This is a genomic window from Streptomyces sp. NPDC037126, from assembly GCF_055605965.1.
This window is the reverse complement of record NZ_JBVJTD010000019.1, coordinates 112252-167464: the sequence shown is the minus strand read 5'-3', so window position 1 is coordinate 167464 and position 55213 is coordinate 112252. Positions and strand designations below refer to the sequence as shown.

At 69.8% G+C, this 55213-nt stretch carries 60 protein-coding genes and 3 tRNA genes (1 of these 63 cut by a window edge); 16 read left to right on the top strand and 47 right to left on the bottom strand.

Translation table 11 applies throughout. The annotated features are described in order from the left end of the window. The 19 genes from rpsE to rpsJ all read right to left on the bottom strand — a co-directional run. Positions 1-159, bottom strand: partial view of a 30S ribosomal protein S5 gene (gene rpsE / locus ACZ7FF_RS33690; RefSeq protein WP_009190144.1) — the 5' end (the start) only. 447 nt of this gene lie to the left of the window's left edge; 159 of the gene's 606 nt are visible here — the first part of the coding sequence; its start codon is at positions 157-159; its stop codon lies beyond the left edge, outside the window. Positions 160-198: 39 nt separating this feature from the next. Then, positions 199-582 (bottom strand): 50S ribosomal protein L18, encoded by a 384-nt coding sequence (gene rplR / locus ACZ7FF_RS33685; protein WP_030860987.1) that lies wholly within the window; start codon positions 580-582, stop codon positions 199-201. Between the two features lie 3 nt (positions 583-585). After that, complete coding sequence (rplF, locus tag ACZ7FF_RS33680) at positions 586-1125, bottom strand: 50S ribosomal protein L6 (protein ID WP_470817104.1); 540 nt, start codon at positions 1123-1125, stop codon at positions 586-588. A gap of 24 nt (positions 1126-1149) precedes the next feature. Further along, positions 1150-1548, bottom strand: coding sequence for a 30S ribosomal protein S8 (rpsH, locus tag ACZ7FF_RS33675; RefSeq protein ID WP_007384075.1), 399 nt, complete (start codon positions 1546-1548; stop codon positions 1150-1152). Between the two features lie 212 nt (positions 1549-1760). Further along, the gene (locus tag ACZ7FF_RS33670; RefSeq protein ID WP_003948630.1) at positions 1761-1946 is read right to left on the bottom strand and encodes a type Z 30S ribosomal protein S14; all 186 of its coding nucleotides are present in this window, start codon (positions 1944-1946) and stop codon (positions 1761-1763) included. 5 nt (positions 1947-1951) lie between these two features. Continuing rightward, the gene (gene rplE / locus ACZ7FF_RS33665) at positions 1952-2509 is read right to left on the bottom strand and encodes a 50S ribosomal protein L5 (protein WP_225825004.1); all 558 of its coding nucleotides are present in this window, start codon (positions 2507-2509) and stop codon (positions 1952-1954) included. Next, a complete protein-coding gene (rplX, locus tag ACZ7FF_RS33660; RefSeq protein WP_076097138.1) occupies positions 2509-2832 on the bottom strand; it encodes a 50S ribosomal protein L24 in 324 nt (107 codons plus the stop codon). The genes rplE and rplX overlap by 1 nt, the downstream gene beginning before the upstream one ends. A 2-nt stretch (positions 2833-2834) precedes the next feature. After that, a complete protein-coding gene (gene rplN, locus ACZ7FF_RS33655) occupies positions 2835-3203 on the bottom strand; it encodes a 50S ribosomal protein L14 (protein ID WP_003998823.1) in 369 nt (122 codons plus the stop codon). A gap of 100 nt (positions 3204-3303) precedes the next feature. After that, positions 3304-3588: a 30S ribosomal protein S17 gene (gene rpsQ, locus ACZ7FF_RS33650; protein ID WP_153539280.1), complete on the bottom strand. Its 285-nt coding sequence runs from the start codon at positions 3586-3588 to the stop codon at positions 3304-3306. Beyond that, complete coding sequence (gene rpmC, locus ACZ7FF_RS33645; protein ID WP_161226990.1) at positions 3588-3812, bottom strand: 50S ribosomal protein L29; 225 nt, start codon at positions 3810-3812, stop codon at positions 3588-3590. Before rpmC ends, rpsQ begins: the two co-directional genes overlap by 1 nt. After that, positions 3812-4231 (bottom strand): 50S ribosomal protein L16, encoded by a 420-nt coding sequence (rplP, locus tag ACZ7FF_RS33640; RefSeq protein WP_143627890.1) that lies wholly within the window; start codon positions 4229-4231, stop codon positions 3812-3814. The genes rpmC and rplP overlap by 1 nt, the downstream gene beginning before the upstream one ends. Before the next feature lie 5 nt (positions 4232-4236). Continuing rightward, positions 4237-5058 (bottom strand): 30S ribosomal protein S3, encoded by an 822-nt coding sequence (rpsC, locus tag ACZ7FF_RS33635; RefSeq protein WP_003998826.1) that lies wholly within the window; start codon positions 5056-5058, stop codon positions 4237-4239. Next, positions 5058-5405 carry a 50S ribosomal protein L22 gene (gene rplV, locus ACZ7FF_RS33630; protein ID WP_003974262.1) on the bottom strand — a complete coding sequence of 116 codons (348 nt, stop codon included), beginning with the start codon at positions 5403-5405 and terminating at the stop codon, positions 5058-5060. Before rplV ends, rpsC begins: the two co-directional genes overlap by 1 nt. Positions 5406-5449: 44 nt before the next feature. Then, positions 5450-5731, bottom strand: coding sequence for a 30S ribosomal protein S19 (gene rpsS, locus ACZ7FF_RS33625; protein ID WP_023547380.1), 282 nt, complete (start codon positions 5729-5731; stop codon positions 5450-5452). Positions 5732-5743: 12 nt separating this feature from the next. Continuing rightward, positions 5744-6580, bottom strand: a complete 837-nt coding sequence (gene rplB / locus ACZ7FF_RS33620) for a 50S ribosomal protein L2 (RefSeq protein WP_018543909.1) — start codon at positions 6578-6580, stop codon at positions 5744-5746. A gap of 38 nt (positions 6581-6618) precedes the next feature. Further along, positions 6619-7038 (bottom strand): 50S ribosomal protein L23, encoded by a 420-nt coding sequence (gene rplW / locus ACZ7FF_RS33615; protein WP_145886671.1) that lies wholly within the window; start codon positions 7036-7038, stop codon positions 6619-6621. Then, positions 7038-7694, bottom strand: a complete 657-nt coding sequence (gene rplD, locus ACZ7FF_RS33610) for a 50S ribosomal protein L4 (RefSeq protein ID WP_470817099.1) — start codon at positions 7692-7694, stop codon at positions 7038-7040. Before rplD ends, rplW begins: the two co-directional genes overlap by 1 nt. Positions 7695-7702: 8 nt before the next feature. Further along, the gene (gene rplC, locus ACZ7FF_RS33605) at positions 7703-8347 is read right to left on the bottom strand and encodes a 50S ribosomal protein L3 (RefSeq protein ID WP_266560738.1); all 645 of its coding nucleotides are present in this window, start codon (positions 8345-8347) and stop codon (positions 7703-7705) included. Positions 8348-8363: 16 nt separating this feature from the next. Further along, entirely contained in the window at positions 8364-8672 is a 309-nt protein-coding gene (gene rpsJ, locus ACZ7FF_RS33600; RefSeq protein WP_003948644.1) for a 30S ribosomal protein S10, read from the bottom strand. A gap of 522 nt (positions 8673-9194) precedes the next feature. Between rpsJ and ACZ7FF_RS33595 the strand changes: the two genes are divergently transcribed. Genes ACZ7FF_RS33595 through ACZ7FF_RS33575 form a run of 5 tightly spaced genes read left to right on the top strand, consistent with a single transcriptional unit; the run spans position 9195 to position 13850 of the window. Next, positions 9195-9866 (top strand): hypothetical protein, encoded by a 672-nt coding sequence (locus ACZ7FF_RS33595; protein WP_470817098.1) that lies wholly within the window; start codon positions 9195-9197, stop codon positions 9864-9866. Next, positions 9863-10525: a hypothetical protein gene (locus tag ACZ7FF_RS33590; protein WP_470817097.1), complete on the top strand. Its 663-nt coding sequence runs from the start codon at positions 9863-9865 to the stop codon at positions 10523-10525. Before ACZ7FF_RS33595 ends, ACZ7FF_RS33590 begins: the two co-directional genes overlap by 4 nt. Continuing rightward, positions 10525-12249 carry a putative T7SS-secreted protein gene (locus tag ACZ7FF_RS33585; protein ID WP_470817095.1) on the top strand — a complete coding sequence of 575 codons (1725 nt, stop codon included), beginning with the start codon at positions 10525-10527 and terminating at the stop codon, positions 12247-12249. Before ACZ7FF_RS33590 ends, ACZ7FF_RS33585 begins: the two co-directional genes overlap by 1 nt. Next, on the top strand, positions 12250-12555 hold the full coding sequence (locus ACZ7FF_RS33580; RefSeq protein ID WP_470817093.1) for a YrhB domain-containing protein: 306 nt from the start codon (positions 12250-12252) through the stop codon (positions 12553-12555). Then, entirely contained in the window at positions 12552-13850 is a 1299-nt protein-coding gene (locus ACZ7FF_RS33575; protein ID WP_470817091.1) for a YrhB domain-containing protein, read from the top strand. The genes ACZ7FF_RS33580 and ACZ7FF_RS33575 overlap by 4 nt, the downstream gene beginning before the upstream one ends. A 37-nt stretch (positions 13851-13887) precedes the next feature. On the opposite strand, the gene ACZ7FF_RS33570 is transcribed toward ACZ7FF_RS33575, so the two are convergent. The 5 genes from ACZ7FF_RS33570 to rpsL form a co-directional block, all read right to left on the bottom strand. Next, complete coding sequence (locus tag ACZ7FF_RS33570) at positions 13888-14838, bottom strand: hypothetical protein (RefSeq protein WP_470817089.1); 951 nt, start codon at positions 14836-14838, stop codon at positions 13888-13890. 153 nt (positions 14839-14991) lie between these two features. Then, complete coding sequence (tuf, locus tag ACZ7FF_RS33565; RefSeq protein WP_470817087.1) at positions 14992-16185, bottom strand: elongation factor Tu; 1194 nt, start codon at positions 16183-16185, stop codon at positions 14992-14994. 155 nt (positions 16186-16340) lie between these two features. Next, on the bottom strand, positions 16341-18467 hold the full coding sequence (gene fusA, locus ACZ7FF_RS33560) for an elongation factor G (RefSeq protein WP_470817085.1): 2127 nt from the start codon (positions 18465-18467) through the stop codon (positions 16341-16343). Positions 18468-18506: 39 nt separating this feature from the next. Next, the gene (rpsG, locus tag ACZ7FF_RS33555) at positions 18507-18977 is read right to left on the bottom strand and encodes a 30S ribosomal protein S7 (protein ID WP_003992340.1); all 471 of its coding nucleotides are present in this window, start codon (positions 18975-18977) and stop codon (positions 18507-18509) included. 2 nt (positions 18978-18979) lie between these two features. Further along, positions 18980-19351, bottom strand: a complete 372-nt coding sequence (gene rpsL, locus ACZ7FF_RS33550) for a 30S ribosomal protein S12 (RefSeq protein WP_003948652.1) — start codon at positions 19349-19351, stop codon at positions 18980-18982. Between the two features lie 378 nt (positions 19352-19729). Between rpsL and ACZ7FF_RS33545 the strand changes: the two genes are divergently transcribed. From ACZ7FF_RS33545 to ACZ7FF_RS33520, 6 genes are all read left to right on the top strand, one after another. Further along, the gene (locus ACZ7FF_RS33545; RefSeq protein ID WP_470817083.1) at positions 19730-20500 is read left to right on the top strand and encodes a Crp/Fnr family transcriptional regulator; all 771 of its coding nucleotides are present in this window, start codon (positions 19730-19732) and stop codon (positions 20498-20500) included. A gap of 130 nt (positions 20501-20630) precedes the next feature. Continuing rightward, a complete protein-coding gene (locus tag ACZ7FF_RS33540) occupies positions 20631-21464 on the top strand; it encodes a hypothetical protein (protein WP_470817081.1) in 834 nt (277 codons plus the stop codon). Beyond that, positions 21461-23635: a hypothetical protein gene (locus tag ACZ7FF_RS33535; RefSeq protein WP_470817080.1), complete on the top strand. Its 2175-nt coding sequence runs from the start codon at positions 21461-21463 to the stop codon at positions 23633-23635. Before ACZ7FF_RS33540 ends, ACZ7FF_RS33535 begins: the two co-directional genes overlap by 4 nt. A gap of 30 nt (positions 23636-23665) precedes the next feature. Next, positions 23666-25054 carry a PE-PGRS family protein gene (locus tag ACZ7FF_RS33530; protein WP_470817078.1) on the top strand — a complete coding sequence of 463 codons (1389 nt, stop codon included), beginning with the start codon at positions 23666-23668 and terminating at the stop codon, positions 25052-25054. Then, positions 25051-25584, top strand: coding sequence for a Pycsar system effector family protein (locus ACZ7FF_RS33525; protein ID WP_470817076.1), 534 nt, complete (start codon positions 25051-25053; stop codon positions 25582-25584). Before ACZ7FF_RS33530 ends, ACZ7FF_RS33525 begins: the two co-directional genes overlap by 4 nt. A 28-nt stretch (positions 25585-25612) precedes the next feature. Further along, positions 25613-27358 carry a M48 family metalloprotease gene (locus tag ACZ7FF_RS33520; protein WP_470817075.1) on the top strand — a complete coding sequence of 582 codons (1746 nt, stop codon included), beginning with the start codon at positions 25613-25615 and terminating at the stop codon, positions 27356-27358. A gap of 64 nt (positions 27359-27422) precedes the next feature. On the opposite strand, the gene ACZ7FF_RS33515 is transcribed toward ACZ7FF_RS33520, so the two are convergent. From ACZ7FF_RS33515 to ACZ7FF_RS33470, 10 genes are all read right to left on the bottom strand, one after another. Continuing rightward, positions 27423-31322: a DNA-directed RNA polymerase subunit beta' gene (locus tag ACZ7FF_RS33515; RefSeq protein WP_470817073.1), complete on the bottom strand. Its 3900-nt coding sequence runs from the start codon at positions 31320-31322 to the stop codon at positions 27423-27425. A 97-nt stretch (positions 31323-31419) separates the two neighbouring features. Continuing rightward, positions 31420-34905, bottom strand: a complete 3486-nt coding sequence (rpoB, locus tag ACZ7FF_RS33510) for a DNA-directed RNA polymerase subunit beta (RefSeq protein WP_470817071.1) — start codon at positions 34903-34905, stop codon at positions 31420-31422. A 570-nt stretch (positions 34906-35475) separates the two neighbouring features. Continuing rightward, the gene (rplL, locus tag ACZ7FF_RS33505; protein WP_470817069.1) at positions 35476-35859 is read right to left on the bottom strand and encodes a 50S ribosomal protein L7/L12; all 384 of its coding nucleotides are present in this window, start codon (positions 35857-35859) and stop codon (positions 35476-35478) included. Positions 35860-35975: 116 nt separating this feature from the next. Continuing rightward, positions 35976-36506, bottom strand: a complete 531-nt coding sequence (rplJ, locus tag ACZ7FF_RS33500; protein WP_470817068.1) for a 50S ribosomal protein L10 — start codon at positions 36504-36506, stop codon at positions 35976-35978. A gap of 810 nt (positions 36507-37316) precedes the next feature. After that, positions 37317-38240: an SCO4651 family lipoprotein gene (locus ACZ7FF_RS33495; RefSeq protein WP_470817066.1), complete on the bottom strand. Its 924-nt coding sequence runs from the start codon at positions 38238-38240 to the stop codon at positions 37317-37319. A gap of 164 nt (positions 38241-38404) precedes the next feature. Then, the gene (gene rplA / locus ACZ7FF_RS33490; RefSeq protein WP_470817064.1) at positions 38405-39130 is read right to left on the bottom strand and encodes a 50S ribosomal protein L1; all 726 of its coding nucleotides are present in this window, start codon (positions 39128-39130) and stop codon (positions 38405-38407) included. 100 nt (positions 39131-39230) lie between these two features. Further along, positions 39231-39665: a 50S ribosomal protein L11 gene (gene rplK / locus ACZ7FF_RS33485; RefSeq protein ID WP_031167035.1), complete on the bottom strand. Its 435-nt coding sequence runs from the start codon at positions 39663-39665 to the stop codon at positions 39231-39233. Positions 39666-39864: 199 nt separating this feature from the next. Then, the gene (gene nusG / locus ACZ7FF_RS33480; RefSeq protein WP_470817062.1) at positions 39865-40731 is read right to left on the bottom strand and encodes a transcription termination/antitermination protein NusG; all 867 of its coding nucleotides are present in this window, start codon (positions 40729-40731) and stop codon (positions 39865-39867) included. Between the two features lie 80 nt (positions 40732-40811). After that, a complete protein-coding gene (gene secE, locus ACZ7FF_RS33475) occupies positions 40812-41099 on the bottom strand; it encodes a preprotein translocase subunit SecE (RefSeq protein WP_470817061.1) in 288 nt (95 codons plus the stop codon). Between the two features lie 106 nt (positions 41100-41205). Further along, positions 41206-41278 (bottom strand) — tRNA-Trp (locus ACZ7FF_RS33470). A 261-nt stretch (positions 41279-41539) separates the two neighbouring features. Here ACZ7FF_RS33470 and ACZ7FF_RS33465 point away from each other — a divergent pair. Then, the gene (locus ACZ7FF_RS33465) at positions 41540-42766 is read left to right on the top strand and encodes a pyridoxal phosphate-dependent aminotransferase (RefSeq protein WP_470817059.1); all 1227 of its coding nucleotides are present in this window, start codon (positions 41540-41542) and stop codon (positions 42764-42766) included. A gap of 143 nt (positions 42767-42909) precedes the next feature. Next, on the top strand, positions 42910-43950 hold the full coding sequence (locus ACZ7FF_RS33460) for an adenosine deaminase (protein ID WP_470817057.1): 1041 nt from the start codon (positions 42910-42912) through the stop codon (positions 43948-43950). Here the strand turns inward: ACZ7FF_RS33460 and ACZ7FF_RS33455 are convergent. Then, entirely contained in the window at positions 43895-44602 is a 708-nt protein-coding gene (locus ACZ7FF_RS33455; protein ID WP_470817055.1) for a hypothetical protein, read from the bottom strand. The two genes, ACZ7FF_RS33460 and ACZ7FF_RS33455, sit on opposite strands and share 56 nt — an antisense overlap. 18 nt (positions 44603-44620) lie before the next feature. After that, positions 44621-45244, bottom strand: a complete 624-nt coding sequence (locus tag ACZ7FF_RS33450; protein ID WP_470817052.1) for a TetR/AcrR family transcriptional regulator — start codon at positions 45242-45244, stop codon at positions 44621-44623. Positions 45245-45348: 104 nt separating this feature from the next. Here ACZ7FF_RS33450 and ACZ7FF_RS33445 point away from each other — a divergent pair, with 104 nt between their 5' ends. Further along, positions 45349-45981 carry an NAD(P)-dependent oxidoreductase gene (locus ACZ7FF_RS33445; RefSeq protein ID WP_470817051.1) on the top strand — a complete coding sequence of 211 codons (633 nt, stop codon included), beginning with the start codon at positions 45349-45351 and terminating at the stop codon, positions 45979-45981. Between the two features lie 17 nt (positions 45982-45998). Here ACZ7FF_RS33445 and ACZ7FF_RS33440 read toward each other — a convergent pair whose 3' ends face one another. The 9 genes from ACZ7FF_RS33440 to ACZ7FF_RS33400 form a co-directional block, all read right to left on the bottom strand. Next, complete coding sequence (locus ACZ7FF_RS33440; protein ID WP_470817049.1) at positions 45999-47051, bottom strand: UDP-N-acetylmuramate dehydrogenase; 1053 nt, start codon at positions 47049-47051, stop codon at positions 45999-46001. Between the two features lie 332 nt (positions 47052-47383). Further along, positions 47384-47764 (bottom strand): DUF3291 domain-containing protein, encoded by a 381-nt coding sequence (locus ACZ7FF_RS33435; RefSeq protein WP_470817047.1) that lies wholly within the window; start codon positions 47762-47764, stop codon positions 47384-47386. A gap of 38 nt (positions 47765-47802) precedes the next feature. Then, positions 47803-49260, bottom strand: a complete 1458-nt coding sequence (locus tag ACZ7FF_RS33430; protein ID WP_470817045.1) for an MFS transporter — start codon at positions 49258-49260, stop codon at positions 47803-47805. A gap of 86 nt (positions 49261-49346) precedes the next feature. Next, positions 49347-49916 (bottom strand): TetR/AcrR family transcriptional regulator, encoded by a 570-nt coding sequence (locus tag ACZ7FF_RS33425; protein WP_470817044.1) that lies wholly within the window; start codon positions 49914-49916, stop codon positions 49347-49349. Positions 49917-50067: 151 nt separating this feature from the next. Then, positions 50068-50496, bottom strand: a complete 429-nt coding sequence (locus tag ACZ7FF_RS33420; protein ID WP_470817042.1) for a MaoC family dehydratase — start codon at positions 50494-50496, stop codon at positions 50068-50070. 7 nt (positions 50497-50503) lie between these two features. Beyond that, on the bottom strand, positions 50504-50956 hold the full coding sequence (locus tag ACZ7FF_RS33415) for an FAS1-like dehydratase domain-containing protein (protein ID WP_470817040.1): 453 nt from the start codon (positions 50954-50956) through the stop codon (positions 50504-50506). Between the two features lie 113 nt (positions 50957-51069). Next, the gene (gene rpmG, locus ACZ7FF_RS33410; RefSeq protein ID WP_003948671.1) at positions 51070-51234 is read right to left on the bottom strand and encodes a 50S ribosomal protein L33; all 165 of its coding nucleotides are present in this window, start codon (positions 51232-51234) and stop codon (positions 51070-51072) included. Positions 51235-51324: 90 nt separating this feature from the next. Then, positions 51325-51397: transfer RNA gene (locus ACZ7FF_RS33405), tRNA-Met, on the bottom strand. Between the two features lie 46 nt (positions 51398-51443). Further along, positions 51444-51516 (bottom strand) — tRNA-Thr (locus ACZ7FF_RS33400). A gap of 646 nt (positions 51517-52162) precedes the next feature. Here ACZ7FF_RS33400 and ACZ7FF_RS33395 point away from each other — a divergent pair. Both ACZ7FF_RS33395 and ACZ7FF_RS33390 read left to right on the top strand, forming a co-directional pair. Continuing rightward, on the top strand, positions 52163-53428 hold the full coding sequence (locus ACZ7FF_RS33395) for an amidohydrolase family protein (protein WP_470817038.1): 1266 nt from the start codon (positions 52163-52165) through the stop codon (positions 53426-53428). A gap of 437 nt (positions 53429-53865) precedes the next feature. Further along, positions 53866-54522: an SDR family oxidoreductase gene (locus ACZ7FF_RS33390; protein ID WP_470817036.1), complete on the top strand. Its 657-nt coding sequence runs from the start codon at positions 53866-53868 to the stop codon at positions 54520-54522. A 69-nt stretch (positions 54523-54591) separates the two neighbouring features. Here ACZ7FF_RS33390 and ACZ7FF_RS33385 read toward each other — a convergent pair whose 3' ends face one another. Continuing rightward, positions 54592-54804, bottom strand: coding sequence for a hypothetical protein (locus tag ACZ7FF_RS33385; RefSeq protein ID WP_470817034.1), 213 nt, complete (start codon positions 54802-54804; stop codon positions 54592-54594). Between the two features lie 42 nt (positions 54805-54846). Next, positions 54847-55071: a hypothetical protein gene (locus ACZ7FF_RS33380; RefSeq protein WP_470817032.1), complete on the bottom strand. Its 225-nt coding sequence runs from the start codon at positions 55069-55071 to the stop codon at positions 54847-54849. Positions 55072-55213: the final 142 nt, after the last annotated feature.

Below are 55213 nucleotides of genomic sequence, written 5' to 3'. Positions count from 1 at the left end.
GCGACGACCACCCTTCACAACCTTGGCGACGCGGTTGATCGCGACAACGCGCTCAACGTACGCGGTCTTCTCGGCGGCAGCAGCGCCGCCGTCACGGCCCTTCCGGTCCCGCCGCTCGCCGCCACCGGCACCGCCACCGCGGCGCTGGGGTCCAGCCATTGGAATTACCTCTCTCTTTTTCCGCTAGCTACGGCAGGCTCAGAACTTGAGCCCGGCTTCGCGGGCGGCGTCCGCCAGGGCGGCGATGCGCCCGGCGTACTGGTTGCCACCACGGTCGAACACGACAGCCTCGACACCGGCGGCCTTGGCACGCTCGGCGACCAGGGCGCCGACCTGCTTGGCCTGCGCGGACTTGTCGCCCTCGCCACCACGGACCGACGCGTCCAGCGTGGACGCGGAAGCCAGGGTGTGGCCCTTGAGGTCGTCGATCACCTGCGCCACGATGTGGCGGTTGGAGCGGGTCACGACCAGACGGGGACGCTCCGCCGTACCGGCGATCCGCTTGCGGATCCGGATGTGACGGCGCTTGATCGCGGCGCGCTTGTAGGCGTCGCCCTTGAGGATCTTCTGCCCGTATGCCATGGCTTACTTACCCGCCTTTCCGACCTTGCGGCGGATGACTTCGCCCTCGTACTTGACACCCTTGGCCTTGTACGGGTCGGGCTTGCGCAGCTTGCGGATGTTGGCCGCAACCTCGCCGACCTTCTGCTTGTCGATGCCCTCGACCTGGAAGCGGGTCGGGGTCTCCACCTTGAAGGTGATTCCCTCGGGCGCCTCGACGGTGATCGGGTGGCTGTAGCCGAGCGCGAACTCGAGGTTCGAGCCCTTGGCCGTCACGCGGTAACCGACACCGCTGATCTCGAGCTTCTTCACGTAACCCTGGGTCACGCCGGTGATCATGTTCGCCACCAGCGTGCGGGACAGGCCGTGCAGGGCCTTGCTCTGACGCTCGTCGTTGGGGCGGGTCACCTGCAGGGTGCCGTCCTCGCCCTTGGCGATGTCGATCGGCGCAACGACGGTGTGGGTCAGTTCGCCCTTGGGGCCCTTGACCTTGACCGTACGGCCGTCGATGGTGACGTCCACGCCGGCGGGAACCGTGATGGGGAGCTTGCCAATACGCGACATAGCTGTTTCCTCCGTTCCCTTCCGTTACCAGACGTAGGCGAGGACTTCCCCACCCACGCCCTTCTTGCCGGCCTGCTTGTCGGTGAGGAGCCCGTGCGACGTGGAGATGATCGCCACGCCGAGGCCGCCCAGCACCTTCGGCAGGTTGGTGGACTTCGCGTACACCCGGAGACCGGGCTTGGAGATCCGCTTGATGCCCGCGATGGAGCGCTCACGGTTCGGGCCGAACTTCAGCTCGAGAACGAGGTTCTTACCGACCTCGGCGTCCTCGACCTTCCAGCCCGTGATGAAGCCCTCCTGCTGGAGGATCTCCGCGATGTGCGACTTGATCTTCGATGCCGGCATCGTCACGGAGTCGTGGTATGCCGAGTTCGCGTTCCGCAGACGCGTAAGCATGTCTGCGATCGGATCAGTCATGGTCATGAATTGGCCTTCGGCCTCTCTCGCCGGGGTTTCCTGGTGCGCCATCCCTCTCCCCGATCCGAGACGGGACGGGTGCGGCGCGGTGGACCTACGGCGTAGTAAGTCGTACGGGCGCGGCAGACGCCCAACCCCACAAGCCTACGGCATGCGGAGAAGGGCCCCTGCCGACCCAGATGCTTACCGAGAGCCCTGAGAATCCCTGAAAGTGGGGATTACCAGGAGCTCTTGGTCACGCCCGGCAGCTCGCCACGGTGAGCCATCTCACGAAGGCACACGCGGCACAGGCCGAACTTGCGGTACACGGAGTGCGGACGGCCGCAGCGCTGGCAGCGGGTGTAGCCACGCACACCGAACTTGGGCTTGCGAGCAGCCTTGGCAATCAGAGCCTTCTTCGCCATCTCGCTCACGCCTCCTTGAACGGGAAGCCGAGGTGACGAAGGAGCGCGCGGCCCTCAGCGTCGTTGGTCGCCGTGGTGACCACGGTGATGTCCATACCCCGGGTACGGTCGATCTTGTCCTGGTCGATCTCGTGGAACATGACCTGCTCCGTGAGACCGAAGGTGTAGTTGCCACGGCCGTCGAACTGCTTGGGGGACAGGCCGCGGAAGTCGCGGATGCGCGGCAGCGCGAGCGACAGGGTGCGGTCCAGGAACTCCCACATGCGGTCGCCACGGAGCGTGACGTGGGCACCGATCGGCTGACCCTCGCGCAGCTTGAACTGCGCGATGGACTTGCGGGCCTTGGTGACGGCCGGCTTCTGACCGGTGATGGTGGTCAGGTCGCGGATCGCGCCGTCGATCAGCTTCGAGTCACGGGCGGCGTCGCCGACACCCATGTTGACCACGATCTTGACGAGGCCGGGGATCTGCATGACGTTCTCGTACTTGAACTCGTCACGCAGCTTGCCCGCGATCTCCTCGCGGTACTTCTGCTTCAGACGCGGAGTGGTGGTGGTAGCCATCAGATGTCCTCACCCGTCCGCTTGGCAACGCGGATCTTGTTGCCCTCATCGTCGAAGCGGTAGCCGACACGCGTGACGACCTTCTGACCGTCCTTCTCCACGACCAGCTGGACGTTGGAGACGTGGATCGGCGCCTCGGTGGTCACGATGCCGCCGGCCTGGGAACCGCGAGCGGTCGGACCGGCCTTGGTGTGCTTCTTGACCCGGTTGACACCCTCGACCAGGACGCGCTCCTCGCGCGGGTAAGCGGCAATGACCTTGCCCTGCTTGCCCTTGTCCTTGCCGGTGATGACCTGGACCAGGTCGCCCTTCTTGATCTTCATGCTTACAGCACCTCCGGCGCGAGCGAGATGATCTTCATGAACTTCTTCTCGCGCAGCTCACGGCCGACCGGGCCGAAGATACGGGTGCCGCGAGGGTCGCCGTCGTTCTTCAGAATGACGGCGGCGTTCTCGTCGAAGCGGATGTACGAGCCGTCCGGACGGCGGCGCTCCTTGACGGTGCGAACGATGACCGCCTTGACGACGTCACCCTTCTTCACGTTGCCACCGGGGATCGCGTCCTTGACGGTGGCGACGATGACGTCACCGATGCCCGCGTAGCGGCGACCGGAGCCACCGAGCACACGGATGCAAAGGATTTCCTTCGCACCAGTGTTGTCGGCGACACGCAGTCGCGACTCCTGCTGGATCACGTCTATCTCCTGTTTGTCTGCCGGTTCCCCGGGGGCCGCTCAACCGAGCGGCCCCCGGAGCCTGGCGGAACTGTCCTGCGAGGGGCGCCCCGCAGGAGAATTACTTGGCCTTCTCGAGGATCTCGACGACGCGCCAGCGCTTCGTCGCGGACAGCGGCCGGGTCTCCATGAGGAGGACGCGGTCGCCGACACCCGCGGCGTTCTGCTCGTCGTGCGCCTTGAGCTTGTTCGTACGGCGGATGACCTTGCCGTACAGCGCGTGCTTGACACGGTCCTCGACGGCGACGACGACGGTCTTGTCCATCTTGTCGCTGACGACGAGACCCTCACGGGTCTTGCGGAAACCGCGCGCCTCGGTGTTCTCAGTCACGTTCTTCTCGCTCATCAGGCGTTCTCCACCGTCTCGATGCCGAGCTCACGCTCACGCATGAGGGTGTAGATCCGGGCGATGTCCTTGCGGACCGCCTTCAGACGGCCGTGGTTCTCGAGCTGCCCGGTCGCCGCCTGGAAGCGGAGGTTGAACAGCTCTTCCTTGGCCTCGCGGAGCTTCGCCAGAAGCTCCTCGTTGTCCAGCTCGCGCAGCTCGGACGCCTTGGTACCGGCCGACATCACGCTTCACCTGCCTCGCGCTTGACGATCCGGCACTTCATCGGCAGCTTGTGGGCCGCACGAAGCAGCGCCTCACGGGCGATCTTCTCGTTGGGGTACGACAGCTCGAACATCACGCGTCCGGGCTTGACGTTGGCGATCCACCACTCCGGAGAACCCTTACCGGAACCCATGCGGGTCTCGGCAGGCTTCTTGGTGAGGGGACGGTCCGGGTAGATGTTGATCCAGACCTTGCCACCACGCTTGATGTGACGCGTCATGGCGATACGAGCGGCCTCGATCTGGCGGTTCGTCACATACGCCGGGGTGAGCGCCTGGATGCCGTACTCGCCGAACGCAACCTGAGTACCGCCCTTGGCAGCGCCGCTGCGCTTCGGGTGGTGCTGCTTGCGGTGCTTGACCCTACGGGGGATCAGCATTTCGGTCAGGCCTCCGTTCCGGTGCTCTCAGCCGGAGCGGACGCGGGAGCCTCGGCCTTGGGGGCCTCGGCGCCGGCAGCCTGCTGCGGCTTGCGACCGCGCCGCTCGCCACCACGGCCACCACGGGCCGGGCGGTCGGCACCACCACGGGCCGGGCGGTTACCCGCACGGGCCGCAGCGTTCTCGGCGCGGACCTCGGCGATGTTCTTGACGTCGCCCTTGTAGATCCAGACCTTCACACCGATACGGCCGAAGGTCGTCTTGGCCTCGAAGAAGCCGTAGTCCACGTTCGCACGGAGCGTGTGCAGGGGCACGCGGCCCTCGCGGTAGAACTCCGAGCGGGACATCTCGGCGCCACCGAGGCGGCCACCGCACTGGATCTTGATGCCCTTGGCGCCGGCCTTCATCGCCGACTGCATGCTCTTGCGCATGGCACGGCGGAAGGAGACGCGGGAGGAGAGCTGCTCGGCAACGGCCTGAGCAACCAGCTGAGCGTCCGTCTCGGGGTTCTTGACCTCGAGGATGTTCAGCTGGACCTGCTTGCCCGTGAGCTTCTCGAGGTCACCGCGGATGCGGTCGGCCTCGGCGCCACGGCGGCCGATGACGATGCCCGGACGAGCGGTGTGGATGTCCACCCGCACGCGGTCACGGGTGCGCTCGATCTCAACCTTCGAGATGCCGGCGCGCTCCATGCCGGACGTCATCATCCGACGGATGGCGACGTCTTCCTTGACGTAGTCCTTGTACAGCTTGTCGGCGTACCAACGCGACTTGAAGTCGGTCGTGACACCGAGCCGGAACCCATGCGGGTTAACCTTCTGGCCCATTACCGGGTTCCTTCCTTGCTGCTGACGACCACGGTGATGTGGCTGGTCCGCTTGCGGATCCGGTAGGCACGGCCCTGGGCGCGCGGCCGGAACCGCTTCAGGGTCGGACCCTCGTCGACGTACGCCTCGGAGATGAAGAGGCTGTCGGCGTCGGTGTGGTCGTAGTTGTGCGCGGCGTTGGCGATGGCGCTGTCGAGCACCTTGCCGACCGGCACGGAGGCTGCCTGCGGAGCGAATCGCAGAACAGCCTGAGCCTCCGTGGCATCCATGCCACGGATAAGGTCCACCACGCGGCGGGCCTTCATGGGCGTAACGCGGATGTACCGCGCCTGGGCCCTGGCTTCCATGGTTGTCCCTCTCAGTTACTTACGTGTCTGAATGCGATCCGCTACTAGCGGCGCTTCGACTTCCGGTCTTCCTTGACGTGGCCCCGGAAGGTGCGCGTCGGCGAGAACTCGCCGAGCTTGTGGCCGACCATCGACTCGGTGACGAACACCGGGATGTGGGTCTTGCCGTTGTGCACCGCGAGCGTGTGGCCGAGCATGGCCGGGACGATCATGGAGCGACGGGACCAGGTCTTGATGACGTTCTTGGTGCCGGCTTCGTTCTGGGCGTCCACCTTCTTGATCAGGTGGTCGTCGACGAAGGGCCCCTTCTTCAGGCTACGAGGCATCTCAACCCGTCCTTAGCGCTTCTTGTTCGTCTTGCGGCGGCGGACGATGTACTTGTTCGACGCCTTCTTGGGCGAACGAGTACGGCCTTCCTTCTTGCCCCACGGGGACACAGGGTGGCGACCACCGGAGGTCCGGCCCTCACCACCACCGTGCGGGTGGTCAACCGGGTTCATCACGACACCACGGACGGTCGGGCGAACGCCCAGCCACCGCTTACGGCCGGCCTTACCCCAGTTGATGTTGCTCTGCTCGGCGTTGCCGACCTCGCCGACGGTGGCGCGGCAGCGGACGTCGACGAGACGGATCTCGCCGGACGGCATGCGCAGGTGGGCGTAGGCGCCCTCCTTCGCGAGCAGCTGCACGGAGGCACCGGCGGAACGGGCGAACTTGGCACCGCCACCGGGACGGAGCTCGATCGCGTGGATCGTGGTACCGACCGGGATGTTGCGGAGGGCCAGGTTGTTGCCCGGCTTGATGTCGGCCCCGGGACCGTTCTCGACGCGGTCACCCTGCTGCAGGTTGCGCGGGGCGAGGATGTAGCGCTTCTCGCCGTCGGCGTAGTGCAGCAGCGCGATGCGCGCGGTGCGGTTGGGGTCGTACTCGATGTGCGCGACCTTCGCCGGCACGCCGTCCTTGTCGTGACGACGGAAGTCGATCACGCGGTAGGCGCGCTTGTGTCCGCCACCCTGGTGGCGAACGGTCACACGACCGGCGTTGTTACGGCCGCCCTTGCTGTGCAGGGGGCGGACCAGCGACTTCTCCGGCGTGGACCGCGTGACCTCGACGAAGTCGGCGACGCTGGCGCCACGACGGCCCGGCGTAGTCGGCTTGTACTTGCGGATTCCCATTTCTCAGTCCTCGTCCGATATCGGACGATCCGACCCGCTTACGCGGTCGGACCGCCGAAGATGTCGATACGGTCGCCCTCGGCGAGGGTCACGATCGCGCGCTTGCTGCCGGCGCGCTGACCGAAGCCGGTCTTCGTGCGCTTGCGCTTGCCCTGGCGGTTGATCGTGTTGACCCCGGTGACCTTGACCGAGAAGACCGCCTGGACGGCCTGCTTGATCTGGGTCTTGTTGGCGTTCGGGTCGACGATGAACGTGTACTTGTTCTCGTCGAGGAGCGCGTAGCTCTTCTCCGAGACGACCGGCTTCAGCAGGACGTCACGGGGGTCCGTGTACGACTTGCTCAGCGGGGTCTCGACGGTGTTCTTGCCCTCGGTGGCGTGGCGACGCGCCTTGGCGACGCGCGCGGCCTTGGCGGCCTTGGCGGCCTTCGAGGCAATGCTCGGGTGACGCGTAGCCATCAGGCCTCGCTCCCTTCGGTGTCAGCGGCCTTGGGGCCAGACACGAAGGACTCGAAAGCGGCCTGGGTGAAGACCACGTCGTCCGAGACGAGAACGTCGTACGTGTTCAGCTGGCCCGGCTCCAGGATGTGGACCTGGGGCAGGTTGCGGGCGGACAGCCACGCGGCCTCGTCGGCGCGGTCGACGACCAGGAGCAGGTTCTTGCGCTCCGAGATCTTGCCGAACAGCGACCTGGCGGCCTTCGTGGAGGGGTTCGCGCCCTCGACCACGCCGGAGACGACGTGGATGCGGTTGTGACGCGCCCGGTCGGTGAGGGCGTGGCGCAGGGCCGCGGCCTTCATCTTCTTCGGGGTGCGCTGCGAGTAGTCACGCGGCACGGGACCGTGCACGACGCCACCACCGGCGAACTGCGGCGCGCGGGTCGAGCCCTGACGGGCGCGGCCGGTGCCCTTCTGGCGGTACGGCTTCTTGCCGCCACCACGGACTTCGCCACGGGTCTTGGTCTTGTGCGTGCCCTGACGGGCAGCGGCCAGCTGCGCGACGACGACCTGGTGGATCAGCGGAATGCTGATCTTCTCCACGTCGAAGATCTCCGCGGGGAGCTCGACGGAACCGGCCTTCTCGCCCGCCGGCGAAAGGATGTCAACAGTGCTCATCGGTTACCTCAGGCCCCCTTGGCCGCGGTGCGGACCAGGACGAGGCCGCCGTTCGGACCGGGAACCGCGCCCTTGATGAGCAGCAGACCCTTCTCCGCGTCAACGGCGTGGACGGTCAGGTTCTGGGTGGTGACCCGCTCGTTGCCCATGCGACCCGCCATGCGGAGGCCCTTGAACACGCGGCCCGGGGTGGCGCAGCCACCGATGGAACCGGGCGAGCGGTGCTTGCGCTGGGTGCCGTGTCCGGCGCCGAGGCCCTTGAAGTTGTGACGCTTCATGACACCGGCGAAGCCCTTGCCCTTGCTCTTGCCGGTCACGTCGACCTTGATGCCGGCCTCGAACACCTCGGCGGTGATCTCCTGGCCGAGGGTGTACTCGCCGGCGTCAGCGGTACGGATCTCGACGAGGTGGCGGCGGGGAGTGACGTCGGCCTTGGCGAAGTGGCCCTTGAGGGGCTTGTTCACCTTGCGCGGGTCGATCTCGCCGAAGGCGATCTGGACGGACTCGTAGCCGTCGACATCGTTCGTACGGACCTGGGTGACGACGTTGGGGCCGGCCTTGACGACGGTGACCGGAACAACACGGTTGTTCTCGTCCCACACCTGCGTCATGCCGAGCTTCTCGCCCAGGATGCCCTTGATCTGCTTAGCCATTCTCAGCCCACCAGCCTCAGAGCTTGATCTCGATGTCGACACCGGCCGGGAGGTCGAGTCGCATCAGAGAGTCAACGGTCTTGGGGGTCGGGTCGAGAATGTCGATCAGGCGCTTGTGCGTGCGCATCTCGAAGTGCTCGCGCGAGTCCTTGTACTTGTGCGGCGACTTGATGACGCAGTACACGTTCTTCTCAGTGGGCAGCGGCACCGGGCCCGCGACCGACGCACCAGTGCGGGTCACCGTCTCGACGATCTTCTTCGCCGAGGAGTCGATGACCTCGTGGTCGTAGGCCTTGAGCCGGATGCGGATCTTCTGTCCCGCCATGGCTACTCAGTAGTCCTGTCTCTTCTAACGCTCTGGAACCCGGTGTTTCCTTGCTTCGCTCCGACCCACGCGGTCGGGCGTGTCGCGCTCCCGCTGACACAGATGTCCCTTGTTCGAACATCCCTGCGGGAATGCACACGGCCCTTCCGGAACCGCAGACCGAGGGCGAAAGGCCCACCGGGTGCCTGGCCGGTGCCGCGCTGACACTTCCCGGAAGATTCCCGTACGTCCGTCCCAGTGCTGCCCGAGGGCAGTTAGGACGACGAGTACTGTGGGACTCGCTTCCGGTCCTCCCGGCGGGAGGCGCACAGCATCAACACTCGACCGAGCAACTCCGACAGTCTGCCATATGGGGCGGGGGCTCCGCCAATCGAGCCGAAGAGATTACCCCGAAGGTGACGTAGGTCAAACCGGGGGCGGAGGCGGGCGGGGTGTGAAGGTCCCGTGCCCACCGTCAGGGTGCCGTGTGCAGCGGAAGGCACGAGTGGAAACCAAGATCGTCGCTGTGCCACCGTTTGGCGCATGACTGACCCAGGGGGCGGCGGTCGGGCACCCGTGCGGCGCTCGCGACTCGCCGAATACGCGGACATGGCGGGTTCCGCGGCCGACGAGCACGTCCCACCCGCATCCGCCGCGCAGGCAGATCCCGCGCCGTCCCTTTCCCCGGCGACCGCCGCTTCCCCGGCGACCGCCGCTTCCCCGGCGACCGCCGCACAGGCACCGGCCCGGCCGGCACCCGTGGCACGCGACGAGGCCGCACGGCCTCTCGGGGACGCCAGGGCGGAGGCCGAGGCGCGGCGGCTCCGGTTCCTCGAGACGCTGGCGGCCTTCCGGGACACGGCCGTACTGGTCCCGGTGCGGGACGACGGCTGGCTGACCGCCGATTTCGGCGGGGTGCGCTGGATCCTGGCCTTCTCCGACGAGCCGGCGCTCGCCCGCTACGCGCTGGCCGGGGACGAGGGACACGACGAGTGGACGTACCAGAGGGTGCTCGGGTCCCGGCTCCTCGACGTGGCGGTCCCCGAGGCGGGAGTGCCCTGCGGCGTGGTGCTGGACGTGGTCGACGGAGCGGAGCGGGCGGTGCTGTTCCCGCCGGTGGCCGGAATCGTGCCCGACGCGGTCGCGGTGAACAGAGGACACAGGGGACACAGGGATGACGCGGCCGTGACCGGCCGGACGGAGGAGCAGCGGTGAACGGGGGCGCAGGGCCGCAGGCAGGCGGCGAGGACCTCGCGACCGGAGGGCTGGACGAGATCGCGCAGGGGCTGACTCTGGCCCTGGCGGAGCTGAAGGACCTCGGCATGGTCGGCATGGCTGGTGCGGGCCGGGGATTCGAGGAGCTGGAGCTCACCGGCCTGGAACTGGGCGACGAGAGCCTCACGGGCACCTTCCACTCGTTCTGCGAGCGATGGGAGTGGGGCGTGCGCTCGCTGATCAACGAGGGCAACGCGCTGGCCGTGAAGACGGGGATGTCGGCCGGCACGTACTACGAGACCGACCAGTACGTCTCGGGCACCCTCAAGATCGGGCTGAACTCGCTGATCGGCAATCCGCACGCGTCGGAGGACGAGGTCACCAAGCAGGGCTGGGGAGAGATCGCCACACAGGATCTGCACCCGGACTACAGCGGGAAGTCCTTCGAGCAGGCCTACGACAACAGCCTCCAGGGCTGGAAGGACGCGGGCCGGGACGTGATGACCTCCCACGTCACCGGCATGCCGGGCATCAACCCCGAGGACATGCACCGCGCCTTCGGCGTGTCGGACACGCAGTACAACCAGTTCCTCGACGACACCTTCGGCCCCTCCCCCGAGGAGCGGGCGCGGACCCAGCAGGGCGAGGGTGAGGGCTGATGGGCGTTCTCGGGGACATCGCGGGCGGCCTGGAGGACGGCGCCAACTGGGCCTTGGACAAGGGCGGGAAGTTCGTCGACGACACCAAGAAGGCCGTCGGCACGGGCATCGACTGGGGTGCCCACGAGCTCGGCCACGGCCTCGACAGCGCCGGCTTCCACGGCGCGGCCGACAAGGTGGACGACTGGGGCGACGAGATCGCATCCGACCTCGGCGCCACGCCCGGCGAGCAGCAGCTCGGCGAGAGCGACGACCCCAAGGACCTCGTCCACGGCGACCACGGCCGGATCGTGGACGCCGCCAAGCACCTGAAGAACTTCTTCACCGCCTTCGAGAAGGTCAGCTCCGGCCTGAAGCGGGTCGACTCCTCCGGCTGGAAGGGCGAGGGCGGCGACGCGTTCCGCAAGAGCCTCGGCGTGCACCCGGCGAAGTGGCTCCACGCGGCCGACGCCTGCGAGTCGGCGTCGAACGCCCTGCAGGCCTACGCGGGGACCGTGAAGTGGGCGCAGGGGCAGGCCAAGGACGCCATCGAGCTGTACAAGCGGGGCAAGCAGGCGTCGGAGAAGGCGATCAGCGCGTACAACAAGCGCATCGACGCCTACAACGCCAAGATCAAGGCGGACGAGGACCCCGGGCCCGAGCCGGAGCCGTTCCACGATCCCGGCAAGGACGACATCGAGGCGGCGCGGGAGAAGCTCGGCGAGGCCCGGAAGCAGCGCAACACCGCGGCCTCCACCGCCAACGCCAGGATCAAGGCGGCCCTGGCCCACGCTCCCGCCGAGCCCCCGCCCCTGGACCGCCTCGGCCACGACCTCGTCGACGGCTACCAGGCCGCGAACACCGAGCTGCTGCACGTCGCCGGCGGTGTGGTCAAGGGCGCGGCCGGGCTGGTCGACTTCGTGCGCGGCCTCGACCCGATGGACCCGTACAACCTGACCCACCCTGCCGAATACCTGCAGGGCGTCTCCACGACGCTCTCCGGCCTGGTCTCGACGGCGGCGCATCCCGAGCGGGTGGTCAAGGCCGTCGTGGACGGATTCGAGAAGGACCCTTCCGAGTTCACGGGCCGGCTCATCCCCCAGCTGATCGGCACCGACGGCGCCGGCCTGGCCGCCGGCGGCCTGCGCACCGCGGCCGAGGAGGGCGCGGAGGTCACGGCCGCGAACATGGCCAAGGGGGGTCTGGAACACGCGGCCGAGGGTGGCGCCGCAGGCAGCAAGTGGAGCGAACTGGCGCAGTCCACGGACCATGTGTCGGAGAAAGCGATTCACTACGATTCGGTGGATCCGAAAATCGCCCAGGAATTCCTTGACGACCAGTACCCGTGGTTGAAGGACATCAATAACCGCTGGGAGGACGGGTACACCCAGAACTGTGCGCACACCACGGTCACGGTGAACCACCGTTTGGACGGCATCGAGGCCAGCGCGGCACGCAGGGAGGGCCCCGGACACCTTCCGCTCGAGCCCCTCGGGGTCAAGGACCCGGCGACCGCTTGGCACAAGGTGGACAGTTACGATGACATCATCCGCGACCTCAACGCGCGAGGCGAGGGCGCCAGAAGCGCCGTCTTCATCGGTCGCGGAGATTCCGGGCATTTCTTCAATGCAGTGCACACGCCACACGGAGTGGTTTTCCTTGACGGTCAAAGCGGAACGCTGGGCCTACTGGAGAAAGACGCGAAGGAAATCATGCACGTGCCGTACGGCAAGGGGGCTCCATAAATGATGACCCGAAACGACGCGGTGGATTCCGCCACTGCACTCCTCAAGAGGGTGTATCCCGAGAAGGCGGACTCCATCGTCCTGTTTCCGGAGAAAAGCGTCGACTGTCCCTATGGCTGGCTGATTCACTTCGACTTCAGGGAACACATCGAGACCCAGGACTGGCTGCAGTCCCCCATCACCAGTGTCGTCGTCGTTCCGCACGACGGAGGGAAGGCTCACTTCCCTCCGAGCATCATTCCCGTGGACGACTACATGAGCCGCAGGGCTTCCGGCGACTGGCCGCCCAGGGAGTTCCCGCGATGAACGCAGTACAGCGAGCGGCCACGTGGCTGAACAACACCTACGGGGGGCTCGTCGAACTCTCCGCTCCCCAGCCTGTGCATGAGACTGCCACCGCCTGGATGTTCGCCTGCCGAACCATGCCCCAGCCCGGCTACCCCACCACCCCGATGCTCGCGTCCTCTGTCGTCGTCCCCAAGGACGGCGGCCCGCTGTTCCACCCTGCGCCGAGTTCCCCGCTCTCGGATCTTGAGCCGGCACCGCCACAGGAAGCGGCACACCGCGTCGAGGGTCAGCCGCGCAGGATCAACGCACGCGGCTGTGTGATCGCCCTTCACTCCGCGATCAACGGCACGCCGTCCGCCCCCCTGCCCTGGCGCCCCGCGGACGAGGCCCCCGGCTGGTGGGCTCGGCTCGGGCGTCGCTACTTCCCGGAGTTCGAGCGGGTTGCCGTCGGGGACTGGGACGACGTGATCAAGGCCGTCGGTGAGCCGGGGCCCGACACCCGAGGGGTGATCTGGGTACGGCGCGAGATCGACGGCCACGAGGCCACGGGCAACCTGCTGTACGCGCACAACAACAAGGGCCAGGTCGTCCTGCTCGACGGCCTGACGTCCTCGCTCGCCCGACTCGACACGGCACCGCTGCTGCGCGAGCTGATCCTGCTGCGGGCCGTTCCCGGGGCGTCCGCGGGCCCGCGTGCCCCCTGGCGGCGAGCGGCGCCGGACTTCGCCTCGGCGGTCGAGAAGGCCCGGCTGTGGCTCGACGACGCCTACCGCGGACAGGTGGACCTGGACCGGCCGACCGCCCAGGACGAGACGCGGCGCGGCTGGGTGTTCTCCTGCAACAGCAGGCGGTTCCTCGCCGACGGGCACTGGCAGGACGCCACGCTGGACGCGACGGTGGTCGTACCGAAGGACGATTCCGCGCCCTTCGGCCTGCCCAACTCGGACCCCTGGGCCTGGCTCGCCCGCTGGGACGCCGGCGAGGAGCCCGGCACGGCGAACCTCCCGGCGCCGCCGGCTCCGGCCCATGCGTCGTGGTACGGGCCGACGCTCGCGGAACTCGGCGAGGTGCGGTCCGTGTCCGAGCATCCGGACTGGCAGACGACGATGGAGACGCTGTCGACGCTGCCGGTCGGCGCCCGCGCCCTGGTGTGGGTGCGCCGCACCGACGGCCGCGGCCGTGAGGCGGTGGGCCTGCTGGTGACCGCCGTCCGGCTGGACACCGGAGTCATGGTCGTCGACGGTTCCTCGGATGAGCCGGTGTCCTTCGACCCGACGGGCGTCCACCGGCTGCACGTCATCCGCTACCGCTGAGCGGACCGGGAGCGGGTCCCACCACACCCGTGCCCGGTCAGGGCCCCTTCGGTACCAGGTTGTTGGTGGTGAGGAGGTCTCCCCCTCGTGGGAGGGCGCGGGCGGTGCGGGAGGCGCCGACGGCGGGGTCGCGGACCGAGACGATCAGGGTGTAGCGCGGCTGGCCGGTGATGGTGTTGTGGGAGTCGACCGGTGTCATGAGCCCCTGCGTCACGTCGTGGGCGTCGTAGCCGGGGCACAGGGCCTTCAGCGGCAGGACGACCTCGCCGCCGCCACCGCCGGTCAGGTCGACGTGGGTCCTGTCGCCGGGAACGGCCCGGGTGCTCCAGGCGACCGGCAGGCCGTGTGCGCCGGCGACCAGTCCGTGCGGGCCCTCGATCTCCACCGCGACGCCCTCGCCGCCCAGGGTCCGGGACAGCTTCAGGGTGCCCTTGGGGCCCGGCCCGAACAGCAGCCCGACGGTGAAGTGGCCGGGGGCGCGGGACAGGCGCTCGTAGCCGTAGGAGCCGAGGGTGAGCTGGGGGCCGGGCCCGAGGCGGTCGGGGGACTCCTCCGGCGGGGGCGCGGAGGCGTCCGCGGGGAGCGGGAAGTAGTGGTAGCCCCTGGCTCCGCAGTGGTCGCCGTCGGAGGTACCGCCGCCTCGCAGGGCCACGGCCTCAGCCGGGCCGGAGGCGGGCGGGCCGAACCAGGAGAGCAGGTCCATCTGGTAGGCGCCCAGGAGCACCACGGCCCCCGCCGCCAGCCACGGCACCGCGGCGGTCGCCCTGCCGCGCAGCGCGCCCGCCCTCGGCCGCCGGGGGCGCTGCCCGAACAGGCCCCGGAGCCGCCGGGCCGTCGTCCTGGCGCGGGCCGACGGCTCCTTCGGGGCGGCGGGCCCGCCGCTGCGGCCCGCGTCCCGCAGGAAGGCCGCCCACTGCTCGTCGGATATGGAGGACGATGGTTCGTCCGGTCCCTCGTCGGGTCCTTCGGCGGGCGGGACGGTACTCACGCGGTGTGAACCCTTCGCTGGGCGGGACCGGGGCACCGGTCATGATGCCGTACGTGTGCGGCCCGCCACCGCACGGGAACGGCGAAGAGGCCCGTACGACCGAAGTCGTACGGGCCTCTCCTGGTCAGTCAGTGACCTTCAGGCAGGCGGAACCTACTTGACGATCTTGGTGACCTGGCCGGCGCCCACGGTGCGACCACCCTCACGGATGGCGAACTTCAGGCCCTCCTCCATGGCGACGGGCTGGATGAGCTCCACCTTCATCTCGGTGTTGTCACCCGGCATGACCATCTCGGTGCCCTCGGGGAGGGTCACCACGCCGGTCACGTCCGTCGTACGGAAGTAGAACTGCGGGCGGTAGTTGTTGAAGAACGGCGTGTGGCGGCCACCCTCGTCCTTGGACAGGATGTAGGCCTGCGCCTCGAACTCGGTGTGCGGGGTGACCGAGCCCGGCTTGATGATGACCTGGCCGCGCTCGACGTCCTCGCGCTTGATGCCGCGGAGCAGCAGACCGACGTTCTCACCGGCCTGGCCCTCGTCGAGCAGCTTGCGGAACATCTCGATGCCGGTGACCGTGGTGGTGGTCTTCTCGGTCTTGATGCCGATGATGTCGACGGTCTCGTTGACCTTGAGGACACCACGCTCGATACGGCCGGTGACGACCGTACCGCGACCGGTGATCGTGAAGACGTCCTCGATCGGCATCAGGAACGGCTTGTCGACGTCGCGCTCCGGCTCCGGGATCGCGGTGTCGACGGCGTTCATGAGGTCCAGGACCGACTGGGTCCACTGGGCGTCGCCCTCGAGCGCCTTCAGCGCGGAGACACGAACGACCGGCAGGTCGTCGCCCGGGAACTCGTACTCGGAGAGGAGCTCACGAACCTCGAGCTCGACGAGCTCCATGATCTCCTCGTCGTCCACCATGTCGGCCTTGTTCAGGGCGACGACGATGTACGGAACGCCGACCTGGCGGGCCAGGAGCACGTGCTCCTTGGTCTGCGGCATCGGGCCGTCGGTGGCGGCGACCACGAGGATGGCGCCGTCCATCTGCGCCGCACCCGTGATCATGTTCTTGATGTAGTCCGCGTGACCCGGGCAGTCGACGTGGGCGTAGTGACGCGCCTCGGTCTGGTACTCGACGTGCGCGATGGAGATGGTGATACCGCGCTGGCGCTCCTCAGGAGCCTTGTCGATGTTGTCGAACGGGGTGGCCTCGTTCAGGTCCGGGTGAGCGTCGTGCAGCACCTTGGTAATGGCGGCCGTGAGGGTCGTCTTACCGTGGTCGATGTGACCGATGGTGCCGATGTTGACGTGCGGCTTAGTCCGCTCGAACTTCGCCTTCGCCACTGGGGTCCTCCTGTGGAGTGGTTCTGTACGCCTTACTTCATCGGCGCCAGGTGATCTTTGCTGGATAGCCCGGAACCCGGGGCGAACATCCGCGTTTACGGCTGTTTGCCCCTTGAGGCTCCGGAGTCAAGCCTACGGCGTGTGAACGCGGTGCGTTACTCGCCCTTGGCCTTCGCGATGATCTCCTCGGCGACGTTCCGCGGAACCTCGGCGTAGGAGTCGAACTGCATCGAGTAGCTTGCGCGACCCGACGTCTTGCTGCGGAGGTCGCCGACGTAGCCGAACATCTCCGACAGGGGCACGAGGCCCTTCACGACGCGGGCACCAGCCCGCTCCTCCATGGCCTGAATCTGGCCACGGCGGGAGTTGATGTCGCCGATGACCTCACCCATGTAGTCCTCGGGCGTGGTGACCTCGACGGCCATCATCGGCTCGAGCAGCACGGGCGAAGCCTTGCGCGCGGCCTCCTTGAAGGCCTGCGAACCGGCGATCTTGAAGGCGAGCTCGGAGGAGTCGACCTCGTGGTAGGCACCGTCGTGGAGGATGACGCGCACGCCGGTCATCTCGTAACCGGCGAGGATGCCGAACTGCATGGCCTCCTGCGCACCGGCGTCGACCGAAGGGATGTACTCCTTCGGGATACGACCACCGGTCACCTTGTTCACGAACTCGTACGAGGTGTCGCCACCCTCGAGCGGCTCGATGCCGATCTGCACCTTCGCGAACTGACCGGTACCACCGGTCTGCTTCTTGTGGGTGAAGTCGACGCGCTCGACGGCCTTGCGGATCGTCTCGCGGTAGGCCACCTGCGGCTTGCCGACGTTGGCCTCGACCTTGAACTCACGGCGCATACGGTCGACCAGCACCTCGAGGTGCAGCTCGCCCATACCACCGATGATGGTCTGGCCGGTCTCCTCGTCCGAGTGGACCTGGAAGGACGGGTCCTCCTCGGCCAGGCGCTGGATCGCGACGCCCAGCTTCTCCTGGTCACCCTTCGACTTGGGCTCGATGGCGACCTGGATGACCGGCGCCGGGAAGTCCATGGACTCCAGGATGACCGGGTTCTTGTCGTCGGACAGCGTCTCACCGGTGGTGGTCTGCTTCAGGCCCATGACGGCGACGATGTCGCCGGCGCCCACCGAGTCGATCTCCTCACGCTTGTTGGCGTGCATGCGGTAGATCTTGCCGATGCGCTCCTTCTTGCCCTTGACGGAGTTCAGCACCGAGGTGCCGGACTCCAGGCGGCCCGAGTAGACCCGGACGAAGGTGAGCTTGCCGAGGTGCGGGTCGCTCATGATCTTGAACGCCAGCGCCGAGAGGGGCTCCTCGTCGGACGGCTTGCGCTTGACGACGACCTCGGGGTCCTTGACGTCGTGGCCCTCGATGGCCTCGATGTCGACCGGGGACGGCAGGTAGCGCACGACCGCGTCGAGCAGGGGCTGAACGCCCTTGTTCTTGAACGCGGTACCGCAGAACACCGGGGTGATGGTGGTGCCGGTGCCCTTGCCGGAGGCGATGGTGATACGACGGATCGCGGCGTACAGCTGCTCCTCGGTGGGCTCCTGGCCCTCCAGGAACAGCTCCATGATCTCTTCGTCGTTCTCGGCGACGGCCTCGACCAGCTTGCCGCGCCACTCCTCGGCGGCCTCGGTGTGCGTGTCGGGGATGTCGACGACGTCGTACATCTCACCCTTGGTCGCCTCGGCGGACCACACGAGCGCCTTCATGCGGACCAGGTCCACGACGCCCTTGAAGTCGGCCTCGGCACCGATCGGGAGCTGCATGACGATCGGCTGCGCACCAAGGCGGTCGATGATCATGTCGACACAGCGGTGGAACTCGGCACCGGTGCGGTCGAGCTTGTTGACGAAGCAAATACGCGGAACGCCGTAGCGGTCCGCCTGACGCCACACGGTCTCGGACTGCGGCTCAACGCCGGCGACACCGTCGAACACCGTCACGGCACCGTCGAGCACACGCAGGGAGCGCTCCACCTCTACGGTGAAGTCGACGTGCCCGGGCGTGTCGATGATGTTGATGGTGTGGTCGACGTCCTCCAGCGGCCAGTGGCAGGTGGTGGCAGCAGAGGTGATCGTGATGCCACGCTCCTGCTCCTGCTCCATCCAGTCCATGGTGGCAGCGCCGTCGTGGACCTCACCGATCTTGTACGACACACCGGTGTAGAACAGGATCCGCTCGGTGGTGGTCGTCTTGCCCGCGTCGATGTGGGCCATGATCCCGATGTTGCGGACCTTGGCCAGGTCAAGTGAAGTGGTAGCCATAAGGCTTCAGTCTTCTCTCGGTCTCGATGTGGGTAGCGACTACCAGCGGTAGTGCGCGAAGGCCTTGTTGGACTCGGCCATCTTGTGCGTGTCCTCGCGCTTCTTCACAGCGGCACCCAGGCCGTTGGAGGCGTCGAGAAGCTCGTTGAGCAGACGCTCGGTCATGGTCTTCTCGCGACGGGCGCGGGAGTAACCGACCAGCCAGCGCAGCGCGAGCGTGTTGGCGCGACCGGGCTTGACCTCGATCGGGACCTGGTACGTCGCACCACCGACACGGCGGGACTTGACCTCGAGGGTCGGCTTGATGTTCTCCAGCGCGCGCTTCAGCGTGATGATCGGGTCGTTGCCCGTCTTCTCACGCAGACCCTCCATGGCGCCGTAGACGATGCGCTCGGCGGTGGAGCGCTTGCCGTTCAGCAGCACCTTGTTGATGAGCGACGTGACAAGAGGAGAACCGTAGACCGGGTCGATGATGACCGGGCGCTTCGGGGCGGGGCCCTTACGAGGCATTCTTACTTCTCCTTCTTGGCGCCGTAGCGGCTGCGGGCCTGCTTGCGGTTCTTGACACCCTGGGTGTCGAGCGAACCGCGGATGATCTTGTAGCGAACACCCGGCAGGTCCTTCACACGGCCGCCGCGCACGAGCACGATGGAGTGCTCCTGCAGGTTGTGTCCCTCACCCGGAATGTAGGCCGTGACCTCGATGCCGCTGGTCAGACGCACACGCGCGACCTTGCGGAGGGCCGAGTTCGGCTTCTTCGGGGTGGTCGTGAACACACGCGTGCAGACGCCACGACGCTGAGGGGAACCCTCGAGTGCGGGCGTCTTGTTCTTCTCGACCTTGTCCTGCCGGCCCTTACGGACCAGCTGCTGGATCGTAGGCACTACTTCTCCGGTTTCTGTGTGCCGATGAGTACAGCTAACCTGGAACGTCTCCGACCCACGCGGTCGGGTGTGTCGAATCCGGTAGATCCCCGCCGCTAGGCGGGAAGGGCGCGAATTACGGTGGCCGATCGCGGCTCGCCGTGCGGTTTGAAGGCACGCACAGGAGCCAGGGCACACCCCAGGCACAAGGTCTGAGCGTACCTACCTCAAGGACTTCGGTCAAAACAAATGGTGTCCACCCCGACACGCCAGACTTGTCCGGGTTCCCATCCCGGGGCATGTGCCGCTTCCCGGTGAATCCCGGCCGTTCCCTCCTCGCGGAGCTCCTCGCTTCTGTACGTTGAGCGGTCGCTGTCCGGCTCGGGGGATGAGGGTTCCATGACGGGGGACATACCGCACGCGTTACCACGGCAGACACGGGACGAGACACCGGGCGACGACGCCCTCGACGACCGGGTGCCGTTCCTGGCCCGCCTGGAGAAGGGCGACCGGGCCGGGCTGCTGGCCCTCGGCCACGAGCTGGACTTCGCGCCGCGCGGTGTGCTGCTGCGCCAGCGGGAGCCGTCCTCGCACGTGCTGTTCGTCCTGCACGGCTGGACCAAGGTCACGGCGGCGGCCGCCAGCGGCTACGAGGCGCTGCTGGCGCTGCGCGGCCCCGGCGACATCGTCGGCGAGTCGGCCGCGCTGACCGGCCGGACCCGCTCGGCCACCGTCACCGCGCTGGAACGCGTGCGGGCCGTGGCCGTCCAGCGCGAGCGCTTCACCGAGTTCCTGGCCGGTTCGCCCGCCGTCTCCTTCGCCCTGCTCGGCCTCACCTCGGACCGTACCCGGGCCGCCGACCGGCGCCGCCTGGAGTTCGCCTCCATGACCGTCAAGGAACGGTTCGCCACCCTCCTGCTCGACCTCGCCCGCACCCACGGCCGGCGCACCGCCGACGGTGTCGTGCTCTCCGTGCCGCTGAGCAAGCAGGAGCTCGCCGGCTCGGTGGGCGCCTCGCGCGAGGCGGTGCAGCGGCTGCTGAAGGACCTGCGGGAGCGTGACGTGGTCCGCACCGGCCGCCGGGCGCTCGTGATCGTACGGCCGGACGTGCTGCGCCGGATCGCGCGCGGGGGCGACTCGGCGAGCGGCGCACGCGGGCGCCTGCCCTAGGCGCCCGGGCTTCTGTGCACACGGTCACAGTTCGAGTGGGTCATCCGTCCTCACGCCCCTTCCGTCCCCCGCGCCACCCTTCTGACGGTGGGCGCGGCCCCGACCCAGCACGGCAACCCGAGAGGCGACCATGAACGACCCCGTGAGCCGGACGATGCTCCTGCTCGACATCGAGAAGTACAGCGACCGCGACGACGTCGAGCAGGCGTATCTGCGGCGCGTGCTCTACAACATCGCCGACCAGGCCCTGGAACGCGCCGGCATCGACGGGACACGGCGGATGCGGGCCGACCGGGGCGACTCCGTCATGGAGATGATCGACGCCGGGGCCTCCGTCACGGCGCTGCTGCGGGCCCTGCTCACCGAGGTGCCGGCCCAGCTGCACGGCTACAACCGGCTGGCGTCGAGTTCGGCGCAGATCCGGCTGCGCGGGGTGGTCGCCACGGGCTACGTGGCCGTCGACGAGCACGGCGGCTGGGTCGGCTCGGACCTGAACCACGCCTGCCGGCTGCTCGACGCCCCGCTGCTGCGCGCCGCGCTGCGGGAGCGGGCCGACGGCTTCGCGCTGTGCGTGTCGGAGGGCGTGCACACGGGGGTCGTACGCCACGACCACCACGGCGTCCCGGCCGCCGACTTCCACCCGGTGACCCTGACCAGCAAGAACGGGCCGCTGCGCGCCTGGCTCCACGGCCCGGTGCCGGGCGGCACCACGAACCACGGTGACACGGGGGAACCCCCGGTGCCGGCCACGGCGGGGGACGTACCGGCACCGGGGGCACCGACCGGGGCCATGGCCACGCCGGACCGGGCGAAGCCCCGGGCGGCCGGCGGGGCCGTGTTCGACTTCGGCGGCGGCTCGCCCCGGTTCGGCGGCAGCCTCGTCGCCGGGGACCAGCACGGGGTGTCCGGCGGCCAGGTCACCGGGGACGTGCACCTGGGCGGAACGGCGGGTGAGGGGGCGTGAGCGGCGCCGCTGCGGCCGCGGCCGCCCCCAAGCAGCCCACGCCCGGCCAGGCGCCTCCCGGCCCCTCGGCGCAGCGGCCCCAGGCCCCCGCCGACGACCAGGCGTACGACCCCGGCACGGAGCCGGAGGCGGAGGGCACCCAGGAGGCCCGGGCCGCCCAGCGCGAGCTGGTCTCGCACACCCCCGGCTTCTTCCTCGGCGACGGCTCCCGCTTCGGCGGCAGCATGGTCGGCGGCGCCCAGCACGGCGTCTCCGGCGGCCGCGTCGACGGCGACGTCTACATGGGCGGCCGGAGCGAGACCCATCACCACCACCACGCCCCGGGCGCCACGCCCGACGCCTCCGGCGAGATCCCCCCCGAGCAGATAGCGGAGCTGGCCGCCGTCTTCGCCGAAGGAGCCGCCTTCACCACCGCGCTGGAACGGTTACGCGAGGAACGGGTGCTCGTCCTCTCCGGCGCCCACGCCACCGGCCGCAACGCCGCCGCACTGATGCTGGTGCACCGCCTGGCCGTCACGGCCGTACACGCGCTCAGCCCCGAGACCGCGCCCGCCGCCCTGAGCGGAGCGCTCACCCAGCCCGGCGGCTACGTCCTGCGCGACCTGCCCCTCAGCCGCAACCGGCCGCTGCGCGACACCCACCTCTTCGCGGCCCGCGACCAGCTCGTCAAGACCGGCGGCTACCTCGTCGTCACCGTCGAGAACTCGCCCCACCTGCCCGGCGTCACCCCCTGCCCCTGGACACCGCCGCCCGCCGAGGACGTCGTACGGGCCCTGCTCCGCCGGCGCAGACCGGACGACGCCGACGCCCTGTTCGCGCTCCCGCCGGTCACCGCCTTCCTCACCGAGGCCGAGCGCCATCCGGCCGAGGCCGCCGCGTTCGCCGAGGCGCTGGCCGCGTACGACGGCAGTCCCGAAGCGCTGGCACGGCTCGCCGACTTCGGGCAGGCCGCGGTGGAGAAGCAGTGCCGGAACTGGCTCGGCGACCCGGACACCGGGCTGCGCGAGAAGGCCTTCCTCGTCGCGCTCGCCGTCTTCGACCAGGCGCCCTACGTCCTCGCCGCCGAGCTCGCCGACAAGCTGTTCGTACACTTCGAACGGCTGCAGCACCCCGAACGGCCGCCGACGATCCCGGTGTTCGGACCGGCCGCCAAGGACCGCCTCGTCCTCGCGCGGGCCGGCGGCGAGGTACGGCAGGAGCAGACCGACTGGGGGCCGGTGCCGCAGTTCATGGCCGCCTTCCGGGACGAGCGCACCCCCCAGGTCCTGCTCACCGAGGTGTGGACCAGCCACCCCTCGGCCCGCCCCGCCCTGGTCGACTGGCTCAGACAACTCGCCCGTGACGGCCGCCCCCTGGTCCGCACCCGGGCCGCCGCGGCCGCCGCCCTGCTCGCCGCCGCCGACCTGCCCTCGACGATGGCCCTGCTCGTGGACGGCTGGGCGACCTCCCGGGCCGTCGGACCGCGGGTCACCGCCGCCAACACCCTCACGCTGGCCCAGCTCCTCGGCGCTCCGGTCGTCCTCAGGCTGCTCACCCAGTGGTGCAACGACGGCCAGTGGGGACGGCGCTGGACCGCCATCCGCGCCCTCGGCCTGCTCGCCCCGCTCCGCCCCGACCTGGCCGGGCCGGCCCTCGACGCGCTGGCCTCCCGCGCCCGCGTCGACGCCAGCAGCGAGGCCGAGCAGAACAACCTCACCGAGTCCGCGGCCCTGCTGCTGTCCGCCGGCCAGCGCCGCGGAGAGGTGCTCGCGGAGTTCGTGCGGCTGCTGTACCGGGACACCCCCGCGGTCCGCGACCTCGCCCTGGCCGCCTTCACCCTCGCCTGCGACAACTACGAGGACGGCGCGCTGGTCGGCTGGTACGCCGAGACCGGCATGTACCAGGGGGACACGGCCCGCGACATGGCCACCCTGTGGCGCACCGCGCTCAACGACCTGACCCACACCCGGCAGGCGCTGGACGCCCTCCAGACCTGGGTGCACGTCGCCGCCCGCCGCGCGGACGCCGCCACGGCCCTGGAACTGCTGCTGCCCGCGCTGGTCGTCACCGCGGACGACCGCAAGCGCCTCGACCACGAACTGCGCACCATGCGCGCGGAGGACGGAAGCCCGCACCCGCCGCTGGCCGAACACCTGCTCAAGGTGCTGCGCCCGGCGCCGGCCGCGCACTGAAAGACACAGAGGAACAAGAGGAGTTGAGCCATGGCGGACTTCCGCCGACCGCCGGAGTGGACGCAGAACGCCGACCGGCACACGGCACTGGTCGACCCGGTGCTGACCGTACGCCCGATCTCACGCTTCGACTACACCGCCCGCCGCCAGGTCGGCGCGATCGACCACGCCCTGGTCTTCGTCACGGCGAGCGGCTCGTACGACGTCTACATGCCGCCGAACCGCCCCAGCCGCACGGAGGCCGCGACCCGTCGCTACACCTCGGTGTACGAGGTGGACATGGGCAGCCACCCGGTCCAGCTCGAACTCGAACTGCCCAGTGACGACGACGCGTTCTCCTTCGGCGCGACCGCCGACCTCACCTGGCGGGTGGCGGACCCGATCGCCTTCGTCGCGAGCGGCGAACGGGACGTGCCGACCCGGCTCACCCGCGAACTCCACCAGGCGGCACGCCCGGTCACCCGGCGCTTCCCCATCGAGGACAGCCCGGCCGCCGAACGGGCCGTCCAGCGGGCGGTCGAGGAGGGCGGCTTCGCCGCGGGCACCGGTCTGACCGTCACGTGCGTGGTACGGCTGCGCCTGGACGACGACGCGATCGCCCACCGCCGCCGCAAGCGGACCCTGCGCTACGAGTCGGAGATGCTCGACCCCGAGCACGAGTACCTGGTGCGCCACGCACAGCTGTCGCACCAGCGGGACATGCAGCGCGAACAGCAGTCGCAGGAACTGATGGCGCAGAAGATCGCGTTCTACCAGTACTGGCTCCAGCACGGCGGCGTCGCGGCCTGGGCGCTGCACCTCGCGGCCCACCCCAGGGACACCCGGATGGTCATCGGCACCCTGGAGAAGGACCAGCTCGGCGCCATCCGCAAGGAACTCGAACTGATCGCCGGGGACACGCTGGAGGACTTCCAGAAGGCCGAGTCGGCCCGCTCCGTGCTGCGTTCCGTGGACGACCTGATGCGCGAGCAGGCGGCGCCCCCGGCGCTCCCCCCGGGCATGCCCCCGCAGCAGCCGTACGTCCCGCCAGGCCCCTACGCCCCGGGCCCACCGCAACCCGGCCAGCCGCCGGCGCCCTACGGCCAACCGCCGTACGAGCAGCCACCGTACGGCCAGCCCCCACAGGCACAGCCGCCGTACGGTCAACCGCCGCAGGCACAGCCTTACGGCCAGCCGTCCCAGGGGCAGCCTTACGCGCAGCCGCCTCAAGGGCAGCCGTCGTACGGGCAACCGGGTTACGAGCAGCCTCCGTACGGTCAGCCGGCGCAGGCTTCCCCCGCGCCTGCGTCGACCGTGCCGCCGACCCCGGCCGCACCGGCCGCTCCTCCCCTGACGCTCGTCTCCGACGGGCCCGCACCGGCCGTGCCGCCCGCGCCCGGCGCGCCCCAGGCGGAGCCCCCCGAGGCGGGGTCGGCATGACTTCCCCCGACACCACCGCGCCCCCGGCCGCGCCCGCCTCCCCCGACCACCGCACCGGGGAGCGGCTGCTCGCCGAGCTGCGCGACGAGATCGCGCGGGCCGACGCCAAGGCCTCCGTCCTGGTGGCCGCGCTGGGCATGACGGCCGGACTGTTCACCGGGCTGGTCGCCGGGCGGAACTGGTCGCCGGGCCGGCTCTCCGCGGCCGGGACCGCCCTGTGGTGGGCCGGGGCGACGGGGCTGGCCCTGTCGCTGCTCGCGCTGCTGCTCGCCGTGCTGCCCCGCTACCGCTCCGGGTCGTGGGCCGAGGGCCGCCCGCTGTGCTACTTCGGCGACATCCACCAGGCGGTACGGGCGGGCCGGCTGGCCGAGGCGCTCGCCGACACCGACCGTGACCCCACGGTCGGCCTGCTGGCCGCGCTCGCCGAGAACAGCCGGATCGCCGCCTCCAAGCACCGGTGGATCCGCACCGGCCTGATCGCCTTCTGCGCCGGCGCCCTGCTGCTGCCCACCGCCACGCTCGTCGGCTGACGTCCCCGCACTCCAAGGAGCCCCACCCATGTCCCAGCCGCCCGACCCGTCCGCGCCTCCCCCGTACCCCGAGCCGCCGAGCCCCGAAGCCGCGGTCCCGGCCCCGCCCGCCTACCCGGGGGCACCGTCGGCGACCCCACCGCAGTACCCGGGCGAACCCGCTCCCCGAGCGGCCGCTCCCCCGTACCCGGCGGCGCCCTCCTACCCCGCTGAACCCGCGTACCCGACGGCTGCCCCGCAGTACCCGACGTCCGCCGTGCCGCCGCAGTACCTGGGCGAGCACGCCCACACCACGGCCGTCCCCCAGTACCCGGCAGGGCCCGCTGCGACCCCGCCCCCGTACCCCGGCGGGCCCGCCTATCCGGAGACGGCCCCGCAGTACCCGACCGCGGCTCAGGGCCACCACCCCGCGGTCCCGCAGTACCCGACCGCAGCTCAGGGCCACGCCACCGCTCCCCCGGCCCACCCGGCGCACCTGGCCGAAACGGCCTCGCATTTCGCCACGCCCCCGGCCTACCCGACCACGCAGCCCAAGCACCCGGACGGGCCGCCGGTCTACCCGACCGCGGGCCAGGGCCACCCGGGCGCGCCACCGGCCTACCCGACCGCGGATCGGGGTCACCCGGCCGCCGGCCCTGCCCACCCGGGTGCCCCCGCGGCCGCACCCCCTGCCCACGGACACGCGGGGGCGGCCGTCCCCGGTCAGATGGGAGCGCCCGTCTCCGGGCCGCCACCGCAGGCACCGCACCAGGGCGTCCCGGGCAGCCTCACTCCCCCGCAGCCCCCGCAGGCGCCCGCCGCGCCGCCGGTGCCCGCTCCGGACGACCTCGACTACCGCCACCTCGGTGCGCGCCGGCACGTCGCCGAGCACCAGCGCGGCGCCGACGCCACCGCGATCGGGCGGCTGGCGGTGCAGCTGCCGGGAGCCCTGGTGAGCCTCGCCCTGGTCAGCTCCCTCGCGCTCGGCGTCCTCGGGAGCGTCATGGGGACCCTGGTGATCCTGGCCTGGGTCGCCTCGGGGCTGCTCGTCTTCCACCGGCCGACCGAGCTGGCCTTCGCCCGGCACGTGCTCAAGCTGCGCCCGCCCACCCGGGAGGAGCGGGCCCGGCTGGAGCCGGTCTGGAACGAGGTGACCGCCCGCGCGGGCATCGAGCAGGGCACGTACGAGCTGATGGTGGAGAACAGCGACGAGCTGAACGCGGCGGCGGTCGCCGGCCATGTCGTCGGCGTCACGACCTACTCCCTGAACCGCATACCGAGCAGCAACCTGGCCGCCGTACTCGCGCACGAGCTGGGACACCACACCGGCGGCCACGCCTGGGCCGGTCTGCTCGGCTACTGGTACTCGCTGCCCGGCCGGATCGCCTGGGCGGTGACCCGGGCGCTGGCCAAGTTCGCGATAGCGGTCGCCAGCGTCTTCTCCATGGCGGCGACCGGTTTCCTGGTCCTCTTCATGGGGCTGATGGCGGTCGCCGCGTTCGTGGCGGCCTGGTACGTGACGATCCCGCTCGTGGTCGCCCCGTACCTGCTGGCCTACGCGGGCCGGCGCGGCGAGCTGCGCGCCGACCAGCAGGCCGCCGAACTGGGCTTCGCCCGGCAGCTGGCCGAGGTGCTGTACCACTTCCAGACCGAGGAGGCCACGGCGAAGGCGGCCCTGGCCGCGCAGGGCCAGCGGCTGAAGGAGCCCGGCACCCTGGCCAGGCTGCTGTCCACCCACCCGGACCACCAGACCCGGCTCAGCGCCCTGGATCCCTATCTGGGCCTGCGCCGCTGACACCCCCGGGAACGCCGAAGGGCGGCCACCCCGTAACGGAGTGGCCGCCCTTCATGCTGCCCGCTTACTGGTTGTACGGACCGTAGTCGTAGTCCTCCAGCGGAACGGCCTGGCCGGAGCCGGTGCCGAACGGCGAGTAGTCGATGTCGTCGTAGCCGACGGCCGAGTACATCGCGGCCTTGGCCTCCTCGGTCGGCTCGACCCGGATGTTGCGGTAGCGGGACAGACCCGTACCGGCCGGGATGAGCTTACCGATGATGACGTTCTCCTTGAGGCCGATGAGGCTGTCGGACTTGGCGTTGATCGCCGCATCCGTCAGGACTCGGGTCGTCTCCTGGAAGGAGGCGGCCGACAGCCAGGACTCCGTCGCCAGCGAGGCCTTGGTGATACCCATCAGCTGCGGACGACCGGAGGCCGGGTGACCGCCCTCCTGGACCACACGACGGTTCTCGGTCTCGAACTTCGAGCGCTCGACCAGCTCACCGGGCAGGAGCTCGGCGTCGCCGGACTCGATGATCGTCACACGGCGGAGCATCTGCCGGATGATGATCTCGATGTGCTTGTCGTGGATCGACACACCCTGCGAGTTGTAGACCTTCTGGACCTCGCCGACCAGGTGGACCTGGACGGCACGCTGACCCAGGATGCGCAGCACGTCGTGCGGGTTGGTGGCACCCACGGTGAGCTGCTGGCCCACCTCGACGTGGTCGCCCTCGCGGACCAGGACCTTGGCGCGCTTGGAGATCGGGAACGCCGTCTCGTCGCTGCCGTCGTCCGGGGTGACGACGAGCTTCTTCGTCTTCTCGGTCTCCTCGATCCGCACGCGGCCGGAGGCCTCGGAGATCGGGGCGACACCCTTCGGGGTACGGGCCTCGAAGAGCTCGACGACACGCGGCAGACCCTGGGTGATGTCGTCACCGGCCACACCACCGGTGTGGAAGGTACGCATCGTCAGCTGGGTACCGGGCTCACCGATGGACTGGGCGGCGATGATGCCGACCGCCTCACCGATGTCGACCAGCTTGCCGGTGGCCAGCGAACGGCCGTAGCACATCGCGCAGGTACCGACGGCGGACTCGCAGGTCAGGACCGAGCGGGTCTTGACCTCCTCGACGCCACGGCCGACGAGCTCCTCGATGAGGACGTCGCCCAGGTCGGTGCCGGCCGGGGCCAGCACCTGGCCGTCGACCACGATGTCCTCGGCGAGGCAGCGCGCGTACACGGACGTCTCGACGTCCTCCGCCTTGCGCAGCACGCCGTCCGCGTCGCGGAGCGCGATCTTGAGCTTGAGGCCGCGGTCGGTGCCGCAGTCCTCCTCGCGGATGATGACGTCCTGCGAGACGTCGACCAGACGACGGGTGAGGTAACCCGAGTCGGCGGTACGCAGAGCGGTGTCCGCCAGACCCTTACGGGCACCGTGCGTGGAGATGAAGTACTCCAGCACGGACAGACCCTCACGGAACGAGGCCTTGATCGGACGCGGGATGGTCTCGTTCTTCGCGTTCGACACCAGACCACGCATACCGGCGATCTGCCGCATCTGCATCATGTTTCCTCGGGCACCCGAGTCAACCATCATGAAGATGGGGTTGGTCTTGGGGAAGTTCTCGTTCATCGCCTCGGCGACCTCGTTGGTCGCCTTGGTCCAGATCGCGATGAGCTCCTGAGTGCGCTCTTCCTTGGTGATCAGACCGCGCTCGTACTGCTTCTGGACCTTCTCGTCCTGCGCCTCGTAGCCCGCGACGATGGCCTTCTTCGCCTCGGGGACGACGACGTCGGAGATGGCCACGGTGACACCGGAACGGGTGCCCCAGTAGAAGCCGGCCGCCTTCAGGTTGTCGAGCGTCGCCGCCACGATGACCTTGGGGTAGCGCTCGGCCAGGTCGTTGACGATCTCGCCGAGCTGCTTCTTGCCCACCGAGTAGTCGACGAACGGGTAGTCCTCGGGCAGCAGCTCGTTGAAGAGCGCGCGGCCCAGGGTCGTCCGCAGGCGGAAGGTGTCACCCTGCTGCCACTCCGGCTCGCCCTCCTCCTGCGCCGGCGGGGTCCAGCCGCGCGGCGGGATGGTGCCCACCGGGAAGCGGATGTCCACGGCCGACTGGAGCGCCAGCTCGCCGGCGTCGAACGCCATGAGCGCCTCGGCCGTGGAGCCGAACGCACGGCCCTCGCCCTTGGTGTCACGCAGCTCGCCGTCGGTGGTGAGGAAGAACAGACCGAGGACCATGTCCTGGGTCGGCATCGTCACCGGGCGGCCGTCGGCGGGCTTGAGGATGTTGTTCGAGGACAGCATCAGGATGCGGGCCTCGGCCTGCGCCTCCGCGGAGAGCGGCAGGTGGACGGCCATCTGGTCACCGTCGAAGTCCGCGTTGAACGCGGTGCAGACGAGCGGGTGGATCTGGATGGCCTTGCCCTCGACCAGCTGCGGCTCGAAGGCCTGGATGCCGAGGCGGTGCAGGGTGGGCGCACGGTTCAGCAGCACCGGGTGCTCGGCGATGACCTCTTCGAGGACGTCGTACACCACGGTGCGGCCGCGCTCGACCATGCGCTTGGCCGACTTGATGTTCTGCGCGTGGTTCAGGTCGACCAGGCGCTTCATCACGAACGGCTTGAACAGCTCCAGGGCCATCGCCTTGGGCAGACCGCACTGGTGCAGCTTGAGCTGCGGGCCGACGACGATGACGGAACGCGCCGAGTAGTCGACACGCTTGCCGAGCAGGTTCTGACGGAATCGACCCTGCTTGCCCTTCAGCATGTCGCTGAGGGACTTCAGCGGACGGTTGCCGGGGCCCGTCACCGGGCGACCGCGACGGCCGTTGTCGAAGAGGGCGTCGACCGCCTCCTGGAGCATGCGCTTCTCGTTGTTCACGATGATCTCGGGCGCGCCGAGGTCGAGAAGCCGCTTCAGGCGGTTGTTGCGGTTGATGACACGGCGGTACAGGTCGTTCAGGTCGGAGGTCGCGAAGCGGCCACCGTCCAGCTGCACCATCGGACGCAGGTCCGGCGGGATGACCGGGACGCAGTCCAGGACCATGCCCTTGGGGCTGTTCGACGTCTGCAGGAACGCGGAGACGACCTTCAGGCGCTTGAGCGCACGGGTCTTCTTCTGGCCCTTGCCGGTGCGGATGATCTCGCGGAGCTTCTCGGCCTCCTCCTCGAGGTCGAAGGACTCCAGGCGCTTCTGCAGCGCCGCGGCACCCATCGAGCCGTCGAAGTACGTGCCGAAGCGGTCACGCAGCTCGCGGTAGAGCAGCTCGTCGCCCTCGAGGTCCTGGACCTTGAGGTTCTTGAACCGGTTCCACACCTCGTCGAGGCGGTCGATCTCGCGCTGCGCGCGGTCGCGCAGCTGCTTCATCTCGCGCTCGGCACCCTCGCGCACCTTGCGGCGCACGTCGGCCTTGGCGCCCTCGGCCTCCAGCTCGGCCAGGTCGGTCTCGAGCTTCTTGGCGCGGGCCTCCAGGTCGGAGTCGCGGCGGTTCTCGATCTGCTGACGCTCGACCGAGACGTGCGCCTCCAGGGAGGGCAGGTCGCGGGTGCGGCGCTCCTCGTCGACGTACGTGATCATGTACGCCGCGAAGTAGATGACCTTCTCCAGGTCCTTCGGGGCGAGGTCCAGCAGGTAGCCCAGACGGGACGGGACGCCCTTGAAGTACCAGATGTGGGTGACGGGGGCGGCCAGCTCGATGTGGCCCATCCGCTCACGGCGCACCTTGGCACGCGTGACCTCGACGCCACAGCGCTCGCAGATGATGCCCTTGAAGCGGACGCGCTTGTACTTGCCGCAGTAGCACTCCCAGTCCCGGGTCGGACCGAAGATCTTCTCGCAGAAGAGTCCGTCCTTTTCGGGCTTCAGGGTGCGGTAGTTGATGGTCTCGGGCTTCTTGACCTCGCCATGGCTCCACTGCCGAATGTCGTCAGCGGTGGCCAGGCCGATCCGGAGCTCGTCGAAGAAGTTGACGTCGAGCACTATGCGTCAATCCCTCTCAGGGTCGTGAGTCTGTGGTCTGAAACGGGGGCCTGGGGGTCGGCGGGGCCCTGTGGGTGAGGGCCCCGCCGGACTCCCGTCAGACCTCTTCGACGCTGCTCGGCTCGCGCCGGGACAGGTCGATACCGAGCTCCTCCGCAGCGCGGAAGACGTCCTCGTCGGTGTCGCGCATCTCGATGGACATACCGTCGCTGGACAGCACCTCCACGTTCAGGCAGAGCGACTGCATCTCCTTGATGAGCACCTTGAAGGACTCGGGGATGCCGGGCTCGGGGATGTTCTCGCCCTTGACGATGGCCTCGTAGACCTTCACGCGGCCGGTGACGTCGTCGGACTTGATGGTCAGCAGTTCCTGGAGGGCGTACGCGGCGCCGTAGGCCTCGAGGGCCCACACCTCCATCTCGCCGAAGCGCTGGCCACCGAACTGCGCCTTACCACCCAGCGGCTGCTGGGTGATCATCGAGTACGGGCCGGTCGAACGGGCGTGCAGCTTGTCGTCGACCAGGTGGTGCAGCTTCAGGATGTACATGTAGCCGACCGAGATCGGGTCCGGGAACGGCTCACCGCTGCGGCCGTCGAACAGCCGCGCCTTACCGGTCGGGAGCACCATGCGCTCGCCGTCGCGGTTCGGGATGGTGTGCTGCAGCAGACCCGCCAGCTCGTCCTCGCGGGCACCGTCGAACACCGGGGTGGCGACGTTGGTGCCGGGGGCGACCTGGTCGGCGCCGATGGCCTGGAGCCGCTGGGCCCACTCCTCCGCGAGGCCGGAGACGTCCCAGCCGCGGCTGGCGAGCCAGCCGAGGTGGATCTCCAGGACCTGTCCCGGGTTCATTCGGGACGGCACACCCAGCGGGTTCAGGATGATGTCGACCGGGGTGCCGTCCTCCAGGAACGGCATGTCCTCGATCGGGTTGATCTTGGAGATGACACCCTTGTTGCCGTGCCGGCCGGCGAGCTTGTCACCGTCAGTGATCTTGCGCTTCTGCGCGACGTAGACGCGAACCAGCTGGTTCACGCCCGGCGGCAGCTCGTCGCCCTCCTCGCGGTCGAAGACGCGCACACCGATGACCTTGCCGGTCTCGCCGTGCGGCACCTTCAGCGAGGTGTCACGGACCTCACGGGCCTTCTCACCGAAGATCGCGCGCAGCAGGCGCTCCTCCGGGGTCAGCTCGGTCTCACCCTTCGGGGTGACCTTGCCGACCAGGATGTCGCCGGCGATGACCTCGGCGCCGATGCGGATGATGCCGCGCTCGTCGAGGTCGGCGAGGACCTCCTCGGAGACGTTCGGGATGTCCCGGGTGATCTCCTCGGGGCCGAGCTTGGTGTCACGGGCGTCGACCTCGTGCTCCTCGATGTGGATCGAGGAGAGGACGTCGTCCTGCACGAGGCGCTGCGACAGGATGATCGCGTCCTCGTAGTTGTGACCCTCCCACGGCATGAACGCCACGAGCAGGTTCTTGCCGAGGGCCATCTCGCCGTTCTGGGTGGCCGGGCCGTCGGCGAGGACCTGGCCCTCGATGACGCGGTCGCCCTCGTTGACGATGACCTTCTGGTTGACCGAGGTGCCCTGGTTCGAACGGGCGAACTTGGCCAGGCGGTACGTGATGTACGTGCCGTCGTCGTTGGCGGTGGTGATGTAGTCCGCGGAGACCTCCTGGACCACACCCGCCTTCTCGGCCTTGACGACGTCGCCGGCGTCGACGGCGGAGCGGTACTCCATGCCGGTGCCGACGAGCGGGGACTCCGACTTAATCAGCGGCACGGCCTGGCGCATCATGTTCGCGCCCATGAGGGCACGGTTGGCGTCGTCGTGCTCGAGGAAGGGGATCATGGCGGTCGCGACCGACACCATCTGGCGCGGCGAGACGTCCATGTAGTCCACGTCCTCGGGGCCGACGTAGTCGACCTCGCCGCCACGACGGCGGACGAGCACGCGGGCCTCGGCGAAGCGCAGGTCGTCGTTGAGCGTGGCGTTGGCCTGCGCGATGACGAAGCGGTCCTCCTCGTCGGCGGTCAGGTAGTCGACCTCGTCGGTGACCTGGCCGTCGATGACCTTGCGGTACGGGGTCTCGACGAAACCGAACGCGTTGACCCGGCCGTAGGAGGCGAGCGAGCCGATCAGACCGATGTTCGGGCCTTCGGGCGTCTCGATCGGGCACATGCGGCCGTAGTGCGAGGGGTGCACGTCTCGGACCTCGAAGCCGGCCCGCTCACGGGACAGACCACCGGGGCCGAGCGCCGACAGACGGCGCTTGTGCGTGAGACCGGACAGGGGGTTGTTCTGGTCCATGAACTGCGACAGCTGGCTGGTGCCGAAGAACTCCTTGATGGAGGCGACGACCGGCCGGATGTTGATCAGGGTCTGCGGCGTGATCGCCTCGACGTCCTGGGTGGTCATGCGCTCGCGGACGACACGCTCCATACGCGCCAGACCCGTGCGGACCTGGTTCTGGATGAGCTCGCCGACGCTGCGCAGACGACGGTTGCCGAAGTGGTCGATGTCATCGGTCTCGACGACGATCATGTCGCCGTTGTCACCGGTGGTCTCGGTCTCGCCGGCGTGCAGCTGCACCAGGTACTTGATCGTCGAGATGATGTCCTCGACGGTCAGGATGCCCGCGTCGAGCGGGGCGTCCGCACCCAGCTTCTTGTTCACCTTGTAGCGGCCGACCTTGGCGAGGTCGTAGCGCTTCGGGTTGAAGTAGAGGTTCTCGAGAAGCGTCTGCGCGGCCTCACGCGTGGGGGGCTCGCCCGGACGCAGCTTGCGGTAGATGTCCAGCAGCGCGTCGTCCTGGCCCTGGGTGTGGTCCTTCTCCAGGGTGGCGCGCATCGACTCGTAGTCGCCGAACTCCTCGAGGATCTGCTCGGTCGTCCAGCCGAGAGCCTTCAGCAGCACGGTGACCGACTGCTTGCGCTTGCGGTCGATGCGGACACCGACCATGTCGCGCTTGTCGATCTCCATCTCCAGCCAGGCACCCCGGGACGGGATGATCTTGGCGGAGAAGATGTCCTTGTCGGACGTCTTGTCGATGGAGGAGTCGAAGTAGACACCGGGGGAACGGACCAGCTGAGACACAACGACACGCTCGGTGCCGTTGATGACGAAGGTGCCCTTGTTCGTCATGAGCGGGAAGTCGCCCATGAAGACCGTCTGGGACTTGATCTCACCGGTCTCGTTGTTGGTGAACTCGGCGGTGACGAAGAGCGGGGCGGCGTACGTGAAGTCGCGCTCCTTGCACTCGTCGATGGAGTTCTTCGGCGGCTCGAAGCGGTGGTCCCGGAACGTCAGGGACATCGACCCGGAAAAGTCCTCGATCGGGGAGATCTCCTCGAAGATCTCCTCGAGGCCGGACTTGGTGGGGACGTCCTGACCGTTCTCCAGAGCCTCCTCGACCCGACTCTGCCAAGCGGTGTTGCCGAGCAGCCAGTCGAAGCTCTCGGTCTGCAGCGCGAGCAGGTTCGGAACCTCGAGAGGCTCCTTGATCTTTGCAAAGGAAATGCGCAGCGGGGCGGTGCTGGCGCCGTTGTTCGTATTCGCGGTCGAGGCGTTGCGCGAGGCGGCCAAGAGGGGGTCCTTCCGAGGGCTCGGACTCACTACGCGCGTACCGGCCCCTCCCCCGCACACAGAGACGGAAACCCCAGGTCGAGGGGGCTTAGGTCATCGGTGCTCGAGTGAGGGCAGACCCCTGGTGACGGGCAGGGGACAGCTAACAGGCAGCGCAAAGGGTCAGTGTAGCCTCTTGGCACACTGATGTCCAGTGCGGGTTTCTCGAGACGCCCTCGCTGTGCTCACCGCTCTTGTCAACGCCCTCGGCATCCTGCCCTCAACGCACGTTGATACTGCCCTCTTCGTCGTCGATCCATGCCTCGGATTCGGATCCTTGTGACGACGCGTCCTGAGAATTGCGCGCTGCGTGCGGTTCGTCAAGGGCCTCCCCCCGGAACCGGGCCGTCCGGAGACACGACGAAGATCACCATACCCCCCGCCACGGCGAGTGCAAGGCAACCGCGGTCGGCCCTCCGAATACGCCGAAGAGCGACCACCCGGATGGATGATCGCTCCTCGGTGCGTTCGCGTTACAGCCCCACAGGGCCGCAGGCAGCGCGCGTCCGGGCCCTGGGGGCCCGGAGGGTGTTACTTGACCTCGACGGAGGCGCCGGCACCCTTGAGAGCCTCGGCGGCCTTGTCGGCGGCTTCCTTGTTGACCTTCTCGAGGACCGGCTTCGGGGTGCCGTCGACGAGGTCCTTGGCCTCCTTCAGACCCAGGGAGGTCAGCTCACGCACGACCTTGATGACCTGGATCTTCTTCTCGCCGGCGCCGGTGAGGACGACGTCGAACTCGTCCTTCTCCTCGGCGGCCTCGGCCGGGGCGGCCGGACCGGCCGGACCCGCGACGGCAACCGCGGCGGCGGCGGTGACGTCGAACTTCTCCTCGAACGCCTTCACGAACTCGGAGAGCTCGATGAGGGTCATCTCCTCGAACTGCGCGAGCAGGTCTTCCTGGCTGAGCTTCGCCATGATGGGCGATCCTTCCACTAATTCGGCAGGTGCCGGATGTACTGGGTGAGGCGGGCGTACGTCGGCCCGCTGCGACCCGTGCCGCCTAGACGGCCAGGGTCAGAAAGCGAGCCGAGTTACTCGGCACCGCCCTGCTCGTCCTGCTTGGCGCGAAGGGCGTCCACGGTGCGGACGAGCTTCGAGGGAAGCGCCTGGAAGAGCTGAGCAGTCTGGGACTGCTTGCCCTTGAAGGCACCCGCCAGCTTGGAGAGCAGAACCTCGCGGGACTCGAGGTCCGCAAGCTTCTTGATCTCGTCGGCGGAGAGGGCCTTGCCCTCGAGAACACCGCCCTTGATGACGAGATTCGGGTTGTCCTTGGCGAAGTCACGGAGACCCTTCGCCGACTCCACCGGGTCACCGGTGACGAAGGCGACAGCCGTCGGACCGTTGAACAGGTCGTCCAGCGTCGTGATCCCGGCCTCGTTGGCCGCAATCTTGGTCAGCGTGTTCTTCACCACGGCGTACTGGGCGTTCTCACCGAGCGACCGGCGCAGCGTCTTGAGCTGCGCCACGGTGAGACCGCGGTACTCGGTCAGCACGGCAGCGTTGGAGTTGCGGAACTGCTCCGTCAACTCGGCCACTGCGGCAGCCTTGTCGGGCCTCGCCATAGAGCCTCGGCCTCCTTCCGGGTGATTCTGACCGCGCGGACCCGAAGGAGGACTGGGAAAAACGAAACGCCCCGGGCGCAGGCGCACGGGGCGGACTCGACCGGCCAACACGCGCTGGGCGCGCACACCGGGAGTACTTCCACTGTCACCTGCGCGGGTCGTCCACTCTTCAGCGGATCCTTCGGCCACCGCGCCCTCATTCGAGCGCACGGCAACGACCAGCGGTCTTTGGCTTCGAGAGGAGAGTACGTGACCGGGGCGCCGCCGAGCAAATCGGCCGTAAGCGGCCGGCCCGGGAGTCTGCCCGGGGGCGCGCCGGCGCCGGCTACGGGACGGCGGGTACGCCGCGCCGGCTACGGGTCCCGGTGCCGGCCCGCGCCCGGACCCGGGTATCTGGGCTCTTCGGCGCCGGTCTCCATGCGTCCGCGGTGTCCGCGGAGGCGCACCGGGACCGAGGGGGACCTTCGGGCCGAACCCGTGCCGTCGGCCCGGTCCCCGTGGGCGCCTCCGCCGGGTCGCATCCCGGCAGCCGAGCCGCACGGACGGGCCGGCTCACCCACACCCCGCTCAACGCGCCCTCGGGGCCGTGCTCGCCCGCGCCTCGCTCAACGCGCCCTCGGGGTCACCCTCGCCCACACCTCGCCCGGCGCGCTCCCCTGGGCCGCGCTCGTGCCTCGCCCGGTCGGGGCCCTCAGGGGACTTCGTTCGCTGCCTGAGCTCCCCGCCGGTGCCCGCGCCCGCGCCGTGCGTCGTAGCCCCTTGTGAGGACGAGGAGCGCGGCCAGGGGCACGCGGGGGGACGGCCCCGGCGTCAGGAGGTGCCGGTGCCGCCACTGGCGGCGCTGCCCACCGGGGAGCCGCCGGACTTCAGCATCTTGGCGAAGTCGACGGTGTCGCCCGCCGGGGGCGCCACGGCGGAGACCTTCACGCCGTAGTCGCTGTAGTAGGCGGTGCTGTTCATGGTGCCGTTCGCCATGGCGGCCTTCTCGGACTTCTTCACCAGCAGGTTCTGGTCGTTGATCCAGATGTCGATGGTGTCGGTGGTCATGCCCGCCTGGCTGAGCTGCTGCTTCAGGGCCGACAGCTGGTCCGCGCTGAGGTTGCTGTTCTTGCCCGCGAGGTCGGCGACGTTCACCGTGCCCGAGTAGTGCGTGGTGTGGGCGCCGGCGACCGTCTCCTCGCCGACCTTCTTCACGTCACCGGAGGCCAGCAGCATCTTCACCGACTGGTTCGGCGTGGAGTTCTGCAGCTGGTCCTTCATGTACGAGCCGGAGGCGCCGCCGAGCTTGGCGAGGTCGTCGTACGAGTACTTGAGCCAGTGCTTGCCGCCCGTGTGCTGGGCGTAGCTGTCGCTCATGTGCGCGTAGTAGGCGTCCGGCAGGTAGCGGGCCTCCATCGTCGCCGTGCCGGCCTGGCGCATCATGTCGGCCATCTTGCCGCCGGTGTACGTGATGGTCAGGTTGCCCTTGAGGCCGTCGCCCCAGGTGAGGGCGCCGTTCGCCGTCATGGACATCAGATCGCCCATGGAGGTGGTGGAACGCACCTTGGCCGAGTCCGCCTTGTCGGTTGACTGCTCGGCGGTGCGCAGGGCGGCGATGGGACTGACGTGGATCACGCTCTGGCCGACGGCCTTGTCGCCCTTGCCGGAGTTCGAGGAGCCGCAGGCGGCCACCCCGGTCAGCGCGGCCACCACGGCCACGGAAAGGGTCACGCGCCGCGCCGTCGTGCTCTTCATCTTGTCTACCCCCATGCAAGTCGTGTGCCCGCACCGTAGCCCAGGCCACTGACAGTCGAGCGAAAGGTCGTACACAGAAAGGACGGACCCCGCACCTGGAAGGTTGCAGGGCCCGCCCTTTCAGTGACGCGTACCTGACGCGGCTACCGGGGTGAGCGGAAGGCTCAGACGGCGGCCGGGTCCTCCTCGACGAGGAGGTTGCGGGTGCGGTTCGGGTCGACCGGGATGCCGGGGCCCATGGTGGTGCTGACCGCGGCCTTCTTGATGTAGCGACCCTTGGCGGCGGACGGCTTCAGACGGAGGATCTCCTCCAGCGCGGCGCCGTAGTTCTCCACCAGCTTGCTGTCGTCGAACGACGTCTTGCCGATGATGAAGTGCAGGTTCGAGTGCTTGTCGACGCGGAACTCGATCTTGCCGCCCTTGATCTCGGTGACGGCCTTGGCGGTGTCGGGGGTGACGGTGCCGGTCTTCGGGTTCGGCATCAGACCACGGGGGCCGAGGACGCGGCCGAGGCGGCCGACCTTGCCCATGAGGTCCGGGGTGGCGACGACGGCGTCGAAGTCCAGACGGCCCTTCGCCACCTCGTCGATCAGCTCGTCGGCGCCGACGATGTCGGCGCCCGCGGCACGCGCGGCCTCGGCACGGTCGCCGGTCGCGAAGACCAGGACCCGGGCGGTCTTACCGGTGCCGTGCGGAAGGTTAACGGTGCCACGGACCATCTGGTCGGCCTTGCGCGGGTCGACACCCAGACGGAAGGCGACCTCGACGGTGCCGTCGAACTTGGTCGTGGAGGTCTCCTTGGCGAGACGGACGGCCTCGAGCGGGGCGTACAGCTTCTCCCGGTCGACCTTGGCGTCCGCAGCGCGGAGAGCCTTGCTGCGCTTGCTCACAACTTGCTCCTGTGTGTTCTGAAAGGAGTCGTGGTCCCTGGGCCGAGCAGGCCCTGCCACGTGCGGCCGGTCACGGCCGCGTTGACTGCTGGGGTGGGCTTCAGCCCTCGACCGTGATGCCCATGGAGCGGGCGGTGCCGGCGATGATCTTCGACGCGGCGTCCAGGTCGTTGGCGTTGAGGTCGGGCATCTTGGTCTGGGCGATCTCGCGGACCTGCGCCTCGGTGATCTTGGCGACCTTGGTCTTGTGCGGCTCGCCGGAGCCCTTCTCGACACCAGCGGCCTTGAGGATCATCTTCGCGGCCGGCGGGGTCTTGGTCACGAAGGTGAAGGAACGGTCCTCGTAGACCGTGATCTCCACCGGGATGACCCAGCCACGCTGCGACTCGGTCGCGGCGTTGTAGGCCTTGCAGAACTCCATGATGTTGACGCCGTGCTGACCGAGCGCGGGGCCGACCGGCGGGGCGGGGTTAGCCGCACCGGCGTTGATCTGGAGCTTGATGAGCCCCGTGACCTTCTTCTTCTTGGGAGGCATAGCTCTCCGGGTCCTTTCAATCGGGTCCATGCCCGCACAAGGATCGCGATCCTGACGCAGGCATACCGCACAACGATAACGGGTATAGATGCGCGGCTTAAAACCGAGCAGGTCAGACCGGCTGAGAGAGCCCGTCTGACCTGATCGGAAGCGTTACGTCCAGAAGGAACCGGTTCCCGGGAACCCGGTCCGCGAGGAACTAGTTCTTCTGGATCTGGTCGAAGGACAGCTCGACCGGGGTCTCGCGGCCGAAGATCTCGACCAGGCCCTTGACCTTCTTCGAGTCGGGGTTGATCTCGTTGATGGTCGCCTGCAGCGTGGCGAACGGGCCGTCGGTGACGGTGACCGAGTCGCCGACCTCGAAGTCCAGCACCTGGACCTCGACCTTGCGCTGCGGGGCGGGCTTGCCCTCGGCCTCGGCGGCCTCGCGGGCGGCCTTCTCCTCCGCCTCCGGGGCGAGCATCTTGACGATCTCGTCCAGGGTCAGCGGGTACGGGTCGTAGGCGTTGCCGACGAAGCCGGTGACGCCCGGGGTGTTGCGGACGACGCCCCAGGACTCGTTGGTCAGGTCCATCCGGACGAGGACGTAACCAGGCAGCTTGTTCTGCTTGATCGTCTTGCGGTCGCCGTTCTTGATCTGGACGACCTCTTCCTGCGGCACCTCGGCCTGGAAGATGTAGTCCTCGACGTTCAGCGAGACGGCGCGCTGTTCGAGGTTGGTCTTCACGCGGTTCTCGTAGCCGGCGTAGGTGTGGATGACGTACCACTCGCCGGGCAGGGACCGCAGTTCCTCGCGCAGGGCCTGGATCGGGTCGACCGGCTCGGCCGGCTCCTCCTCGACGACCTCGGCGGCGGCCTCCTCGGCCTCCTCGGCCTCCTCGGCGTCGTCGCCCTCGTCCTCGACGTGCAGCGCGGCCTCCTCGGCCGGCTCGCCCGACTCGGCCTCGGCAGCCTCGAACTCGTCCTGCTCGTCCGCGCCCTCGACGATGTCGAGCTCGTCGTCCACGATCTCGGCAGCGTTCCCGCGAGACTCGGTGGCGTCGTCGTTCAGGTTCGGGTCAGACACGATGGCTGCTTCTTCCTGGATACATGGGGGTGGAACATGCGAAAACGGGCGCCGGTGCCACGGCGCCCTTCGCTCTTGGCTCAGCCGAAGACGTACTTGGCCGCGTGGTTGAGCCCATAGTCAATCACGGTCACCAGGGCGATCATGATGGCGACGAAGAAGATCACCACGGTGGTGTACGACGTCAGCTGATTGCGCGTCGGCCAGACGACCTTGCGGAGCTCCGCGATGACCTGGCGGTAGAAGGTGGCGAGGCGCTTCAGCGGGCCCTTCTTGGCGCGCTTACCGCCCTTGCGGGCCTTCTTCTTGGACTCGGGCACCTCGTCCTGGGCATCAGGCGTGTCGATGGAGCCCACGGCGTCCGTCATAGTCCTCACCTGGTCCCGGGTCGTGGCCGTGCCGCGCCCGGTTTCTGAGCCGCACGGCGGTGCATTGCTGTACGTACATGCGCACACATCCTGGCGGTGTGTGTAGCAGGGCCGGAGGGACTTGAACCCCCAACCGCCGGTTTTGGAGACCGGTGCTCTACCAATTGAGCTACGACCCTTTGTGTGTCCCCCAACGTACCGCATCCAACCGGGTGCTCGGTGTGCACCGGGTGTGACAGCGGGCGCCGAAGGCCAACGAGGTGAGAGTGTACGTGGTCCACGGCCCGGCGTCGAACAGAAAGAGCCCGTCCGGGGCCGTACGGCCAAAGATCGTCCTGGCCGAGGGCCGGATTCGGACCGGTGTTCGCGCTTCGACCCGTTGCTGTTCAGTCTGTGAAACCCGCGTGCCCGGGTCATTTCCGGTCTGAAACCATGGGCCCATGAGCGCTGCAACCCCTCCCACCGAGCGCCGGGTCTCCGCCCGAGTCGGCGCGATCTCCGAGTCCGCCACCCTCGCCGTGGACGCCAAGGCCAAGGCCCTGAAGGCCGCCGGGCGTCCGGTGATCGGCTTCGGCGCCGGTGAGCCGGACTTCCCGACCCCCGACTACATCGTCGAGGCCGCGATCGAGGCCTGCAAGAACCCGAAGTACCACCGCTACACCCCGGCCGGCGGCCTGCCCGAGCTGAAGGCCGCGATCGCCGCGAAGACGCTGCGCGACTCCGGCTGGGAGCCGGACGTCTCGCAGATCCTGGTCACCAACGGCGGCAAGCAGGCCATCTACGAGGCCTTCGCCGCGATCCTCGACCCGGGCGACGAGGTCATCGTCCCGGCGCCGTACTGGACGACGTACCCGGAGTCGATCCGTCTCGCCGGCGGCGTGCCGGTGGAGGTCGTGGCCGACGAGACCACCGGCTACCGGGTCTCGGTCGAGCAGCTGGAGGCGGCGCGCACGGAGAAGACGAAGGTCGTGCTCTTCGTGTCCCCGTCCAACCCGACCGGCGCGGTGTACTCCGAGGCCGAGACCGAGGCGATCGGCCGCTGGGCCGTCGAGCACGGCCTGTGGGTGCTGACCGACGAGATCTACGAGCACCTGGTCTACGGCGACGCGGTGTCCGTGTCGCTGGCGGCGCTCCTGCCGGAGCTGCGCGACAAGTGCATCGTGGTCAACGGCGTGGCGAAGACGTACGCCATGACCGGCTGGCGCGTGGGCTGGGTCATCGGCCCGAAGGACGTCGTCAAGGCCGCGACCAACCTGCAGTCGCACGCCACCTCGAACGTCTCCAACGTGGCCCAGGTGGCCGCCCTGGCCGCCGTCTCCGGTGACCTGGAGGCCGTGGCGAAGATGCGCGAGGCCTTCGACCGCCGCCGCAAGACCATCGTGCGGATGCTCAACGAGATCGACGGCGTGGTCTGCCCGGTGCCCGAGGGCGCGTTCTACGCCTACCCGTCGGTCAAGGCCCTCCTCGGCAAGGAGATCCGCGGCAAGCGCCCGCAGGACACGGTCGAGCTGGCCGCGCTGATCCTGGAGGAGGCCGAGGTGGCGGTCGTGCCGGGCGAGGCCTTCGGCACCCCGGGCTACCTGCGCCTGTCGTACGCGCTCGGTGACGAGGACCTCGTCGAGGGCGTCAGCCGCATCCAGAAGCTCCTGGCGGAGGCGCGGGACTAGTTCCCCCCCCGCCTCACAGGCGTCTCCACGCGCGCGTAGCGGGCCGTTTCCCCTCCGGGAAGCGGCCCGCTTCTGTGTGCGAGCAAGACCACGTACGGGGAAACGGCTACCGGGACGGCGGGGGCGTACGGCAGGATCTGGGAATGGAGCGTGTACGTGATCTCTCTGAGCTGCCGAAAGCCCATCTGCACCTGCACTTCACCGGCTCGATGCGGCCGGGCACCGTGCTGGAGCTGGCCGACAAGTACGGCGTGCGCCTGCCCGACGTGCTGACGGCCGCCCTGACCAGCGGCGAACCGCCGAAACTGCGGGCCACCGACGAGCGCGGCTGGTTCCGCTTCCAGCGGCTGTACGACGCGGCGCGCTCCTGCCTGCGCCGGCCGGAGGACATCCAGCGGCTGGTCCGCGAGGCCGCCGAGGAGGACCTGAAGGACGGCTCGGGCTGGCTGGAGATCCAGGTGGACCCGACGTCGTACGCGCCCCGCCTGGGCGGTCTGATCCCGGCGCTGGAGATCATCCTGGACGCGGTGGAGACCGCCACCCGGGAGACCGGGCTCGGCATGCGCGTCCTGGTCGCCGCCAACCGCATGAAGCACCCGCTGGACGCCCGCACCCTGGCCCGCCTCGCGGTGCGCTACGCGGACCGGGGCGTGGTCGGCTTCGGGCTCTCCAACGACGAGCGGCGCGGCATGGCGCGCGACTTCGACCGGGCCTTCCACATCGCGCGCGAGGGCGGTCTGCTGTCGGCCCCGCACGGGGGCGAGCTGACCGGACCGGCCTCGGTCCGGGACTGCCTGGACGACCTGCACGCCTCGCGGATCGGGCACGGGGTGCGCGCGGCGGAGGACGCGCGGCTCCTCAAGCGGCTGGCCGACCGCCAGGTGACCTGCGAGGTGTGCCCGGCGTCGAACGTGGCCCTCGGCGTGTACGAGAAGCCCGAGGACGTACCGCTGCGGACGTTCTTCGAGGCCGGCGTCCCGATGGCGCTCGGCGCCGACGACCCGCTGCTGTTCGGCTCACGGCTGGCCGCCCAGTACGAGATCGCCCGCCACGCCCACGGCTTCTCGGACGCCGAGCTCGCGGAGCTGGCCCGCCAGTCGCTGCGGGGCTCGGCGGCCCCGGAGGACGTCAGGGCGCGGCTGCTGGCCGGCGTCGACGAGTGGCTGGTTCGCCCGGCCGCCTGAAGTGGCCGTAGGGCGGATGGGGCTTGAAGCAGATCAGCACCTCGACGGGATGCCCGCCGCCGGGCGGCTGGACCAGCTCCGGCAGGGTCGCCACGAGCGCCAGGTGACCTTTCTCCACGCCCTTCGCGTACGGCCCCCGGCCGGCCGCGTGGGCGAAGCGGTCGGCCGTCTCGGCGAAGACGTCCCGGCTGCCGAAGAGGAAGAAGGTGCGCGCGTGCGTGGCGTGCCGCAGCTCCTCGCGGAAGTCGGCCCGGCCGCAGCGTCTACGCCAGGCGGCGGCGTCGCGTGCGGTGCCGGCCTCGTCGGTGTGGGCGGTCAGCGGGGTGTCGTGGCGCAGCCTGCGGCGCAGCTCGGGCCACTGGCCGGGGCGCAGGCCGAGGGTGTGGTGCGCGGCGACGAGGTCGACGCGGTCGCCGACGCCCTCGTCGGGCGGCACGCCGTCGCGCAGCGGCAGGTGGAGGATGGTGTGCCGGGAGCGGGCGGCGAAGGCGAACAGGCCCGCGAGCCGGTTCAGCCCGTCGTGGTCGCCGAGCAGCAGGCCGATGGGCTCGGGGGCGCGCAGCGAGGTGTGCCGCAGGGGGCTCCAGGGCTGGACCACCCGGTGCTCGTGCGGCCCGGTGCGGAACCTGAACTCACGCAACCTCAGCCGCATGTGCGTCGCCTCATCGCCTCAGGTTCGCGGGTCCCCGGGCCCCTGCGCAACGGAGATTCCGCTCAGCAGCGTGCGTACGAGCCGGGCGGCGAAGTCGTCCACGGGCGGCCGCTCCCCGGTCTCGGTGGCGTCGTAGGCGAAGGCCCGCTGGGCGCAGGCCCCGAGCAGGAGTGAGGCGGCCGCGAAGGTGTCGGCGTCGGCGCGGACGCGGCCCGCGGCCCGTTCGGCGCGCAGATAGGCGTCGAGGTCCTGGATGGGGATGTGCGGCCCGGAGCCCAGGGCGCGCAGGGCCTCGTCGTGCCGGCGTTTGAGCTGGGTCTCCGCGTACAAGGAGGCGGCGATCGGGAAGCTCTGCTCGTAGAAGAGGGCGGCCCGGCGGGCGATCTGGGTGAGGTTCTCCTCCAGCGTGCCCTGTCCCGGTTCGGCGGCGAGGCTGCTGAGCAGGGGCGTGAGCCGGGGCAGCCGCTCGGCGAGCACGCACACGAACAGCTCCTCCTTGCCGGCGAAGTACTTGTAGAGGGCCGCTTCGGAGCAGCCCGCCGCGCGGGCGATCTCCTTGGTGGTGGCCCGGGCGAGTCCGACGGTGAGCATCAGCTCATGGGCGGCGTCGAGGATGCGCACGCGGGCCGGCCTCGGCTCCATGGGACATGTCCAATCGGGCTTGACGGGTGGGTGAGTACTCACTCACCCTAGAGGACATGTGGGCGAGCGAACACTCACCCATGTCCTCGCACACGGGAGTCCCCATGAAGCTCACCGTCTTCGGCGCCACCGGCGGGATCGGCCGCGAGCTCGTCCGCCAGGCCCTGGACGCCGGTCACGAGGTCACGGCCGTCGTACGCGACCCGGCCCGGCTCGCCGTCACCGGTGACCGCCTGGAGGTCGTACGCGCGGACCTCACCGAACCGGAGGAGCTGCGCCCCGCCGTCCGGGGCCGGGACGCCGTCCTGTCCGGTCTGGGCCCGCGCGGCCGCAAGGACGACGGGATCGCCACCCGGCTGACCCGTACGGTCCTGCGCGCCATGGAGGCCGAGGGTGTACGACGGCTGCTCGTGGTCAGCGCCGGTCCGGTCGGCCCCGCGCCCGAGGGCGAGGGCCCGCTGGACCGCGCCCTGCGCGGCCTCGTGTCCGCCGTCCTCAAGGACGTCTACACCGACCTGCGCGCGATGGAGGCCGAGCTGGCCGGCAGCGGTGCGGACTGGACCTCCGTCCGGCCGCCGCGGCTGCAGAACAAGCCGCTCACGGGCCGCTACCGCACCGTGGTGGGCGGCTTCCCCTCCGGCGGCCGCTTCATCGCGCGCGCGGACGTCGCGCACGCGATGCTCGCGATGACCGAGGACGAGGGAACGGTCGGGCAGGGCGTGGGAGTGGCGTACTAGGCGCCGGTTCGCGGCCCCTACAGGCCGACACCCACCATCACCGGTTCGTTGACCAGGGTGATCCCGAAGGCCTCGCGGACTCCGGCGACGACCTCGCGGGCCAGGGCCAGCAGATCCTCGGTGGTGGCGTCGCCGCGGTTGGTGAGCGCGAGCGTGTGCTTGGTGGAGATGCGGGCGGGCCCGGTGCCGTAGCCCTTGGTGAAGCCCGCCTTGTCGATCAGCCAGGCCGCGGACGTCTTCGTCCGGTCGCCCGCCGGGTACGCGGGCGGTTCGACGCCCTCCCCCAGCCGCTCACGCACGCGCGCGTGGAAGGCGGCGAACTGCTCCTCGGTGAGGATCGGGTTGGTGAAGAAGGAGCCGGCCGACCAGGTGTCGTGGTCCTCGGGGGCGAGGACCATGCCCTTCCCGGCACGCAGCTTCAGCACGGTCTCGCGGGCGTCGGCCAGCGGCACCCGGTCCCCCGGCCCGACACCGAGCGCACGGGCCGCCTCGGCGTACTTCACCGGCGCCGACAGCCCGCCGGCGTCCTCCAGCTCGAAGCGGACGCTGAGCACGACATAGCGTTCGGGGTCGGCCTTGAAGCGGCTGTGCCGGTAGGAGAAGGCGCACTCCTCGTTCGTCAGCGTGACGGTCTCACCGGCACGCCGGTCGTAGGCGATCACCTCGGTGATGGTGGAGGAGACCTCCTGGCCGTACGCGCCCACGTTCTGGATGGGCGTGGCGCCCGCCGATCCGGGGATGCCGGCCAGGCACTCGATCCCGGCGAGCCCGGCCTCGACCGCGCGGGCGACGGCGTCCGTCCAGACCTCGCCGGCCGCCAGCTCCAGCGTGGTGCCGCGCAGTTCGACACCGCGGGTGGCGATGCGCAGTGCGGTGCCGTCGAAGCCCTTGTCGCCGATGACCAGGTTCGATCCGCCGCCGATGACCAGCAGCGGCGTCCCGCTGTCGTCGGCCGCGCGGACGGCGTCGATCACCTCGGCGTCGGTCTCGGCGGAGACCAGCCGCGTCGCGGGACCGCCCAGCCGGAAGGTGGTCAGCGGGGCAAGGGGGGCGTCGTGGAGTACCTGCACGGCCCCAAGACTACGAGACCGCCCGAACGGCCCCGCACGCACGCGGGCGCGGTGAGCCAGGCACGGCGCCCGCGCCCCGGGGCCCTGTCCGGCCCGGGGAGCCCACTCGCGCGGCGGACCGCGACCTGGCCGGGGAATCCACGCGCGTGCCCGGAAAAGAAGGCTTCTTCAAAGAAGGCCCCTCAGAAGAAGACCCTTATAGGAGACGCCCCGCGATGAAGCCCGGGAACCAGGAGACCCCCGCGATGAAGCCCGGGAACGACCTCGCGCGCGTGGCCTCCTTTCGGAGGGCACGCGCGCGTGCGGGCCTCGCCGGCGAGCCGGTCGGCGGGCTACGGGAGCCGCCGGACCGCCTCCTCCCAGCTCACCGGGAGTGCGTCGCCGGTGGTCTGCCAGGTGGCGAAGGAGACGTCGCTCATCTGGGAGGACAGTGCGTGGGAGGTCGGCCGGTGGGCGCCGGAGTGGGCGAACTCCTTCAGCGCTTCGGCCGACTCCCAGGTGGACAGCGTCCAGAAGGTCCGCCGCAGCGGCTGGGCCTTGAGGGCGGCCCCGTAGGCGCCGCGCGCGTGCCCGAGCTGCCGCCACACGGCCGGCGTGCGGGCGAGGAAGCGCAGGGCGCCCCACAGGGTGCGGGTCTCGAAGCGGGAGGCGAAGACCTGCACCTCGGCACCGGCGGGCACGGTGTTCGGACCGGTCCGGGCAAGCGTGGGCATCGCGGGCTCCTCAAGGAGGTTCCGGTCGGCGTTCCGGGTCAGCGGGAGGTGGTCTCGAGGATCGGCTCGGGCGACTGCCCGGCCGCGTCGGCGGTCCGTACGGCCTTCCGGCGGGCCGGTATCGCCAGGGCCGCGACCGCGGCGAGGGCGACCACCGCCGAGCCGGTGACCAGGGCGGGCCGCAGACCGTCCACGAAGGCCTGCCCGGACTCGTAGCCTCCGCGCGCGGAGAAGATCGACGACATGACCGCGATGCCGAGCGCGCCGCCGACCTCGCGCAGGGCGTTGTTCGCGCCGGAGGCGATGCCCTGTTCCTGCGGGCGGACGCTGGACATCACGAGGTTGGCAGCCGGGGCGAAGTACAGGGCCATGCCGATGCCGCTGACGACGAGGGCGGGCAGCTGGGCGGCGTAGGAGGCGTCCACGGTGGCGACGACGGCCATGTAGCCGAGGCCGACGGCCTGGAGGAAGAGGCCCGCGGCGACGACCGGGCGGCCGCCTATGCGGTCGGAGAGCGTTCCGGCGATCGGCGCGACGATCATCGGCATGCCGGTCCACGGCAGCATCCTGAGGCCCGCCTCGGTGGGCGAGTAGCCGAGCACGCCCTGCATGTACTGGCTGAGCAGGAAGATCGAGCCGAACATGCCCAGGAACATCAACAGGCTCGCGGCGTTGATGCCGGCGAACGCCCGGGAGCGGAACAGCCGCATCGGCAGCATGGGGGTCGCGCTGCGCATGCCGTGGCGCACGAAGGCGGCGAGCAGGGCGGCGCCCGCGACCAGGCCGGTCAGCACCGGGGTGCCGGTCCAGCCGTCGACCGGGCCGCGCACCAGTCCGTAGACGATCCCGAAGAGCCCGCCGCTGGCGAGCAGGGTGCCGGGTATGTCGAGCCGGGCGCCGGCGCCGTAGGACTCGGCGAGGCGCAGACGGGCGAGCGGCAGCACGATCAGACCGAGCGGGACGTTCAGCCAGAAGATCCAGTGCCAGGAGACGTGCTCGGTGAGGCTGCCGCCGATGAGCGGCCCCGAGGCGACGGCGAGCCCGTTGACGGCGCCCCAGATGCCGTAGACCGTCCCGCGCTTGGCGGCGGGCACGGCCGCGGTCAGCAGGGTCAGCGTGAGCGGCATCATCACGGCCGCACCGACGCCCTGGACCGCGCGGGCGGCGATCAGGGAGCCGATGCCGGGCGCCATGGCCGCGGCGGCGGAGGCGCCGGTGAAGACGGCGAGGCCGGCGATGAACAGCCGCCTGCGACCGAACCGGTCACCGAGCGCGGCACCGAACATCAGCAGGACGGCGAAGGTGAGCGTGTACGCGCTCACGGTCCACTCGAGGTCGTCCAGCGCCCCGCCGAGATCCTTGCGGATGGACGGCAGCGCCGTGGTGACGACGAGGTTGTCGAGGGCCGCCATGAAGCCCGCGACGCTGGTGATGAGGAGGGCCCACGCGGTGCTGCCGCGGGCTGTGGTGCTCGGTGTTGCCGTCTGCTGAGCCATCGTTCCCCCAGAGGTGACGCAATGGATTAGTTATTGATTACTAACTTTTGCGGACAGGAAAAGGCGGGCGACCCCGCCCGCTCCCGCTACTTCCCCAGCCGGCCGGTCGCCCGCGCCGACGGGTGCAGCCCCTCCCACACCCGGTGCCCGGGCGGAAAACCCATGGCGACCAGACAGTTGATCAGCATCCCGCACGCCATGAAGTCGGTCGTCTCGTCGGTGTCGGCGCCCAGCGCCAGATGGACGGCGTCCCACAGCCGCATCCAGCCGGCCCGCACCGCCTCCCCGAACTCGAGGTCGCCCTCCTCCTCGGCGGCCGCGACGGCCAGGTACATCTGCATCTGCATCATCAGCCGGGCCGGCCGCTCGGCGACGGCCTCGGTGTACGCGTTCCCCATGGCGTACAGGGCCTCTTCGCCCTGCAGCCCGTCGGCGGCCTCGCGGAACATCTGGATGGTGTCCTCCACGCAGCGTTCCGCCGCCGCCAGGAAGATCGCCCTCTTCCCCGGGAAGAGGCGGAAGAGATAGGGCTGCGAGACCCCGACCCGCTTGGCGATCGCCTCGGTCGACGTGCCGTGGTAGCCACCCCGGCCGAACTCGTCCATCGCCGCACGGACGACGCTCTCGCGCCGCTCCTCTGCGCTCATCCTGGGCATGCGGCTAAGTTAGTACTCAATCACTAACTTGGCAAGGCGCCCCCGCGCCGCTGCAGCCGTGCGGCGGTACGGGCAAGGGGCGCCCCGGGCACGGGTAAGGGGCGCCCCGCAAGGGAGAACGCCCCTTACCCCGAACCGTGGAGACGGCCTGTCAGGCCAGTCGTACGACCGCTCGGGACATGCCCAGCACCTTCTGGCCGCCGCTGGTCGCCGTCAGGTCCACGCGCACGGTGTTGTCGTCCAGCTTGGCCGCGACCTTGCCGCTGACCTCGATCAGGGCACCCGTGTCGTCGTTCGGCACGACGACGGGCTTGGTGAAGCGGACCCCGTACTCCACGACCGCCCCGGGGTCCCCGAGCCAGTCGGTGACCACGCGGATCGCCTCCGCCATGGTGAACATGCCGTGCGCGATGACGTCCGGCAGGCCCACCTCCTTGGCGAACTTCTCGTTCCAGTGGATCGGGTTGAAGTCCCCAGAGGCGCCCGCGTAGCGCACGAGCGTGGCACGGGTCACGGGGAAGGTCTGCGCCGGCAGCTCGGTGCCGACCTCGACGTCGCCGTACGCGATGTTCGCCGTCATCAGGTGCTCACGCCTCCTCGGCCGCGCGGGCCACGAGCTTGGTCCAGGCGGTCACGACGTGCTCGCCCGCCTCGTCGCGCACCTCGCCGCGGATGTCCAGGATGTCGTTGCCCGCGAGGGACTTGATGCCCTCGATGGTGGACGTGACCGTCAGCCGGTCACCGGCGCGCACCGGGCGGGTGTAGGCGAACTTCTGGTCGCCGTGCACGACACGGCTGTAGTCCAGGCCGAGCTGCGGGTCCTCGACGACCTGTCCGGCGGCGCGGAAGGTGATGGAGAACACGAAGGTGGGCGGGGCGATCACATCGGAGTGCCCGTGCGCCTTGGCGGCCTCGGGGTCCGTGTACACCGGATTGGTCTCCCCCACCGCCTCGGCGAACTCGCGGATCTTCTCCCGGCCCACTTCGTAGGGCGCGGTGGGCGGGTAGGTCCGTCCCACGAAGGACTGGTCGAGCGCCATGGCCCGGCACCTCCTGATGTCTGCTGTGATGGCCCCAAATTAGCCGGAACCAGGCGGGGAAAACGCCACGAGGCCGCCCCCTCGGAAGGGGACGGCCTCGTGAACGAGCCTTTTTATCGCGTCTCGCGGTGCGCGGTGTGCGCGTTGCAACGCGGGCAGTGCTTCTTCATCTCAAGACGGTCCGGGTTGTTACGCCGGTTCTTCTTGGTGATGTAGTTCCGCTCCTTGCACTCCACGCAGGCCAGCGTGATCTTCGGGCGGACGTCGGTGGCAGCCACGTGAGTGCTCCTAAGACGAACGGATGGACTGATTTAACGCAAGAAAGAGTAGCCGATCGAAGGACCGACCCCACAATCGGCTACTGTCAGTAGCGGTGACCGGACTTGAACCGGTGACACAGCGATTATGAGCCGCTTGCTCTACCGACTGAGCTACACCGCTTTGATGAGATCAGAACCCGCCTCGCGACGGGAACCTCTCACACCAGAGCCCCAAAACGGAATCGAACCGTTGACCTTCTCCTTACCATGGAGACGCTCTGCCGACTGAGCTATTGGGGCGAGCGATGAAGACATTACACGGTCCGCCGCCGTTCACCCAAATCCGTATCCCCGCGCCCGCCGCACCCCGCTTCCCACCGCTCTCCGCCGCCTCGTGAACCCCTGGCAAGGCGCTCGGCGCTGCCCGTGGCCGGGCCGGCGGGGCCCTGCCACCGGCACCGGCCGGGTGGGACTCGGGGCCGGTGGGGCACGCGCGCGTGGGCTGCGCCGCGGTCGTGAACGCCGGGACGCGCGCGCGGCCTTCGGCCCCGACGGCGGGCGGCGCGACGGCATTCGTGGTGACACCGAGACGGCGCGGCGGTGCTCGTTGCTGACACCGGAGACGGCGCGGCGGTGCTCGTTGCTGACACCGAAGACGGCGCTCGGGCCCGCGTGCACCGACGGTACGGACCACGCGGTCCGCCGCCCCGACCACGGGTGTCACCGGACAGCCTTCTTCTCCAGCGGGAGGGGCCACACGGGCGGGCGATGGGGGTACGGCCGGTGGTAGGCCACGCCGGTACGACTATTGCGCTCCTCCGCGCCGTGTGCCGCTCGCCACCCTAGGCTCGGGTAACTCTGTGTGATCTTGGGCGCTCAGAGCCTCGGACGGCGCACGCCGAGGCGCCCCGAGCCCCACCGCCCCGGCCACCGACCCTGGAGCGCGATGCCCGACAGCCAGCCGCAGCCGCAACCGCCGTCGAACTCGTCGGGGTCCTCGGGCCAGTCCGACCCGGCCGCGCTCCTGTTGTGCGGGGCGCGGCTCACCGACGGCCGGACCGTGGACGTACGGCTGGGCGGCGGGCGCATCGAGGCGGTGGGCACCGCCGGCAGCCTCGCACCGGCCCCGGCCAGGACCGGTGTCATGCGGGTGGACCTGACCGGCTACCTGCTCCTCCCCGCCCCGGCGGATCCGCACGCCCACGGCGACACCGCCCTGTCCGGCGAGGACCCCGGACCGGTCTCGTACGCGCCCGAGGACGTCCAGCGGCGGGCGACGGAGTCGGTGCTGCTCCAGCTCGGACACGGCGCGACGGCGGTACGCGCGCACGTGCGCGTGGGCGACGTCCAGGGGCTGGGCGCGCTGGGCGCCGTCCTGCAGGCGCGGCGGGCGCTGCGGGGCCTCGCGGAACTGACCGCGGTCGCGATGCCCCGCCTGCTGACCGGGGTGGCCGGCGCCGAGGGGCTGGCGATGCTGCGGGACGCGGTGAAGATGGGCGCCTCCGTGGTGGGCGGCTGCCCGGACCTGGACCCGGATCCCACGGGGTACGTGGAGGCGGTCCTGGAGGTGGCCTCGGAGCACGGCTGCCCGGTGGACCTGCACACGGACGCCGCCGACCCGGCGAGGTTGTCCCGGCTCGCCGCCATGGCGGGTGGCCTGCGCCCCGGCGTGACGATCGGGCCGTGCGCCGGTCTCTCACGTCTGCCCACCGAGGCCGCCTCGCGCGCCGCCGACCAGCTCGCGGCGGCCGGAGTGTCGGTGGTGTGCCTGCCCCAGGGCCGCTGCTGCGGCGCCGACCGCCGGGGCATGGCTCCGGTACGGCTGCTGCGCGCGGCCGGGGTCCGGGTGGCCGCCGGCAGCGGCGCCCTGCGCGACGTCTCGAACCCGGTCGGCCGCGGCGACCCCCTCGAGGCGGCCTACCTCCTCGCCTCCGCCCACGGTCTGCGCCCGGAGAACGCCTACGCCAGCGTGAGCGCCTCGGCCCGCGCGGTCCTGGGCCTGCCGGACGTACGCGTCGAAGCGGGGTTCCCCGCCGAACTCCTCGCCGTACGCGGCGACCATCTGGCCGGCGCGCTCTCCCTGGCGTACAGCCGCATCGTGGTGCACCGGGGCCGCGTGGTGGCCCGCACGAGCGCGGTCCGCGAGTACTGCAACTCGGCGGCCGCCGCGGAACTGGGGTTGCCGCGCCAGGGTCGGGGAGAGCTGTCGTGACGCGGCGGCGGGTGCGGGTTCATGCGTCCGTGTGAGCCCGGTGCGGGCGGACGCATGTGAGCTCCCGCGTACGGCTTGGCATTGCTGGACACGTGGGTCCTGGGGCGTGAGGCATGTACGACCTGGGGCGTAGGCCGCGTGCGGCTGGGGTCGTGAAGCACGTAGGGCCCGGGGCGTGAGCCTCGTAGGGCCTGGGCTCGTACGGCCTGGGGGCTCGTACGGCCTGGGGGCTCGTACGGCCTGAGGGCTCGTACGGCCTGAGGGCTCGTACGGCCTGAGGGCTCGTACGGCCTGAGGGCGCGTGCGGCCTGAGGGCGCGTGCGAGCCGGTGCGCCCCGGGGGTCTTGGAGATGATGCGCTCCCTGCCGCCTGCGGACCGCAGGCCTCGTCGGTTGACCGTGCGGCAGTAGCGACCCTTCGGGCGTACGGTCGGAAACATGCGCATTGTCATCGCTGGGGGTCATGGTCAGATCGCGCTGCGGCTGGAGCGTCTGCTCTCCGCGCGCGGGGACGAGGTGGCGGGGATCATCCGCAAGCCGGAGCAGGGCGACGACCTGCGGACGGCCGGTGCCGAACCGGTGCTGCTCGACCTGGAGTCCGCCTCGGTGGAGGAGGTCGCGGCGCACCTGCAGGGCGCGGACGCGGCGGTCTTCGCGGCCGGCGCAGGACCGGGCAGCGGCACGGCCCGCAAGGAGACGGTGGACAAGTGCGCGGCGATGCTGTTCGTGGACGCGGCCGTCCGCACGGGCGTGCGCCGCTTCGTGATGGTGTCCGCGATGCGCGCGGATCCCGCGCACCAGGGCGACGACGTCTTCGACGTGTATCTGCGCGCCAAGGGTGAGGCCGACGCGTACGTCGCCCGCCAGGAGGCCCTGGACTGGACGATCCTGCGTCCGGGGGCGCTGACGAACGACGCGGGGACCGGCCTGGTCCGTCTGGAGGCGCACACCGGGCGCGGCCCGGTCCCGCGGGACGACGTGGCGGCCGTCCTCGCGGAGTTGGTGGACACGTCGGCGACGGCCGGTCTGACGCTGGAGCTGATCAGCGGTTCTACGCCGGTGTCGGTCGCGGTGAAGTCGGTGGCCGGGAACTGAGAGTGACGCCCGGCCGTTGAACGGTTCGGACCCGCTGCCACCCCGTCAGAACTCGCGACCGAACCGAACTCAGAACAGGGGCAGCTGCCCGGGAAAGTCCGGCACGACGTACCCGTCCAACGACGGCTGGACCGCTCCGAGTTGCGCATGCTGCCGTGACCCCGCGCAGGAGACGAGCTCGCCGTTCTCCCGTGCCGCCGGCGGGTCGTGCCGCGCGAAGCGGCCCGCGACAACGGCGATTTCGCGGCGGCACACGGGACAGGTTCTGCGTCGGGAGGACATGCCGCCAGTGTGCCCGCACCCGGGCGGGCGCGGGCACCGCCCTCAGGTACGGGTCTCCGCTTCCCATCGGTCCGGCCCCACCCCGCGCCAGTCGATCAGCGGCGAGTCGGCCACCTGCTCCGGCTCGATCTCCAGCCCGGCCCGGCGCAGGAACTCGACCAGGTCCCGAACGTTGTGCGCGAGGCCGAGGATCTCGCCGTCCACCCGCACCCGGCGGCCGCCGGTCGGGGAGGGCAGGTGCACGACGATGGGGCGTTTACCGGCCATGGCTCCAGCATCGTCCGGACCGACCGGACCCGCACCCGGGCCGGTCATGCGGGGATTCCCGACGCGGTGTCGACCCGGCGCGACCGCTCGGCCGGACGGTCCGGGGCGGCCCGGCGGGTGACGGCAGGGCGGGCGAAGCGCG

Bases quoted from the DNA above. Each gene is read 5' to 3' on its own strand.
- rplR (WP_030860987.1), bottom strand. From the start codon at position 582: ATGGCATACGGGCAGAAGATCCTCAAGGGCGACGCCTACAAGCGCGCC.
- rplF (WP_470817104.1), bottom strand. From the start codon at position 1,125: ATGTCGCGTATTGGCAAGCTCCCCATCACGGTTCCCGCCGGCGTGGAC.
- rpsH (WP_007384075.1), bottom strand. From the start codon at position 1,548: ATGACCATGACTGATCCGATCGCAGACATGCTTACGCGTCTGCGGAAC.
- ACZ7FF_RS33670 (WP_003948630.1), bottom strand. From the start codon at position 1,946: ATGGCGAAGAAGGCTCTGATTGCCAAGGCTGCTCGCAAGCCCAAGTTC.
- rplE (WP_225825004.1), bottom strand. From the start codon at position 2,509: ATGGCTACCACCACCACTCCGCGTCTGAAGCAGAAGTACCGCGAGGAG.
- rplX (WP_076097138.1), bottom strand. From the start codon at position 2,832: ATGAAGATCAAGAAGGGCGACCTGGTCCAGGTCATCACCGGCAAGGAC.
- rpsQ (WP_153539280.1), bottom strand. From the start codon at position 3,588: ATGAGCGAGAAGAACGTGACTGAGAACACCGAGGCGCGCGGTTTCCGC.
- rpmC (WP_161226990.1), bottom strand. From the start codon at position 3,812: ATGTCGGCCGGTACCAAGGCGTCCGAGCTGCGCGAGCTGGACAACGAG.
- rplP (WP_143627890.1), bottom strand. From the start codon at position 4,231: ATGCTGATCCCCCGTAGGGTCAAGCACCGCAAGCAGCACCACCCGAAG.
- rpsC (WP_003998826.1), bottom strand. From the start codon at position 5,058: ATGGGCCAGAAGGTTAACCCGCATGGGTTCCGGCTCGGTGTCACGACC.
- rplV (WP_003974262.1), bottom strand. From the start codon at position 5,405: ATGGAAGCCAGGGCCCAGGCGCGGTACATCCGCGTTACGCCCATGAAG.
- rpsS (WP_023547380.1), bottom strand. From the start codon at position 5,731: ATGCCTCGTAGCCTGAAGAAGGGGCCCTTCGTCGACGACCACCTGATC.
- rplB (WP_018543909.1), bottom strand. From the start codon at position 6,580: ATGGGAATCCGCAAGTACAAGCCGACTACGCCGGGCCGTCGTGGCGCC.
- rplW (WP_145886671.1), bottom strand. From the start codon at position 7,038: ATGGCTACGCGTCACCCGAGCATTGCCTCGAAGGCCGCCAAGGCCGCC.
- rplD (WP_470817099.1), bottom strand. From the start codon at position 7,694: ATGAGCACTGTTGACATCCTTTCGCCGGCGGGCGAGAAGGCCGGTTCC.
- rplC (WP_266560738.1), bottom strand. From the start codon at position 8,347: ATGGCTAAGCAGATCAAGGGCATCCTGGGCGAGAAGCTCGGCATGACG.
- rpsJ (WP_003948644.1), bottom strand. From the start codon at position 8,672: ATGGCGGGACAGAAGATCCGCATCCGGCTCAAGGCCTACGACCACGAG.
- ACZ7FF_RS33595 (WP_470817098.1), top strand. From the start codon at position 9,195: ATGACTGACCCAGGGGGCGGCGGTCGGGCACCCGTGCGGCGCTCGCGA.
- ACZ7FF_RS33585 (WP_470817095.1), top strand. From the start codon at position 10,525: ATGGGCGTTCTCGGGGACATCGCGGGCGGCCTGGAGGACGGCGCCAAC.
- ACZ7FF_RS33580 (WP_470817093.1), top strand. From the start codon at position 12,250: ATGATGACCCGAAACGACGCGGTGGATTCCGCCACTGCACTCCTCAAG.
- ACZ7FF_RS33575 (WP_470817091.1), top strand. From the start codon at position 12,552: ATGAACGCAGTACAGCGAGCGGCCACGTGGCTGAACAACACCTACGGG.
- fusA (WP_470817085.1), bottom strand. From the start codon at position 18,467: ATGGCTACCACTTCACTTGACCTGGCCAAGGTCCGCAACATCGGGATC.
- rpsG (WP_003992340.1), bottom strand. From the start codon at position 18,977: ATGCCTCGTAAGGGCCCCGCCCCGAAGCGCCCGGTCATCATCGACCCG.
- ACZ7FF_RS33545 (WP_470817083.1), top strand. From the start codon at position 19,730: ATGACGGGGGACATACCGCACGCGTTACCACGGCAGACACGGGACGAG.
- ACZ7FF_RS33540 (WP_470817081.1), top strand. From the start codon at position 20,631: ATGAACGACCCCGTGAGCCGGACGATGCTCCTGCTCGACATCGAGAAG.
- ACZ7FF_RS33530 (WP_470817078.1), top strand. From the start codon at position 23,666: ATGGCGGACTTCCGCCGACCGCCGGAGTGGACGCAGAACGCCGACCGG.
- ACZ7FF_RS33525 (WP_470817076.1), top strand. From the start codon at position 25,051: ATGACTTCCCCCGACACCACCGCGCCCCCGGCCGCGCCCGCCTCCCCC.
- ACZ7FF_RS33520 (WP_470817075.1), top strand. From the start codon at position 25,613: ATGTCCCAGCCGCCCGACCCGTCCGCGCCTCCCCCGTACCCCGAGCCG.
- rplL (WP_470817069.1), bottom strand. From the start codon at position 35,859: ATGGCGAAGCTCAGCCAGGAAGACCTGCTCGCGCAGTTCGAGGAGATG.
- rplJ (WP_470817068.1), bottom strand. From the start codon at position 36,506: ATGGCGAGGCCCGACAAGGCTGCCGCAGTGGCCGAGTTGACGGAGCAG.
- ACZ7FF_RS33495 (WP_470817066.1), bottom strand. From the start codon at position 38,240: ATGAAGAGCACGACGGCGCGGCGCGTGACCCTTTCCGTGGCCGTGGTG.
- rplK (WP_031167035.1), bottom strand. From the start codon at position 39,665: ATGCCTCCCAAGAAGAAGAAGGTCACGGGGCTCATCAAGCTCCAGATC.
- secE (WP_470817061.1), bottom strand. From the start codon at position 41,099: ATGACGGACGCCGTGGGCTCCATCGACACGCCTGATGCCCAGGACGAG.
- ACZ7FF_RS33465 (WP_470817059.1), top strand. From the start codon at position 41,540: ATGAGCGCTGCAACCCCTCCCACCGAGCGCCGGGTCTCCGCCCGAGTC.
- ACZ7FF_RS33460 (WP_470817057.1), top strand. From the start codon at position 42,910: ATGGAGCGTGTACGTGATCTCTCTGAGCTGCCGAAAGCCCATCTGCAC.
- ACZ7FF_RS33455 (WP_470817055.1), bottom strand. From the start codon at position 44,602: ATGCGGCTGAGGTTGCGTGAGTTCAGGTTCCGCACCGGGCCGCACGAG.
- ACZ7FF_RS33450 (WP_470817052.1), bottom strand. From the start codon at position 45,244: ATGGAGCCGAGGCCGGCCCGCGTGCGCATCCTCGACGCCGCCCATGAG.
- ACZ7FF_RS33445 (WP_470817051.1), top strand. From the start codon at position 45,349: ATGAAGCTCACCGTCTTCGGCGCCACCGGCGGGATCGGCCGCGAGCTC.
- ACZ7FF_RS33435 (WP_470817047.1), bottom strand. From the start codon at position 47,764: ATGCCCACGCTTGCCCGGACCGGTCCGAACACCGTGCCCGCCGGTGCC.
- ACZ7FF_RS33430 (WP_470817045.1), bottom strand. From the start codon at position 49,260: ATGGCTCAGCAGACGGCAACACCGAGCACCACAGCCCGCGGCAGCACC.
- ACZ7FF_RS33425 (WP_470817044.1), bottom strand. From the start codon at position 49,916: ATGCCCAGGATGAGCGCAGAGGAGCGGCGCGAGAGCGTCGTCCGTGCG.
- ACZ7FF_RS33420 (WP_470817042.1), bottom strand. From the start codon at position 50,496: ATGACGGCGAACATCGCGTACGGCGACGTCGAGGTCGGCACCGAGCTG.
- ACZ7FF_RS33415 (WP_470817040.1), bottom strand. From the start codon at position 50,956: ATGGCGCTCGACCAGTCCTTCGTGGGACGGACCTACCCGCCCACCGCG.
- ACZ7FF_RS33395 (WP_470817038.1), top strand. From the start codon at position 52,163: ATGCCCGACAGCCAGCCGCAGCCGCAACCGCCGTCGAACTCGTCGGGG.
- ACZ7FF_RS33390 (WP_470817036.1), top strand. From the start codon at position 53,866: ATGCGCATTGTCATCGCTGGGGGTCATGGTCAGATCGCGCTGCGGCTG.
- ACZ7FF_RS33385 (WP_470817034.1), bottom strand. From the start codon at position 54,804: ATGTCCTCCCGACGCAGAACCTGTCCCGTGTGCCGCCGCGAAATCGCC.
- ACZ7FF_RS33380 (WP_470817032.1), bottom strand. From the start codon at position 55,071: ATGGCCGGTAAACGCCCCATCGTCGTGCACCTGCCCTCCCCGACCGGC.